Origin of the sequence: Streptomyces sp. NPDC059850 (genome assembly GCF_042731515.1) — a bacterium.
GTDB lineage: Bacteria > Actinomycetota > Actinomycetes > Streptomycetales > Streptomycetaceae > Streptomyces.
In genome coordinates this window covers 1-42,699 of record NZ_JBHWJI010000074.1, presented here as the reverse complement: position 1 = coordinate 42,699, position 42,699 = coordinate 1, and the positions used below count along the sequence as shown (strand labels likewise).

Genomic DNA, 42,699 nt, shown 5'->3' with positions numbered 1-42,699 from the left:
GTGCGCTCGGCGCAGTCGGAGAACCCGGACCGGTTCGTGCTGGTCGATATCGACGGCGAGGCTGACTCGCGTACGGCGGTGTCGAGCGCGCTGGCATCCGGCGAGCCCCAGGTGGCCGTACGCGCCGGGACGGTGCGGGCGCCTCGCCTGGCCCGGGCCGTGGTGGACGCCGCTCCGCCGGAGTTCGGCGTCGAGGGCGGCACGGTGCTGGTGACCGGCGCGAGCGGCACGCTCGGCGGCCTGCTCGCCCGCCACCTGGTGGCGGAACGTGGCGTACGTCAGCTCCTACTCCTGAGCCGTCGCGGCGCGGACGCTCCGGGCGCTGCGGAACTCGGCGCGGAACTGCATGCGTTGGGCGCCGAAGTGCGCTGGGCCGCATGCGACGCGGCAGACCGCACCGCGCTGGCCACGACCCTCGCCACCATCCCCGCCGAGCATCCGCTGACAGCCGTCGTCCACACGGCGGGCGTGCTGGACGACGGCGTGATCGGCTCCCTGACGCCAGAACGGCTGGCCAAGGTCCTGCGCCCAAAGGTGGACGCGGCCTGGAACCTCCACGACCTGACCCGCGACCTCGACCTGTCGGCATTCGTGGTGTTCTCGTCCGCCGCCGGAGTCTTCGGCAACGCCGGTCAGGGCAACTACGCCGCCGCCAACGCCTTCCTGGACGCGCTGGCGCAGCACCGCCGGGCGAGCGGCCTGCCCGCTACATCCCTCGCCTACGGCCTGTGGGCCGACGCCAGCACGATGACCGGTGCGCTGGACGACGCCGATGTGTCCCGGATGAGCCGGGGCGGTGTGCAGGCGCTGTCGGCCGCCGAGGGACTGGAGCTGTTCGACGCGGCGCGTGGCGCGAGCGACCCGCTGCTCGTACCGATGTCCCTGGACATGGCCGCGCTCCGCGCCCAGGCGGGCAGCGGTGCGCTGTCGCCGCTGTTCCGTGGGCTGGTGCGTACGCCTGCGCGGCGTACGGCGGAGGGCACGGCCGCCACTTCGGGCGCGCTGGCCCAGCGCCTCACCGGGCTCGGCGAGGCCGAACAGCTCGCCCTGCTGCTCGACCTGGTCCGCTCGAACGTCGCGGCGGTGCTCGGATACGCCGGTCCGGAGACGGTCGAACCCGGCCGCTCCTTCCGTGAGCTGGGCTTCGATTCACTGACGGCGGTCGAACTGCGCAACGCGCTCGGCGCGGCCACTGAGCTGCGGCTTCCCGCAACGCTGGTCTTCGACTACCCGACCCCGCTGGTGCTCGCGGAGTTCCTGCGTACGGAACTGGGCGGGACGGCGGCCACGGTGGCCGGTCCCGTGGTGGTGTCGGCTGTGGACGATGAGCCGATCGCGATCGTGGGTCTGGGCTGCCGTTATCCGGGTGGGGTGGAGACTCCGGAGGATCTGTGGCGGCTGGTCATGGAGGGCCGGGACGCGATTTCCGAGTTCCCGACCGACCGTGGCTGGGACTTGGACGGCCTCTACCACCCGGACCCGGATCACCCCGGTACCTCGTACGCCCGCCAGGGCGGTTTCGTCGCGGAAGCGGGCCACTTCGACCCGGCCTTCTTCGGGATCTCGCCGCGCGAGGCGCTGGCCATGGATCCGCAGCAGCGGTTGCTGCTGGAGACGTCGTGGGAGGCCTTCGAGCGTGCGGGCATCGACCCGACCGGGCTGCGCGGCAGCCGCACCGGGGTGTTCGCGGGCGTCATGTACCACGACTACGCGTCCTCGCTCCCGGCGCTGCCGGAAGGCGTCGAAGGCTTCCTCGGTACAGGCAATGCGGCGAGTGTGATCTCGGGCCGGTTGGCGTACACGTTCGGGCTTGAGGGCCCGACGATCACGGTGGATACGGCGTGTTCGTCGTCGCTGGTGGCGTTGCACCTGGCCGTGCAGGCGCTGCGGAATGGCGAATGCTCGCTGGCGTTGGCCGGTGGTGTGACGGTGATGGCGACTCCGGCGCCGTTCGTGGAGTTCAGCCGTCAGCGCGGGCTTGCGGCGGATGGCCGGTGCAAGGCGTTCTCGGCGGACGCGGACGGCACGGGGTGGTCCGAGGGCGCGGGCATGCTGCTGGTGGAGCGGCTGTCGGACGCGCGGAAGAACGGTCACCCGGTGCTCGCGGTCGTACGTGGCTCCGCCATCAACCAGGACGGTGCGTCGAACGGTCTGACGGCGCCCAACGGCCCGTCCCAGCAGCGCGTCATCCGGCAGGCCCTCGCGAACGCCGGACTGTCGGCCGCCGAGGTGGACGCGGTCGAGGCGCACGGCACCGGTACGTCGCTGGGCGACCCGATCGAGGCGCAGGCGCTGCTGGCCACCTACGGCCAGGAACGGGACGCGGAGCGGCCGTTGCTGCTCGGGTCGATCAAGTCGAACATGGGCCACACGCAGGCCGCCGCCGGTGTCGCGGGCATCATCAAGATCGTGATGGCGATGCGGCACGGCGTCCTGCCGCAGACCCTGCATGCGGAGGAGCCGTCGCCGCACATCGACTGGTCGGCGGGTGCGGTGTCGCTGCTGGGCGAGGCCCGGGAGTGGCCGGAGTCGGGGCGTCCCCGGCGTGCGGCGGTGTCGTCGTTCGGCTTCAGCGGGACCAACGCCCACACGATCATTGAGCAGGCGCCGGTTGTTGTGGAGGACGAGGTGGCGGCGACCCCTGGCGTGACGCCGTGGGTCCTGTCGGCGAAGACCGCCGACGCGCTGCGCGCGCAGGCTGTACGGCTTCATTCGCACCTGGACGAACACCCGGAGATCACTCCGGGCGACCTCGGCTACTCCCTCGCCACCACGCGCGCCGCGCTGGACCACCGTGCGGTGGTGGTCGGCGAGGACCGTGCCGCACTCGACGCCCTGGCGCGTGGCGAGTCGGCCGCAGGACTGGTCGAGGGCTCGGTGAACGACGGCAAGGTGGCGTTCCTGTTCACGGGGCAGGGCAGCCAGCGGCTCGGGATGGGCCGCGAGCTGTACGAGGCGTACCCGGTGTTCGCCGAGGCGCTGGACGCGGTGTGCGATGCGCTGGACACGCACCTCGAAGCACCGCTGAAGACGGTGCTGTTCGGGGATGACGCGGCAGCACTGGACCAGACGGGGTACACCCAGCCCGCGCTGTTCGCGGTTGAGGTGGCGCTGTTCCGGCTGGTCGAGGCGTGGGGTGTGCGGGCGGACTTCCTGTCCGGGCACTCGATCGGTGAGTTGGCCGCCGCGCATGTGGCGGGGGTGTTGTCGCTCGCGGACGCCGCGAAGCTGGTGGCGGCGCGTGGCCGTCTGATGCAGGAGCTTCCGGCCGGTGGCGCGATGATCGCCATCCAGGCCTCGGAGGACGAGGCACTGCCGCTGCTCACCGACCGGGTGAGCATCGCCGCCCTCAACGGGCCCACGTCCGTGGTCATCGCGGGTGACGAGGACGCTGCCCTGGAGATTGCGGCGGGCTTCGAAGCGCAGGGGCGAAAGACCAAGCGGCTCACCGTCAGCCATGCCTTCCACTCGCCGCGCATGGACGGGATGCTGGAGGCGTTCCGCGAGGTGGCCGAGGGGCTGTCGTACGAGGCCCCGCGTATCCCGATCGTGTCCAACCTGACCGGTGCCGTGGTCTCCGCCGAGGAGATCGCCACCGCCGACTTCTGGGTGCGGCACGTCCGCGAGGCGGTCCGCTTCCTCGACGGTGTCCGCGCCCTCGAAGCGCAGGGCGTGACGACGTACGTCGAGCTGGGCCCCGACGGTGTGCTCACCGCCATGGCGCAGGAGTGCGTCACCGGCGAGGATGCGGCGTTCGCGTCCGCCCTCCGCAAGGGCCGCCCCGAGGCCGAGGCGCTGACGGCCGCCGTCGCCCACGCGCACGTCCGTGGCGTGGCCGTCGACTGGAAGGCGTACTTCGCCGGGACCGGCGCGCGGCGCGCCGAGCTGCCCACGTACGCCTTCCAGCGCGAGCGGTACTGGCTGGAGGCCCCCGCCGGGACCGTGGGGGACGTGGCGTCTGCCGGGCTCGGTACCGCCGATCACCCGCTGCTCGGTGCCGCCGTGGACCTGCCCGACTCCGAGGGCTTCCTCTTCACCGGCCGACTGTCGCTCCGTACACACCCGTGGCTGGCCGATCACGCCGTCATGGACACCGTGCTGCTGCCGGGCACGGCCCTGGTCGAGCTGGCGGTCCGGGCCGGTGACCAGGTCGGATGCGACCAGGTCGACGAACTGACCCTTGAGGCGCCGCTGATCCTCCCCGAGCGCGGCGCGGTGCAGCTCCGTGTCTCCGTGGACGAGCCGGACGGTGCCGAGGGGCGGCGCGCGGTGCACATCTACTCGCGCCCGGAGGACGCCGCCGACGAGCCGTGGACCCGGCACGCCGCCGGTGTGCTCACGGCCTCCGGTACCGCCGTGGCCACCGCGCTGACGGAGTGGCCCCCGGCCGAGGCCGAGCCGATCGACGTCGACGGCCTGTACGACGGCTTCGCCGCGCTCGGTCTCGCGTACGGCCCGGTGTTCCAGGGGCTGAAGTCCGCGTGGCGGCGTGGCGACGACGTGTTCGCCGAGGTGGCGTTGGGCGAGGAGCAGCAGAGCGAGGCCCGTGCGTACGGGCTGCACCCGGCGTTGCTGGACGCCGCGCTGCACGCCGTGGGTCTCGGCGAGTTCTGGGCGGCGGAGGAGGCCGGGCAGGCCCGCCTGCCGTTCGCGTGGGACTCCGTACGGCTGCACGCGGTCGGCGCGACCGCCCTGCGGGTGCGGGTGTCCCCGGCCGGGCAGAGTGCCGGGCAGGGCGCGGTGGCGCTGGAGGTCACGGATGAGGCCGGTGCCCCGGTGGTGTCGGTCGGCTCGCTCGCGCTTCGGCCACTCGACCCCGGGCAGTTCAACGCCGGGCAGGGCGGACGCCACCATGAGTCGCTGTTCCGTCTCGACTGGGCCGCGCTGCCTTCAGCCGACGAAGCACAGCAGGGTCTGTGGGCCGTCCTGGACAACACCGGCGGCGGCGACCTGAAGATCACGACGGCGCTGGCCGACACCGGCATCGAGGCCGAGACCTACGCGGGCCTGTCCGCGCTCGGCGAGGCGGTGGAGGCCGAGGGGATCGCGCCGGACGTGGTCCTCGTACCGTGCCTGCCCGACCTCACCACCCCCGGGGACACGGCGGCCGCGACGCACACCGTGACCCTGCGGGCGCTGGCCCTCGTACGGGAGTGGCTGGCCGACGAGCGGTTCGCCGACGCCCGGCTGGTCCTGCTCACCCGGGGCGCCGTGGCCGTGACGGACGGGGAGAGCGGCGAGGGCGTGGACGACCTCACCCACGCCGCGCTCTGGGGGCTGGTGCGGTCGGCGCAGGCCGAACACCCGGGCCGGTTCGTACTGGCCGATGTGGACAACACCACGGCCCTCCCCGCGCTGCTGGGCGCGCTGTGCTCGGACGAGCCGCAGTTCGCCGTACGGGCCGGGGCCGCGTACGCACCCCGGCTGGCGCGTGTCGCCGCCCTCGACGCGGCGGCCGCGCCCGGCCTCGACCCGGCGGGCACGGTGCTGGTCACCGGCGCGTCCGGCACCCTGGGCGGGCTGCTGGCCCGCCACCTGGTGACCGAGCGCGGGGCCCGGCGGCTGCTGCTGACGAGCCGCCGTGGTGGCGAGGCGACGGGCGCCGCCGAACTGGCCGCTGAACTGGGCGCGTTGGGCGCCGACGTCACCTGGGCGGCGTGCGACGCGGCCGACCGGGACGCGCTCGCCGCCGTCCTGGCCGACATCCCCGCCGCGCACCCCCTGACCGCCGTGATCCACGCGGCGGGCGTGCTCGACGACGGGACGGTCGAATCCCTCACCCCCGAGCGCGTCGCACACGTCCTGCGGCCGAAGGTCGACGCGGCGTGGAACCTGCACGAGCTGACCCGTGGCCTGGACCTCGCGGAGTTCGTGCTGTTCTCCTCGGCGGCCGGTGTCTTCGGCAACCCGGGGCAGGGCAACTACGCGGCGGCCAACACCTTCCTCGACGCCCTCGCCCAGCACCGGCGTGGCCAGGGCCTGCCCGCCGTCTCGCTGGCCTGGGGCCTGTGGGACGACGAGGACGGCATGGCGTCCACCCTCGCCACCACCGACCGGCAGCGGATGAACCGCGGCAGCATGAACGCGCTCGGCGGCGCCGAGGGCCTGGCCCTGTTCGACGTGGCCGGGCTCGCCGGACACGGGATGCTGATCCCCGCCGCCCTGGACCTCGCCGCACTGCGCGCCCAGGCCAGCACCGGGGTGACGCCCTTGCTGCGCGGGCTGATCCGTACCCCGGTACGGCGCGCCGCCGCGGCCGGTGGCGGCGGGGCGGACGACGCGACGAGCCTGGCCACCCGGCTCGCGGGCATGTCCCCGGCCGAACGGGACCGCCACCTGACCAACCTGGTGTGCGCGCAGGTGGCCACCGTGCTCGGATACGGCAGCGCGGCGGCCATCGAACCGGCCGCGGCCTTCCAGGACCTCGGCTTCGACTCGCTCACCGCCGTCGAACTCCGCAACCGGCTCGGCGCGGCCACCGGGCTCCGGCTCCCGGCCACGCTGATCTTCGACTACCCGACGCCCGACGCCCTCGCCGACCATCTGCGCGCGGAACTCCCGCACGGGGACGGCGGCGGCCCGTCGGTGTTCGGCGAACTCGACCGGCTGGAAGCCGCCCTGGCGGGGGCCGCCGACGACAGCGTCACCCGCTCCAGGATCACCATGCGCCTCCAGGCCCTGCTGGCGAAGTGGAACCAGGCGCAGGACACGGCCGCCGATGGCGAAACCGACGACAACGACCTCGAATCCGCCACCGACGATGAGCTTTTCGACCTGCTCGACGACGAACTCGGCTCCTCCTGAAAGGGAGCGTCTGGAACTCATGAGCACCACCTCCCCCTTCGCAAGGAGCCGACGCAATGGTGAATAACGAGGACAAGCTCCGCGACTACCTCAAGCGGGCCACCGCCGACCTGCGTCAGGCCCGCCGCCAGCTGCGCGAGGTCGAGGAGCGCCACCAGGAGCCCATCGCCATCGTCGCGATGAGCTGCCGCTACCCGGGCGGCGTGCGCACCCCCGAGGAGCTGTGGCGGCTCGTCGCGGGTGGCGAGGACGCCATCTCCGGCTTCCCCACGGACCGTGGCTGGGACGTCGAGTCGCTGTACGACGCCGACCCCGACCAGGCGGGCGCCAGCTATGTGAACGAGGGCGGCTTCCTCTACGACGCGGGCGGCTTCGACCCCACGCTCTTCGGCATCTCGCCGCGCGAGGCGATGGCGATGGACCCGCAGCAGCGGCTGCTGCTGGAGTCGTCGTGGGAGGCGTTCGAGCGCGCGGGCCTCGACCCGACCGGGCTGCGTGGCAGCCGGACCGGTGTGTTCGCGGGCGTCATGTACCACGACTACACCTCGCGGCTCGACGCCATCCCCGAGGGCGTCGAAGGCTTCCTCGGCACCGGCAGCAGCGGCAGCATCGCGTCCGGCCGCGTGTCGTACACCTTCGGACTGGAGGGCCCGGCGGTCACGGTCGACACGGCGTGTTCGTCGTCGCTGGTCACCCTGCACATGGCGGTGCAGGCGCTGCGCAACGGCGAATGCTCGCTGGCGTTGGCCGGTGGTGTGACGGTGATGGCCACGCCTGCCACGTTCACCGAGTTCAGTCGTCAGCGCGGGCTCGCCGCCGATGGCCGCTGCAAGCCGTTCGCCGCCGCCGCCGATGGCACCGGCTGGGGCGAGGGCGTCGGCATGCTGCTCGTGGAGCGGCTGTCGGACGCCCGTAAGAATGGCCACCCCGTGCTCGCCATCGTGCGCGGTTCGGCCGTCAACCAGGACGGCGCGTCCAACGGTCTGACGGCGCCCAACGGCCCGTCCCAGCAGCGCGTCATCCACCAGGCGCTCACCAACGGCCGCCTCGGCGCGGCCGACGTCGACGTGGTCGAGGCGCACGGTACGGGGACGACGCTGGGCGACCCGATCGAGGCGCAGGCGCTGCTGGCCACGTATGGCCAGGACCGGCCCGAGGGGCAGCCGCTGCTGCTCGGCTCCATCAAGTCCAACATCGGCCACACCCAGGCCGCGGCCGGTGTCGCCGGAATCATCAAGATGGTCAAGGCCATCGAGCACGGTGTGCTGCCCAGGACACTCCACCTCGACGAGCCCACCCCGCACGTCGACTGGTCGGCGGGCGCGGTGTCGCTGCTCGCCGAGAACACCCCGTGGCCCGAGACCGACCGGCCGCGCCGCGCCGCCGTGTCCTCGTTCGGCTTCAGCGGCACCAACGCGCACACCATCCTGGAGCAGGCCCCCGCCGAGGAGGACGCGGAGCAGCCCGCCGAGGAACTCCCGTCGCAGCGGCTGGACGTGGTGCCGTGGACGGTGTCCGGCAAGAGCGCGGCCGCACTGCGCGCGCAGGCCGAGCGGCTGCGGGCCCATCTGGAGGCCGACCCCGCGCTACGCCCGCTGGACGTGGGCCTGTCGCTGGCCACGACGCGCGCACAGCTCGACCACCGCGCGGTGGTGCGCGGCCGCGACCGCGACGAACTGCTCGCCGGGCTGGCCGCGCTGGCCGGTGGCGGCATGGCGTCGGGCGTGGCGCAGGGGGCCGTCGTCGGCGGCCGGACGGCGTTCGTGTTCCCGGGGCAGGGCTCGCAGTGGGCGGGCATGGCGGTGGGGCTGATGGACGCCTCGCCGGTGTTCGCGGCGCGGATCGAGGAGTGCGCGGCGGCGCTCGCGGAGTTCACCGACTGGTCGTTGGTGGATGTGCTGCGGGGCGTGGAGGGTGCGCCGTCGCTGGAGCGCGTCGATGTGGTTCAGCCGGTGCTGTTCTCGGTGATGGTGTCGCTCGCTGAGCTGTGGCGTTCGTTCGGCGTCGAGCCGTCCGCGGTCGTCGGCCACTCGCAGGGTGAGATCGCGGCCGCGTGTGTGGCGGGGATTCTGTCCTTGCAGGATGCGGCGCGTGTGGTGGCGCTGCGCAGCCAGGCGATTGGCCGGGTGCTGGCGGGCCGGGGCGGCATGGTGTCGGTGGCGCTGCCGGTGGCGGACGTACGGGAGCGGATCGCGCAGTGGGGCGAGGAGCGCATCTCGGTGGCGGCCGTGAACGGGCCGTCGGCGGTGGTGGTTTCGGGTGAACCGGCGGCGCTGGATGAGTTGCTGGCGTCGTGCGAGGCGGATGAGGTCCGTGCCCGCCGGGTGCCGGTGGATTACGCGTCGCACTCCGCGCAGGTGGAGCTGTTGCGGGATGAGCTGCTGGAGCTGCTGGCTCCCGTACAGCCGCAGGCGGCCACGGTGCCGTTCCTGTCGACGGTGACGGGGGAGTGGGTCGAGGGTCCGGAGCTGGACGCCGAGTACTGGTTCACCAACCTGCGTCGCACGGTTGAGCTGGAGAGCGCGGTCCGGCGCCTGCTGGACGAGGGCTTCGGGGCCTTCATCGAATCCAGCGCCCACCCGGTGCTGGCCATGGGTGTGCAGGACACCGCCGAGGACGCCGGACTGGACGCGGCGGCGATCGGTTCGCTGCGTCGCGACGAAGGTGGTCTGGAGCGCTTCTGGGTGTCGGTCGGCGAGGCGTGGACCCGTGGTGTGCAGGTCAACTGGCGGGCGGTGTTCGACGGTACGGGCGCGGAGCGCGTCGAGCTGCCCACGTACGCCTTCCAGCACCAGAACTACTGGCTTGAGTCCGGTACGGCACCCGCCGCCACCGCTGCCGACCCCGTCGAGGCCCGCTTCTGGGACGCCGTCGACCGCGAGGACTGGCAGGCGCTGGCCGCCGAACTGGCCGTCGATGGCGACGAGCAGGTCAGCGCCCTGCTGCCCGCCCTCGCGACATGGCGTAAGCAGGCCCGCGAGCAGTCCACCGTGGACGGCTGGCGCTACCGCGTGACGTGGAAGCCGCTCGCCGAGGGGCAGTCCGCGCGGCTGTCCGGCGCGTGGCTGCTGGTCGTGCCGGAATCCGCCGCCGAGGGCGCGTGGGCGACCGGTGTGGTCCGTACGCTCGCCGAACGCGGCGCAGACGTACGGCAGATCGTGGTGGACCCCGCCACCGAGGGCCGTGAGCAGCTGACGGAGCAGTTGCGCAACGCGGATGGCGTCCCGTTCGCCGGTGTGCTGTCGCTGCTGGCGCTCGACGGCCGTCTGCACCCGCTGCACACTTCCGTCCCGGCCGGGGTGGCCGCGCAGTTCGCGCTGGTGCAGGCCCTGGGCGACGCGGAGATCGGCGGGCCGCTGTGGTCCGCCACCCGTGGCGCGGTGTCCGTGGGACGCGCCGATGTGCTGGACGCGCCCGAGCAGGCGCTGATCTGGGGCCTGGGCCGGGTGGCCGCGCTGGAGCACGGCGAGCGCTGGGGCGGTCTGGTCGACCTGCCCGAGGCGGCCGACGAGCGGGCGCTGTCCCGGCTGGTGACCGCGCTCGCGGGAGCAGAGGACGAGGATCAGGTGGCGATCCGCGCCACCGGGCTCCTCGTACGCCGCCTGGTGCGGGCCCCGCTGAGCGGCACCCCCGCCGTACGGACCTGGAAGCCCGCCGGAACCACGCTGGTCACCGGCGGTACGGGCGCGCTCGGCGCCCATGTGGCGCGCTGGCTGGCCCGTAACGGCGCCGAACACCTGGTGCTCACCAGCCGCCGTGGCCCGGAGGCACCCGGCGCGGCCGAACTGCGCGACGAACTCACCGCGCTCGGCGCCCAGGTCACCATCGCCGCGTGCGATGTGGCCGACCGGGAGGCGCTGGCCGAGATGCTGGCCACCGTCCCGGCCGAACACCCGCTGACCGCCGTCGTGCACACGGCCGCCGTGCTGGACGACGGGGTGATCGAGGGGCTGACCCCGGAGCAGATCGACCGCGTGCTGAAGGTCAAGGTCGACGCCACCCGACAGCTGCACGAGCTGACCCGCGACCTCGACCTGTCCGCGTTCGTGCTGTTCTCGTCCTTCGCGGCCACCTTCGGCGCGCCCGGCCAGGGCAACTACGCGCCCGGCAACGCGTTCCTCGACGCCTTCGCCGAGTGGCGGCGCGCCCAGGGCCTGCCCGCCACCGCGCTGGCCTGGGGCCCGTGGGGCGAGGGCGGCATGGCCGAGGGCGGTGTGGGCGACCGGATGCGCCGCCACGGCGTCATCGAAATGGCGCCCGGCGCGGCCGTCACCGCGCTGCAGCACGCCCTGGACCGCGACGAGTCGGTGCTGACCGTCGCCGACATGGAGTGGAAGCGTTTCGTCCTCGCCTTCACCTCCGGCCGTTCCCGTCCGCTGCTGCACGACCTGCCCGAGGCGCGGGACGTCATCGCGGACATGAACACCGACGCCGAGGCGGGGGCCGCCGACAGCGGCGCGCTGACGCGGCAGCTCGCCGGGGCGTCGGAGGCCGAGCAGGAGCGGCTGGTGCTGGAGCTGGTACGGACCGCCGTCGCGGCCGTACTGGGCTACGCGGGCGCCGACGACGTCGAGCCGGGCCGGGCCTTCAAGGACCTGGGCTTCGACTCGCTGACCGCCGTCGAACTCCGCAACCGCCTCGCCGCCGCCAGCGGGCTCAAGCTGCCCCCGACCCTGATCTTCGACTACCCGACCCCCACGGTGCTCGCGCGCCAGCTGCGCACCGAGCTGTCCGGCGGGCAGTCGGCGGCCGTGGCCACGCGGCCGGTCGCGGCGGCGTCCGCCGATGACGAGCCCGTCGCCATCGTCGCCATGAGCTGCCGCTTCCCAGGCGGTGTCCGCACCCCGGAGGAGCTGTGGCAGCTGCTCGACTCCGGTGGCGACGCGCTGTCGGAGTTCCCCGGCGACCGTGGCTGGGACATCGACGCCCTCTACAACCCGGACCCGGACGCACAGGGCACCAGCTACACCCGCGAGGGCGGATTCCTCACCGGGGCCGCCGAGTTCGACCCCGCGTTCTTCGGCATCTCGCCACGTGAGGCCATGGCGATGGACCCGCAGCAGCGGCTGCTGCTGGAGACCTCGTGGGAGGCGTTCGAGCGCGCGGGCATCGACCCGGCCACGCTGCACGGCAGCCCGTCCGGCGTCTTCGTCGGCACCAACGGCTCCGACTACTCGATCCTCATGCGCAACACCACCGAGGGCTACGAGGGCCACCTCGCCACCGGCAGCGCCGCGAGCGTCGTCTCCGGCCGCCTCTCGTACACCTTCGGCCTGGAGGGCCCGGCGGTCACCGTCGACACCGCGTGCTCGGCGTCGCTGGTGGCACTGCACCTCGCCGTTCAGGCGCTGCGCAACGGCGAATGCACGCTGGCGCTCGCGGGCGGTGTCACCGTGATGGCCACCCCCGGTACGTTCATCGAGTTCAGCCGCCAGCGCGGGCTGTCCTCCGACGGCCGCTCCAAGGTGTTCTCGTCGGACGCCGACGGCTTCAGCCCGGCCGAGGGCGTCGGTATGCTGCTGGTGGAGCGGCTGTCGGACGCGCGGAAGAACGGCCACCCGGTGCTCGCGGTCGTACGCGGTTCGGCCGTCAACCAGGACGGCGCGTCCAACGGTCTGACGGCGCCCAACGGCCCGTCCCAGCAGCGCGTCATCCGCCAGGCGCTCGCCAACGCCCGTCTGGACACCGGTGAGGTCGACGTGGTCGAGGCGCACGGTACGGGGACGTCGCTGGGCGATCCGATCGAGGCGCAGGCGCTGCTCGCCACCTACGGCCAGGACCGGCCCGAGGGGCAGCCGCTGCTGCTCGGCTCCATCAAGTCCAACATCGGCCACGCCCAGGCGGCGGCCGGTGTCGCGGGCGTGATGAAGACGGTGCTCGCCATGCGGCACGGTGTTCTGCCCGAGTCACTGCACATCGCCGAGCCGACCCCGCACGTGGACTGGTCGGCGGGTGACATCGAGCTGCTGACCGAGGCTCGGCCCTGGCCGGAGACCGGCCGCCCGCGCCGCGCCGCCGTATCCTCGTTCGGCTTCAGCGGCACCAACGCCCACGCCATCCTGGAGCAGGCGCCCGAAGAGGAGCCGGTGCGGGACACCCCGGAGAGCGGTGGTGTGCTGCCGTGGGTGCTCTCGGGCAAGAACGAGGCGGCGCTGCGTGCGCAGGCCGCCAAGCTGCTGGCTCACCTCGACGCCGCCCCGGGTCTGCGGACCGCCGACATCGGCCACTCGCTGGCCACCACCCGTACCGCCTTCGACCAGCGCGCGGTGCTGGTGGGCTCGGACCGGGATGATCTTGCTCGCGGTTTGGATGCCCTCGCTAGGGGGCAGGTCCTCCCCAATCTGGTTCAGGGGGCCTCAATCGGGGGCAAGGCCGCATTCGTGTTCCCGGGACAGGGGTCACAATGGGTAGGCATGGCCGTGGGGCTGTTGGATGCTTCACCGGTGTTCGCTGCCCGTATTGATGAGTGTGCCGCCGCGCTCGCTGAATTCACCGACTGGTCGTTGGTGGATGTGCTGCGAGGAGCGGAGGACGCGCCGTCACTGGAGCGGGTAGACGTCGTTCAGCCGGTGCTGTTCTCGGTGATGGTGTCCCTGGCGGAGCTGTGGCGTTCGCTGGGTGTGCGGCCGTCCACCGTCGTCGGCCACTCACAGGGTGAGATCGCGGCCGCGTGCGTGGCCGGAATTCTGTCGCTGCGGGATGCCGCGCGTGTGGTGGCGTTGCGCAGCCAGGCGATTGGCCGGGTGCTGGCGGGTCAGGGCGGCATGGTGTCCGTCGCGCTGCCGGTGTTGGACGTACGGGAGCGGATCGCGCCGTGGGGCGAGGAGCGCATCTCGGTGGCGGCCGTCAACGGGCCGTCGGCCGTGGTGGTTTCCGGTGAGCCGACCGCGCTGGATGAGCTGATCGCCTCGTGCGAGGCGGATGAGGTCCGGGCGCGTCGGGTGCCGGTGGACTACGCGTCGCACTCCGCGCAGGTCGAGCTGCTGCGCGATGAACTCCTCACACTGCTCGCCCCCGTCCAGCCGCAGACCGCCCACATTCCCTTCCTGTCCACCGTGACCGGCGAGTGGGTCGACGGCTCCGAGCTGGACGCCGAGTACTGGTTCACCAACCTCCGCCGCACCGTCGAGCTGGAGAGCGCCATCCGCCGCCTGCTCGACGAGGGCATGAGCGTGTTCATCGAGTCCAGCGCCCACCCGGTGCTGGCCATGGGCGTGCAGGACACCGCCGAGGATGCGGGCAGGGAAGCGGCCGCGATCGGTTCGCTGCGCCGCGACGAGGGCGGTCTCGACCGCTTCTGGGCCTCCCTCGGCGAGGCGTGGACACGCGGTGTCGACGTCGACTGGGACGCGGTGTTCGGTACGCATACGACGCGCGTCGAACTGCCCACGTACGCCTTCCAGCACCAGCACCTCTGGCCGCAGCCCGCCGACACCCTGGCGGACGGCGTCCCGGCGTCGCCGTCCGACGCCCGCTTCTGGGAGGCCGTCGAGCGCGAGGACCTGGAGTCGCTGGCCGACACCCTCGCCTTTGGTGACGACACCGAGCCGCTCGGCGCCGTCCTGCCCGCCCTCGCGTCGTGGCGCAAGCAGGCCCGCGAGCAGTCCACCGTGGACGGCTGGCGCTACCGCGTGACGTGGAAGTCCCAGTCCGAGCGCCAAGCCCCGAGGCTGTCCGGGACGTGGCTGCTGGCCGTGCCCGAGTCCGCCGTCACCGACGACTGGACGCTCGGCGCGGTCCGTACGCTCGCCGAACGCGGCGCCGACGTACGGCAGATCACACCGTCCGCCGTGGCAGCCGACCGCGAGTCGCTGACCCGTCTGGTGCGCGAGGAACTGGCCGACGCCGGAACCGTCTCCGGTGTGCTCTCGCTGCTCGCCTTCGACGAGCGGACCGCGCCCGGCACGGACGGTGTGGGCGCCGGGCTGGCCGGAACCGCCGCGCTGATCCAGGCGCTGGGCGATGCCGGGGTGGAGGCGCCGCTGTGGTGCGCCACGCGCGGCGCGGTGTCCGTCAGCGGCACGGACCGCACGGAATCCCCCGATCAGGCGCTCGTCTGGGGTCTCGGCCGGACCGCCGCGCTCGAGTACCCGGAGCGCTGGGGCGGTCTGGTCGACCTGCCCGAGGTGGCCGACGAGCGGGCGCTGTCCCGGCTGGTGGGCGTGCTCGCCGGGGCCGAGGGCGAAGACCAGCTCGCGGTGCGCGCGGCGGGCGTGTTCGCCCGCAGGCTCGCCCGCTCCCCGCTGGCCGGGACACCCGCCGTACGGACGTGGAAGCCCGCCGGAACCACGCTGGTCACGGGCGGTACGGGGGCGGTGGGCGCCCATGTGGCGCGCTGGCTGGCCCGTAACGGCGCCGAGCACCTGGTGCTCACCAGCCGCCGTGGCCTCGCGGCGCCCGGCGCGGCCGAGCTGCGCGACGAACTGACCGCGCTCGGCGCCCGGGTGACCGTCGCCGCGTGCGATGTGGCCGACGGCAAGGCGGTCGAAGCGCTGCTCGCGGAGATCCCGGCCGACCAGCCGCTGACCGCCGTGATGCACGCCGCTGGCGTGCTCGACGATGGCGTACTGGACGCGCTCACCCCGCAGCGGTTCGCGACCGTCCTCGGCCCGAAGGCCGACGCGGCGCGCCAGCTGCACGAGCTGACCCGGGGCCTGGAGCTGTCCGCGTTCGTGCTGTTCTCCGGTATCGCGGGCACCCTCGGCGACGCCGGTCAGGGCAACTACGCGGCGGCCAACGCCTACCTCGACGCGCTGGCCGAGCAGCGCCGCGCGGACGGTCTGCCCGCCACCTCCGTGGCCTGGGGCCGCTGGGGTGAGACGGGTCTTGCCGCGGGTGGCGCCATCGGCGAGCGGCTGGACCGTGGCGGTGTCCCGGCGATGGACCCGCACGCGGCCATCGCGGCGCTGCAGCAGGCGCTGGACCACGACGACACGGCCGTGGCCGTCGCCGACATTCAGTGGGAACGCTTCGCCCAGGGCTACACGGCGGTCCGCCCCAGCCCGCTCATCGGCGAACTGCCCGAGGTGCGGCGGCTGCGCGAGACCGGCGATCCGGCGGTGGCGGCTGCCTCCGACGGGTCCCCGGCGGACGCGCTGCGGCAGCGGCTGGCCGGGATCTCCCGGGCCGAACAGTCCCTGGTGGTCCTGGAGGTCGTACGGACCAACGCCGCTGCGGCGCTCGGCCACCCGACGACCGACGAGGTCGGCGCGGGGCGGGCGTTCAAGGAGCTGGGCTTCGACTCGCTGATCGCGCTGGAGCTGCGCAACCGGCTGGGCGCCGCCACCGGGCAGAAGCTGCCCGCCACGCTGGTCTTCGACTATCCGACCCCGGCGGCGCTGGCCGAGTTCCTGTGCGGCCAGCTCGTCGGCGACGGCGGGGCGGCGGCCACGCCGGGGCTCGCTGAGCTGGACGCGCTGGAGTCGGCCCTGTCCGTCCTCGACCCGGAGAGCGAGGCGCGGGACGACATCGCGTCCCGGCTGCGGGACCTCGCGGCGAAGTGGGCGGAGCCCCGTACGGCCGGTGCCGAGACGGCCGACGGCGGCGGCGACACCGTGACGGAGAAGCTGCAGCAGGCGACGCAGGATGAGGTCTTCGACTTCATCGAGAAAGAACTCGGAATTTAAGGGTCTGAAGGTCCGCGGGCGCAAGGTTTGTGACGATAAGCATGGGTGAGACTCCAATGGCGGATCAGGACAAGATCCTCGACTACCTCAAGCGGGTAACTGCCGATCTGCACCAGACGCGGCAGCGTCTTCGCGAGGTCGAGTCGCAGGAGCCTGAGCCGATCGCGATCGTCGGCATGAGCTGCCGGTTCCCCGGAGGCGTCACGTCTCCGGAGGAGCTGTGGCAGCTCGTGTCCGGTGGCGGCGACGCCATCACGGACTTCCCCACGGACCGGGGCTGGGACGTCTCGTCGCTCTTCGACGCCGACCCCGACCAGCAGGGCACCAGCTACACCGACAAGGGCGGATTCCTGGCGGGCGCGGGCGAGTTCGACGCCGGGTTCTTCGGGATCAGCCCCCGCGAAACCCTCGGCATGGACCCCCAGCAGCGGCTGCTGCTGGAAACGTCCTGGGAGGCGTTCGAGCGGGCCGGGATCGACCCGGCCACGCTGCGCGGCAGCAAGGCCGGTGTCTTCATCGGTACGAACGGCCAGGACTACCCGGAGCTGATGCACACGGCGCCGCCGGGCGTCGAGCAGTATCTGCTGACCGGCAACGCGGCGAGCGTCATCTCCGGCCGCATCTCCTACACCTTCGGCCTGGAGGGCCCGGCGCTCTCCGTCGACACGGCCTGCTCGGCGTCGCTGGTGGCGCTGCACCTGGCCGTGCAGGCGCTGCGCAACGGCGAGTGCTCGATGGCGCTGACCGGTGGCGTCACCGTCATGAACAGCCCGCGCGCGTTCATCAACTTCAGCCGCCAGCGGGGCCTGGCCCCCGACGGCCGCTGCAAGGCGTTCGCGGACGGCGCGGACGGCACCGGCTGGGGCGAGGGCGTCGGCATGCTGCTCGTCGAGCGGCTGTCGGACGCCCGTAAGAACGGCCACCAGGTGCTCGCCCTCGTACGCGGCTCCGCCATCAACCAGGACGGTGCGAGCAACGGGCTGACGGCGCCGAACGGCCCGTCCCAGCAGCGCGTCATCCGCCAGGCGCTCACCGACGGCCGCCTCACCCCGGCCCAGGTCGACGCCGTCGAGGCACACGGCACCGGTACGTCGCTGGGCGACCCCATCGAGGCGCAGGCGCTGCTCGCCACGTACGGGCAGAACCGGGCCGAGGGCCGCCCGCTGTGGCTCGGCTCCGTCAAGTCCAACTTCGGGCACACCCAGGCCGCGGCCGGCGTCGCCGGAATCATCAAGATGGTCAAGGCCATCGAGCACGGTGTGCTGCCCAGGACGCTGCATGTCGACGCGCCCTCCGGGGACGTCGACTGGACGGCGGGCGCGGTGTCCCTGCTCACCGAGAACACCCCGTGGCCGGAGACCGGGCAGCCGCGCCGCGCGGGCATCTCCTCGTTCGGCGTGAGCGGTACGAACGCCCACACCGTCATCGAGGAGGCGCCCGCCGAGGACCGCGAGCCGCAGTCTCCGGCCGAGGGGGACTGGTCCGGGCTCGGCGGGCGGCTGCCGCTGCTGGTGTCCGGGCAGAGCGCGGAGGCGCTGCGCGCCCAGGCCGCGCGGCTCGCCGCCCATGTGCGGGACGACCCGGGCCTCGGCCTGGTCGACCTCGCCCACTCCCTGGCCACCACCCGCGCCGCGCTGGACCACCGGGCCGTGGTCCTCGCGGGCGACGGCGGCCGGGACGACCTGCTGCGCGGGCTGGCCGCGCTCGCCGAGGAAAACCCCGCGAGCGGGGTTGTTCAGGGCGAGGTCAGCGAGGGCAAGGTCGCGTTCCTGTTCACCGGACAGGGCAGCCAGCGCACCGGCATGGGCCGTGAGCTGTACGCGGCCGTCCCGGCCTTCGCGCGGGCCCTGGACGAGGTGTGCGCCGAACTCGACGGCCATCTCGAACTACCCCTGCGGGAAGTGACGTTTGGAAATGTAGCTGCCGGTGACGACAGCGCGCTGCTGGACCGCACCGGCTACACCCAGCCCGCCCTGTTCGCCCTCGAAGTGGCGCTGTTCCGGCTGCTGGAAACGTGGGGCGTGAAGCCCGACTTCCTCGTCGGCCACTCCATCGGCGAGCTGGCCGCCGCCCATGTGGCGGGCGTGCTGTCGCTCCCCGACGCCTGCCGGTTGGTGGCCGCGCGCGGCCGACTGATGCAGGAGCTGCCGGGCGGCGGCGCGATGATCGCCGTCCAGGCGTCCGAGGACGAGGTGGCGCCGCTGCTCACCGACCGGGTCTCGATCGCCGCTTTGAATGGCCCGACCTCCGTGGTCATCGCGGGCGACGAGGACGCGGCTCAGCGGATCGCCGACGTCTTCGCGGAGAAGGGCCGTAAGACCAAGCGGCTCACCGTCAGCCACGCGTTCCACTCGCCGCACATGGACGGCATGCTGGAGGCGTTCCGCGAGGTCGCGCAGGGCGTCACGTACGCGCCGCCGGTCATTCCCGTCATCTCCAACCTGACCGGCGCGTCCGTGTCCGCCGACGAGATCTGCTCGCCCGACTACTGGGTCCGGCACGTCCGGCAGGCGGTCCGCTTCACCGATGGCATCCGTGGGCTCGAAGAGTTCGGCGTCGCCACCTTCGTGGAGCTGGGCCCCGATGGGGTGCTCACCGCCATGGCGCAGGACTGCGTCACCGCCGAGGGCGCCACGTTCGTACCCGTCCTGCGCGGCGACCGCTCCGAGACCACCGCCCTGACCGACGCGCTCGCCCGCGTCCATGCGCACGGTGTAGCCGTCGACTGGGCCGCCGTGTTCGCGGGCTCCGGCGCCCGCCGCGTCGAGCTGCCCACGTACGCCTTCCAGCGCGAGCTGTACTGGCCCGAGCCCGCCGGGCCCTGGACCGGCGACGTCACCGCCGCCGGGCTCGGCTCCGCCGACCACCCGTTGCTCGGCGCGGCCGTCTCGCTCGCCGACGCCGCCGGGTTCCTGTTCACCGGCAGGCTCTCCCTCCAGACCCACCCGTGGCTCGCCGACCACGCCGTCATGGACACCGTGCTGCTGCCCGGCACGGCCTTCGTGGAGCTGGCCATCCGCGCCGGTGACCACGTCGGCGCCGATGTCCTGGACGAGCTGACCCTGGAAGCGCCGCTCGTGCTGCCCCCACAGGGCGGTGTGCAGCTCCAGGTGTCCGTGGGCGCGCCGGACACGTCAGGGCGGCGCTCGCTGACCCTGCACTCGCGGCTCGAAGAGGCCGCCGACGGCAGCTGGGGCGAGGGCGAGTGGACTCGCCACGCCACCGGTGTACTCGCCACCGGGGCAGCCACCCCCGACGAAACCCTCAGCGCCTGGCCACCGGCCGGTGCCACCGAAGTCCCCGTCGACGGGCTCTACGACTGGCTCACGACAAGCGGATTCGCCTACGGCCCGGTGTTCCAGGGCCTCAAGGCCGCCTGGCAGGACGGCGACCACGTGTACGCCGACGTCCGCCTCCCCGATGGCGCCCGCGCCGAGGCCGACCTGTTCGGGCTGCACCCGGCGCTGCTGGACGCCGCCCTGCACGCCGTCGGCATCGGCTCCCTGCTGGAGGACACCGAACACGGCCGCCTCCCGTTCTCCTGGAGCGGCGTCCGGCTGCACGCCGTCGGCGCCTCCGCGCTGCGCGTCCGGCTCTCGCCCGCTGGCCAGGACACCGTGGCCGTCCTCGTGACGGACGAGAGCGGCGCGCCCGTCGCCTCGGTCGACGCGCTGCTGCTGCGCCCGGTCTCGCCCGAGCAGGTGCACTCCGCGCGCGGCGCCTTCTACGACGCGCTGTTCCGCGTCGAGTGGACCCCCGCCCCGGTGCCGTCCGCCACCACCGTGGTGGCCGGGCAGTGGGCGCTGCTGGGCGACCAGACCCCCGAACTGGCCGCCGCGCTGCCCACCGCCGTGGGGTACGCCGACCTGGCCGCGCTCGGCGAGGCCGTGACGGGTGGCGCCCCGGTGCCGCAGGCCGTCGTGGCGCCGTTCTTCGCCACTGACACGGACCTTCCGATCGAGGCCTCCGTACGCGACTCCCTGCACCGCGCGCTGGAGCTGGCCCAACGCTGGCTCGCCGACGACCGCTTCGAGGGCTCCCGGCTGGTCATCGCCACCCGTGGCGCCGTCGCCACCGCCGCCGACGCCGACACCGAGGACCTGGCGGGCGCCCCGCTGTGGGGCCTGCTGCGCTCCGCGCAGTCCGAGAACCCGGACCGCTTCACCCTCGTCGACATCGACGGCGACGATGCCTCGTACCGCGCCCTCGCTCCCGCCCTCGCTACGGGCGAGCCGCAGCTCGCGGTGCGCGCCGGGGCCGTCGTCGTACCGCGCCTGGCGAAGGTGGCCTCCGACGCCGCCCACACCGCCCGCGCTCTCGACCCCGAGGGCACCGCGCTGGTCACGGGCGCCACCGGCACCCTGGGCGGCCTGGTCGCCCGCCACCTCGTCACCGAGCACGGCGTACGCAACCTGCTGCTGCTCAGCCGTCGCGGCGCCGACGCGGACGGCGCCACCGAACTGGTCGCCGAACTGCGCGCGTCCGGCGCCGACGTCACCCTCGCCGCCTGCGACGTGGCCGACCGCCACGCGCTGGCCGAGGTGCTGGCCGCCGTACCGGCCGACCGTCCGCTGACCGCCGTCGTGCACACGGCGGGCGTCCTCGACGACGGTGTCATCGGCTCGCTCACCGCCGAGCGCGTCGACCGCGTCCTGCCGCCCAAGGTGGACGCGGCGCTGAACCTGCACGAGCTGACGCGCGAGCTGGACCTGTCCGCGTTCGTCCTGTTCTCCGCCGCCGCCGGAACCCTCGGCGGCCCCGGACAGGCCAACTACGCGGCCGCCAACGCCTTCGTGGACGCCCTCGCCCGGCGCCGCCGCGCCCAGGGCCTGCCCGCGACCGCCCTCGCCTGGGGCCTGTGGGCCGAGCGCAGCGGCATGACCGGCGACCTGGACGACGCCGACCTGCAGCGCATCACCCGCGCCGGAGTCGCCGCCCTCTCCTCCGACGAGGGCCTGGCCCTGCTGGACACCGCGCTCGCCGTCGGAGACCCCGCGCTCGTCCCCATTCACCTGGACCTGGCGTCGCTGCGCCACGCCGACGCCTCCATGGTCCCGGCGCTGCTGCGCGGCCTGGTGCGCGGCGGTACGGCCCGCCGCACCGCCGAGTCGGGCGCCACGGCCCCCGGCGGGCTCGCGGAACGGCTCCTCGCGCTGTCCGTCCCCGAGCGCGACCGGCTGCTGCTGGAGGTCGTCTCCGGCCAGGTCGCCGCCGTCCTCGGCTACGCGGGCCCGGAGGCGGTCGGCGCGGGCCGCGCGTTCAAGGAGCTGGGCTTCGACTCGCTCACCGCCGTCGAGCTGCGCAACCGCCTCGGCGCCGTGACGGGCGTACGGCTCCCCGCCACCCTCGTCTTCGACTACCCGACGCCCACCTCGCTCGCCGGTTTCCTGCGCACCGAAATCCTCGGCGACCAGGCCGACGAAACCGCAGTCGCTTCGGCGCCGGCCACCGCCGTCGCCGACGACGAGCCGATCGCCATCGTCGGTATGAGCTGCCGCTACCCGGGCGGTGTCAGCAGCCCCGAGGAGCTGTGGCAGCTCGTCATGGGCGCCACCGACGCCATCTCCGGCTTCCCCACCGACCGTGGCTGGCAGCTGGACGGGCTGCTCGGCGACGACCAGGGGCAGACCGGCACCAGCGCCACCATCGAGGGCGGATTCCTCTACGAGGCGGGCGAGTTCGACCCGGACTTCTTCGGCATCAACCCGCGCGAGGCGCTGGCCATGGACCCGCAGCAGCGGCTGCTGCTGGAGTCCTCGTGGGAGGCGTTCGAGCGCGCGGGCATCGACCCGGCGGCCGTGCGCGGCAGCAAGACCGGTGTCTTCACCGGCGTCATGTACCACGACTACCTGTCCCGGCTGACCGCCCTCCCCGAGGGGCTGGAGGGCTACCTCGGCACCGGCACGGCGGGCAGTGTCGCCTCGGGCCGGGTCGCGTACACCTTCGGGCTTGAGGGCCCGGCCGTCACCATCGACACGGCGTGCTCGTCGTCGCTGGTGGCGCTGCACTTCGCGGCGCAGGCGCTGCGCAGCGGCGAGTGCACGATGGCGCTCGCGGGCGGTGTCACCGTCATGTCCACCCCGGACACCTTCATCGACTTCAGCCGCCAGGGCGGGCTGTCCGCGAGTGGCCGCTGCAAGTCCTTCGCCGCCGACGCGGACGGCACGGGCTGGGCCGAGGGCGTCGGCATGCTGCTCGTGGAGCGGCTGTCGGACGCGCGTCGCAATGGCCACCAGGTGCTGGCCGTGGTGCGCGGCACGGCGGTCAACCAGGACGGTGCGTCCAATGGTCTGACGGCGCCGAATGGTCCGTCGCAGCAGCGGGTGATCCGTGCGGCTTTGGCTGGCGCGGGGCTGTCGACCGGCGATGTGGACGTGGTCGAGGCGCACGGTACGGGCACCACGCTGGGCGACCCCGTCGAGGCGCAGGCGCTGCTGGCCACGTACGGGCGTGATCGGGATGCGGACCAGCCGCTGTACCTCGGCTCCATCAAGTCGAACATCGGCCACACGCAGGCGGCGGCCGGTGTCGCGGGCATCATCAAGATGGTGCAGGCGATGCGCCACGGTGTGCTTCCGCAGTCGCTGCACATCAATGAGCCGTCGCCGCACGTCGACTGGGAGTCGGGCGCGGTCTCGCTGCTCGCCGAAGCGCGGGAGTGGCCGGAGACCGGACACCCGCGCCGCGCGGGCATCTCCTCCTTCGGCGTCAGCGGCACCAACGCCCACGCCATCATCGAGCAGGCCCCGGAGGCGGAGCCCCGCCCGGTGGCGGACGCCACGCCGCGCGCGGCCGGGGTGCTGCCCTGGACGCTGTCCGGCAAGTCCGCCGACGCGCTGCGCGGCCAGGCCGTACGGCTGCTCGCCCACCTGGAGGAGCGGCCCGAACTGCCGCTCACCGACCTCGGCTACTCCCTCGCCACCACCCGCGCCGCGCTGGACCACCGCGCGGTGGTGGTCGGCTACGACCGCGCCGCGCTGGTCGCGGGCCTGGAGGCGCTGGCGCGCGGCGAGTCGGCCGCAGGGCTGATCGAGGGCTCGGTGACCGGGGGCGGGCAGGTCGCGTTCCTGTTCACGGGCCAGGGGAGCCAGCGGCTCGGGATGGGCCGCGAGCTGTACGAGGCGTACCCGGTGTTCGCGGAGGCGCTGGACGCGGTGTGCGATGAGCTGGACGCGCACCTCGAAACGCCGCTGAAGACGGTCCTGTTCGGCGAGGACGCCGCCGCGCTGGATCAGACCGGCTTCACGCAGCCCGCGCTGTTCGCCATCGAGGTGGCGCTGTTCCGGCTGGTCGAGGCGTGGGGTGTGCGGCCCGACTACCTCTCCGGCCACTCCATTGGTGAGCTGGCTGCCGCGCATGTGGCGGGTGTGCTGTCGCTTGCGGACGCTTCGAAGTTGGTGGCGGCGCGTGGTCGTCTGATGCAGGAGCTTCCGGCCGGTGGCGCGATGGTCGCCGTTCAGGCGTCGGAGGATGAGGTTCTGCCGCTGCTCGGTGGTGGTGTGAGCATTGCCGCCCTCAACGGGCCGTCGTCCGTGGTCATCGCGGGTGACGACGATGCCGTGGCTGAGGTTGCCGCGTCGTTCGAGGAGCGGGGTCGTAAGACCAAGCGGCTCACGGTGAGCCACGCGTTCCACTCGCCGCGCATGGACGGGATGCTGGACGCGTTCCGCGAGGTGGCCGAGGGCCTGACGTACGAGGCCCCGAAGATCCCCATCGTGTCGAACCTGACCGGGAACGTCGTCTCCGCCGACGAGATCACCACGCCTGACTTCTGGGTGCGCCACGTCCGCGAGGCCGTGCGCTTCCTCGACGGCATCCGCACCCTGGAGGCCCAGGGCGTCACCACCTACCTCGAACTCGGCCCCGACGGTGTGCTGTCCGCCATGGCGCAGGACTGCCTCACCGACAGCGACGCCACCTTCGCCGCCATGTGCCGCAAGGACCGCCCCGAGGCCGACACCGTCACCGCCGCCCTCGCCCGGCTGCACGTCCGTGGCGTGGCGCCGGACTGGGCCGCGTACTACGCGGGTACGGGCGCGGCGCGCGTCGACCTGCCCACGTACGCCTTCCAGCACCGCCGCTTCTGGCTGACGAACCCGGCGGGCTTCGTGGGCGACGTGGAGTCGGCGGGCCTGGGCCGGGCCGATCACCCGCTGCTGGGTGCGGCCGTGCCGCTGGCCGACTCCGATGGCTTCCTGCTCACGGGCAGGCTCTCCCTCGAAAGCCACCCGTGGCTGGCCGACCACGCCGTGATGGGCACGGTCCTGCTGCCCGGCACCGCCTTCGTCGAGCTGGCGATCCGCGCCGGTGACCAGGTGGGCTGCGACCGGCTGGACGAGCTGACCATCGAGGCGCCGCTGATCCTCCCCGAGCGCGGCGCGGTGCAGGTCCAGATCATGGTCGGGGCCCCGCAGGCCGCCGGACACCGCACGCTGGAGCTGTACTCGCGGGCCCAGGACGCGCCCGCCGAGGTGCCGTGGATCCGGCACGCCAGCGGTGTGCTGGTGGCGGGTGCCCCGCAGCCGTCGTTCGACCTGACGGCGTGGCCGCCGCCGGGCGCCGAGCCCGCCGAGGTCGACGGGCTCTACGAGCACCTGGCGCAGGGCGGTTTCGCGTACGGCCCGGTGTTCCAGGGGCTTGAGGCGGCGTGGCTGCGCGGCGACGAGGTGTTCGCCGAGGTCCGGCTGCCCGAGGACGCGGAGGGCGACGCCAAGGCGTTCGGGCTGCACCCGGCGCTGCTGGACGCCGCGCTGCACAGCACGTTCGCGCGTCCCGATGGCGATGAGCAGGGCAGGTTGCCGTTCTCCTGGGGCGGGGTGTCGCTGCACGCGGTGGGCGCCGGTGCGCTCCGGGTGCGGCTGACCCCGGCCGGGACGGACGCGGTGTCGCTGGAGCTGGCCGATGGCACCGGCGCCCCGGTGGCGTCCGTGGAGCAGCTGGCGCTGCGCCCGGTCGCGGCCGGTCAGCTCGCGGGCGCCAGGTCCGCCACGTACCACGAGTCGCTGTACCGGCTGGACTGGGCCACCGTGCCCATGGCCACGGAAGCCACCGCGGAGTGGGCGGTGCTGGGCGGTGGCGCACCCGACGCGCTGACGTCCGGCGCGGCGGTCCACGCCGATCTGGCCGCGCTGGGCGAGGCCGGGGACCTGCCGGACTTCGTCCTCGCCTACCTCGACCCGCGCGCCGACGGCGACGATGTGACCGGTGCGGTGCACACCGCCACCCAGGACGCGCTGGCCCTCGTACGGGAGTGGCTGGCCGACGACCGGTTCGCCGCGTCCCGGCTGGTGCTGGTGACCCGGGGCGCGGTGGCCACGGCCGGTGACGCGGGGACGTACGACCTGGCGCACGCCCCGGTGTGGGGTCTGGCGCGCTCCGCGCAGTCGGAGAACCCGGACCGGCTGGTGCTGGTGGACCTCGACGGCACGGACGCCTCGTACGAGGCGCTGGGCACCGCCCTGACGTCGGGCGAGCCGCAGTTCGTGCTGCGCCGTGGTGCCGTCCACGCGCCCCGGCTGGCGCGCATCGCCACCGACGGGCCCATGGTGCCGCCTGCCGGTGAGCAGGCGTGGCGGCTGGACATCCAGGACAAGGGCACGCTGGAGAACCTGACGCTGCTGCCGACCCCGGAGGCCGCCGCGCCGCTGGAGGCCGGACAGGTGCGGGTCGCGGTGCGGGCAGCCGGTGTGAACTTCCGCGATGTGCTGAACGCACTGGGCATGTACCCGGGCGACGCGGGCCTGATGGGCAGCGAGGGCGCCGGTGTCGTCCTCGAAACCGGCCCCGGTGTCACCGATCTGGCGCCCGGCGACCCGGTGATGGGCATGCTGCCCGGCGGGTTCGGGCCGCTCGTGGTCGTGGACCGCCGCATGGTGGCGCCGATGCCCCGGGGCTGGTCGTACGCCCAGGCCGCGTCCGTGCCGATCGTCTTCATGACGGCGTACTACGCGCTGCGCGACCTGGCGGACCTGCGCGGCGGCGAAGCGCTGCTCGTCCACGCCGCCGCCGGTGGTGTCGGCATGGCCGCCGTGCAACTGGCCCGCCACTGGGGTGTGGATGTCTACGCGACGGCCAGCCCCGGCAAGTGGGACACGCTGCGTTCGCTGGGGCTGGCCGACGACCGGATCGCCTCCTCCCGCGACCTGGCCTTCGAGGAGACGTTCCGCGAGGCCAGCGGTGGCCGTGGCGTGGATGTCGTACTGGACTCGCTGGCCCGGGAGTTCGTGGACGCGTCGCTGCGGCTGCTGCCGCGCGGCGGCCGGTTCGTGGAGATGGGCAAGACGGATGTCCGGGCCCCCGAGGATGTGGCGGCCGCCTATCCGGGCGTGTCCTACCAGGCGTTCGACCTGACCGAGGCGGGCCTGGACCGCATCCAGGCGATGCTGTGCGAACTGCTGGAGCTGTTCGAGCAGGGCGCGCTGCGGCCGCTGCCGATCACCGCATGGGATCTGCGGCAGGCCCCGGACGCGTTCCGCTACCTCAGCCAGGCCCGGCACATCGGCAAGGTCGTCCTCACCGTGCCCGCCGCGTGGAACCCGGACGGCACGGTGCTGATCACCGGTGGCACCGGCACCCTGGGCGGCCTGGTCGCCCGGCACGCGGTGACCGAGCGCGGCGCCCGGCATCTGCTGTTGACCAGCCGACGCGGTGAGCAGGCGGCGGGGGCCTCTGAACTCGCCGCTGAACTACGCGAGTTGGGTGCCGAGGTCACCATCGCCGCCTGCGACGCGGCCGACCGTGACCAGCTCGCCACCGTCCTCGCCGCCATCCCCGCCGACCGTCCGCTGACCGCCGTCGTGCACACGGCCGGTGTGCTGGACGACGGGGTGATCGGCTCCCTGACGGCCGAGCGGCTGGAGAAGGTGCTGCGGCCCAAGGTGGACGCGGCGCTGAACCTGCACGAACTGACGCTTGAGATGGACCTGGCCGCGTTCGTCCTGTTCTCCTCGGCGGCCGGTACGTTCGGCGGCCCTGGCCAGGCCAACTACGCGGCGGCCAACTCCTTCCTCGACGCGCTGGCCCGCCACCGCCACGCCCAGGGCCTGCCCGCCACTTCGCTGGCGTGGGGCCTGTGGGCCGAGGCCAGCGGCATGACCGGCGAGCTGGAAGCCACCGACAAGTCCCGGATGAGCCGGTCGGGTGTGCTGGGCCTGTCCTCGGACGAGGGCCTGGCACTGTTCGACACCGCCCAGGAGACGGGCGACGCGTTCCTGGTGCCCATGCAGCTCGACCTGGCGTCGCTCATGGGCGCGCCCGTCGCGAGCGTGCCACCGCTGCTGCGCGGCCTGGTGCGCGGCGGTACGACCCGCCGCACCGCCGAGTCGGGCGCGGCCGGGGACGGCGCGTCGCTGGTGGAGCGGCTGGTCCGGCTGGACGCGGCCGAGCGCGATCAGCTGCTGCTCGACCTGGTGCGCGGCCAGGTGGCCGTGGTGCTCGGCCATGACTCGCCCGACGCGGTCGAGGCCAGCCGGGCCTTCAAGGACCTCGGCTTCGACTCGCTGACCGCCGTGGAATTCCGCAACCGCCTCGGCGGCGCCGCCGGGCTGCGCATGCCCGCCACGCTCGTCTTCGACTACCCGACGCCGACCGCGCTCGCCGCGTACCTGCGCGACGAACTCCTCGGCTCCGAGGCGGCGGCCGCCGTCCCGGCGCAGGCCCAGGCGCGGGCCACGGCCAAGGACACCGACGAGGACGACCCGATCGCCATCGTCGCCATGAGCTGCCGCTTCCCCGGCGACGTCCGCACTCCCGAGGACCTGTGGGAGCTGCTGGCCGAGGGCCGCGACGGCATCTCCCGGCTGCCCGACGACCGGGGCTGGGACATCGAGGCGTTCTACGACCCGGACCCGGACCGGCCCGGCACCTCGTACGCCCGCGAAGGCGGATTCACCTACGACGCCGCCGACTTCGACCCCGAGTTCTTCGGCATCAACCCGCGCGAGGCCATGGCGATGGACCCGCAGCAGCGGCTGCTGCTGGAGACCTCGTGGGAGTCGTTCGAGCGGGCGGGTATTGATCCGCAGACGCTGCGCGGCAAGGAGGTCGGCGTCTTCGTCGGCCAGATGCACAACGATTATGTGTCGCGGCTGAGCACCGTCCCCGAGGGCGTCGAGGGCTACCTCGGCACCGGCGGTTCCAGCAGCATCGCCTCCGGCCGGGTGTCGTACACCTTCGGCTTCGAGGGCCCGGCCGTCACCGTCGACACGGCGTGCTCGTCGTCGCTGGTGGCGCTGCACCTGGCGGCGCAGGCGCTGCGCAACGGCGAATGCACCCTGGCGCTCGCGGGCGGTGTCACCATCATCACCACGCCCGCCGTCTTCACCGAGTTCAGCCGCCAGCGCGGCCTGGCCAGCGACGGCCGCTGCAAGCCGTTCGCGGCGGCGGCCGACGGTACGGCCTGGGGCGAGGGCGTCGGCATGGTGCTCGTGGAGCGGCTGTCGGACGCGCGTCGCAATGGCCACCAGGTGCTGGCCGTGGTGCGCGGTACGGCGGTCAACCAGGACGGTGCGTCGAACGGCCTGACGGCGCCCAACGGCCCGTCGCAGCAGCGCGTCATCCGCCAGGCGCTGGCGAACGCCGGTCTGTCGGCGGCGGATGTGGACGCGGTCGAGGCGCACGGTACGGGCACCACGCTGGGCGACCCGATCGAGGCGCAGGCGCTGCTGGCCACGTATGGCCGTGAGCGGGACGCGGACCAGCCGCTGTGGCTCGGCTCCATCAAGTCCAACTTCGGCCACACGCAGGCGGCTGCCGGTGTCGCGGGCATCATCAAGATGGTGCTGGCGATGCGGCACGGTGTGCTTCCGCGGTCGCTGCACATCGATGAGCCGTCGCCGCACGTGGATTGGGAGGCGGGCGCGGTGTCGCTGCTCGCCGAGGCGAGGGAGTGGCCGGAGACGGGCCATCCGCGCCGCGCGGGTATCTCCTCCTTCGGCATGAGCGGCACCAACGCCCACGCCATCATCGAACAGGCCCCCGAGCCGATTCCTGTCCCCGGTTTCGAGGGTGACACGGCGGCGCTGCCGTGGGTGCTCTCCGCCAAGTCCCCGGAGGCGCTGCGCGCCCAGGGCGCCCGGCTCCGTAGCCATGTGGCGGACCACCCCGAGGCCGCTCTCACCGACCTCGGCCACTCCCTGGCCACCGGCCGCGCCACCTTCGACCACCGGGCGGCGCTGGTCGCCCGGGACCGGGACGGCTTCCTGGCCGCGCTGGACGCCCTGGCCGAGGGGCGCGGCGCGCCCGGGCTCGTGGCGGACACGGTGTCGGACGGCAAGGTGGCGTTCCTGTTCACCGGCCAGGGCAGCCAGCGGCTCGGCATGGGCCGTGAGCTGTACGAGGCGTACCCGGTGTTCGCGGAGGCGCTGGACGCCGTATGCGATGAGCTGGACCAGCACCTGGACCAGCCGCTGCGTGGCGTCCTCTTCGGCGAGGACGCTGCGGTGCTGGACCAGACGGCCTACACCCAGCCCGCGCTGTTCGCGGTAGAGGTGGCCCTGTTCCGCCTGGTCGAGGCGTGGGGTGTGAAGCCCGATGTCATGTCCGGCCACTCGATCGGCGAACTGTCCGCCGCCCATGTGGCAGGTGTGCTCTCCCTCGCGGACGCCTGCCGGTTGGTGGCCGCGCGTGGCCGTCTGATGCAGCAACTGCCGACCGGTGGCGCGATGATCGCCGTCCAGGCGTCCGAGGACGAGGTGACGCCGCTGCTGAGCAAGCGGGTGAGCCTCGCGGCCGTCAACGGCCCGACCTCGGTCGTGGTCGCGGGCGACGAGGACGCGGCGCTGGAGGTTGCGGCGAACTTCGAGGAGCGGGGCCGCAAGACCAAGCGCCTGACCGTCAGCCACGCGTTCCACTCGCCGCACATGGACGGGATGCTGGACGCGTTCCGCCAGGTAGCGGAGGCGTTGTCGTACAAGACCCCCCGCATCCCGATCGTCTCCAACCTGACGGGTGATGTCGTCTCCACCGACGACATCACCACCCCCGACTTCTGGGTACGCCACGTCCGCGAGGCAGTCCGCTTCCTCGATGGCATCCGCACCCTTGAGTCCCAGGGCGTCACCACGTACGTAGAGCTGGGCCCCGAGGGCGTGCTCACCGCCATGGCGCAGGACTGCGTCGCGGACGACGTGCGCCATGCCTTCGCCGCCACGCTGCGCGGCGGCCGCCCGGAGCCCGAAACGCTGCTCACCGCGCTCGGCCAGGCCCATGTCCGGGGCGCCGCCGTGGACTTCGAGGCGCTGTACGCCCCGTACGGCGCGCACCGGGTGGACCTGCCGACGTACGCCTTCCAGCGCCGCCGGTTCTGGCTCGACATCGGCCCCGTCGGCGGCGACGCCACCGCGATCGGCCTGCACGCGGCGGGCCACCCGCTGCTCGGCGCCGCCGTGGAACTGCCCGACGCGGACGGTTTCGCCTTCACCGGACGCCTCTCCCTGGACACCCACCCATGGCTGGCCGACCACGCCGTGATGGGCACGGTCCTGCTGCCCGGCACCGCGTTCGTGGAACTGGCGCTGCGCGCCGGGGAACACGCGGGCTGCGACCGGCTGGACGAACTCACCCTGGAAGCACCGCTGATCGTCCCCGAGCGTGGCGCCGTCCAGCTCCGCCTGTCACTCGCGGCCCCTGACACCACAGGCCGCCGCACGCTGACGATGCACTCCCGCGCCGAGGACGCCCCGTCCGACGAACCGTGGCTGCGCCACGCGACGGGCGCCCTGACGGCCGACGCGGAGGCGGCGGAGTTCGCCCTGACCACCTGGCCCCCGGCCGACGCCGAGCGGATCGAGACCGACGGCTTGTACGACGGCCTGGCCGACTCCGGCTTCACCTACGGCCCGGTCTTCCAGGGCCTTGAAGCGGCCTGGCGGCGCGACGACGAGGTGTTCGCAGAGGTCCGCCTCCCGGAGGGCACCGAGGCCGACGCCAAAACCTTCGGCCTCCACCCGGCCCTGCTGGACGCGGCCCTGCACGCCCTAGGCCTGGCCGCCACCGAAGAAAACGGCGGCGAGGGCCGCCTGCCGTTCGCCTGGACCGGCGTCTCCCTCCACGCCATCGGTGCGTCCGCCCTACGGGTCCGCCTGTCGGGCACCACGACGGGCACGGTGACGCTCCAGCTGGCGGACACGACGGGAGCCCCGGTGGCGACCGTAGACGGCCTGGCCCTGCGGACGGTGACCCCGTCCCAACTGGGCGCCACCCGCCCGAGCGCCACATCCGACGCCCTGTTCAGCCTGGACTGGACCCCGCTCCCGGCATCCGCCCCGGCCCCCACCGAGGGCTGGGCGGCCCTGGGCACGGACACCCTGGGCCTGACCACGTACACGGACTTGGCCGCACTGGCCGAGGCCGTCGATTCGGGAACGCCCCTGCCGGAGCACGTAGTGGTGTCCCTGGTCGATCAGGCCGGTCCGGGACTGCACTCGGACGGCGCGGTACTCGAAAGCCTGGGTGCGGCAACTCCAGCCCGTCCGGCGATTGAGGACACGCCCGAAGGGCGTTCGCCGCACGCAGACGGCGCGGCACCTGACTGCCCGGGTGCGGCAACTTCAGCCCGTCCGGCGCTTGAGGACCGGGGTCGAGGGGCGGAGCCCATCGTTTCGGGAAGGGGCGGGCTAGGGGAAAACCCCACCCAAGCCGCACACGACGCCACCACCCAAGCCCTCGACCTGCTCCAAACCTGGCTGGCCGACAACCGCTTCGCGGACTCCCGCCTGGTAATCCTCACCACCGCCACCGACCTGGCACACGCCGCCGTCCGAGGCCTGGTCCGCTCCGCCCAGGCGGAGAACCCGGACCGTCTGGTGCTGATCGAGGCCGACGCCGAGGACACCTCGCTGAAGACGCTCGCGACGGCCGTCGCCACAGGCGAACCCCAGGTGGCCGTGCGCAACGGCGAGGTCCTGGCCCCCCGCCTGGCCCGCGCCACAACACCGGCGGAAGCCCCCGGGTGGGACCCGAACGGCACGGTCCTGCTCACCGGAGCAACCGGCACCCTGGGCACCCTCTTCGCCCGCCACCTGGTGGCAGAGCGAGGCGTACGGAACCTCCTCCTGGTAAGCCGCCGAGGCAACGAGGCCCCCGGTGCCGCCGAACTCACCACGGAACTCACCGAACTGGGCGCCGAGGTGCACTGGTCGGCCTGCGACGTAGCAGACCGGGATGCGCTAGCCGCGACTCTCGCCACCATCCCCGCCGCCCACCCCCTCACCGCCGTGATCCACACGGCAGGCGTACTGGACGACGGCGTCATCGCCTCCCTCACCCCAGACCGAGTCGCCAAGGTCCTGCGCCCGAAGGCGGACGCGGCCTGGAACCTGCACCACCTCACCCAGCACCTGGACCTGAAGGCATTCGTCCTCTTCTCCTCCGCCGCCGGAGTCTTCGGCGGCGCCGGACAAGGCAACTACGCGGCGGCGAACGCCTTCCTAGATGCCCTGGCCCAGCACCGCGCAGCGAACAACCTCCCCGCCACCTCCCTGGCCTGGGGCCTGTGGTCAGTCGCGGGCGGCATGGGCGGTGAGCTGGACGAGACCGAGATCGCCCGCATCCGCCGAGGCGGCATCGGCGTACTCACGGCGGACACCGGCCTGGAGCTGTTCGACGCCGCGAACACCACAAGCGGCGACCCGCTCCTCGTCCCGATGCCCCTCGACATGGCGGCACTCCGTGCCCAGGCGGGCGTAGGCATGCTGCCACCCCTCTTCCGAGGCCTGGTACGAACGACGACCACCCGCCGCGCAGCGGAAACGGCAGCCACCGGAACCACCGGCGCCGAAGAGCTGCGGGCCCGCCTCACCCCGCTCTCCGAGCCCGAGCGGGACGAAGCGGTGCTGGACCTGGTCTGCACCCAGGTGGCGGCCGTCCTCGGCTACCCGGGCCCGGAAACGGTCGACCCGGCACGCTCGTTCAGCGAGGTCGGCTTCGACTCGCTCACCGCCGTGGAGCTGCGCAACCGACTGAACGCGACCACCGGAGTCCGGCTCCCCGCGACGCTGGTCTTCGACTACCCCACACCGAACGCACTGGTCCAGTACCTGCGGGGCGAGATCCTGCCGGACGAAGCGACCGGGGTCACCTCGCTGCTCGCCGAACTCGACGGGCTCGAAAAGTCCCTGGCCGGGGCCGCCGAGGCCGCCCCGGACGACGAGGACCGGAGCAGGATCACCGCACGCCTGCAGGCGCTGCTCGCGCAATGGAATGACGACCGAGGACCGGAAGACGGCGCCGACATCGCCGATGAGATCGAGTCCGCGACGGACGACGACCTCATCGACTTCCTCGGCAAAGAATTCGGGATCTCCTGAAGTGCCCGTGGCCGACGAGAAGTGACCCGACTTCCGGATTCCTCGAGAGGGAACGCACGTATGAATGAGGAAAAGCTCCGTTACTTTCTCAAGCGGGTCACCGCCGACCTGCACGAGACCCGACGCCGCCTCCAGGAGGTGGAGTCGGAGGACCAGGAGCCCATCGCGATCGTCGGCATGAGCTGCCGCTACCCGGGTGGCGTGGAGTCGCCCGAGGACCTGTGGCGGCTCGTGTCCGGGGGCGGGGACGGCATTTCCGAGTTCCCCACCGACCGTGGCTGGGACATGGGGCGGCTCTTCGACGACGACCCGGACGGCTCGGGCACGAGCTACGTCAGGGAGGGCGGTTTCCTCCACGACGCCAACTACTTCGACCCGGCCTTCTTCGGGATCTCGCCGCGCGAAGCCCTCGCGATGGACCCGCAGCAGCGGTTGCTGCTGGAGACCACCTGGGAGGCGTTCGAGCGCGCGGGCATCGACGCCACTTCCGTACGCGGCACCCGAACCGGCGTCTTCGCGGGCGTCATGTACCACGACTACGCCTCGCGGCTGCGCGCCGTACCGCCCGGTGTCGAGGGTTACCTCGGCACCGGCGGCTCCAGCAGCATCGCGTCCGGCCGGGTGGCGTACACCTTCGGCCTGGAGGGCCCGGCGCTCACCGTCGACACGGCGTGCTCGTCGTCCTTGGTCACCCTGCACCTGGCCATGCAGGCGCTGCGCAACGGCGAATGCTCACTCGCGCTCGCCGGTGGCGTCACCGTGATGTCGACGCCCGGCACCTTCACCGAGTTCAGCCGCCAGCGCGGGCTGTCCTTCGACGGCCGCTGCAAGTCGTTCGCGGCGGCCGCCGACGGCACCGGCTGGTCCGAGGGCGCGGGCATGCTGCTCGTGGAGCGGCTGTCGGACGCGCGGAAGAACGGCCACCGGGTGCTGGCCGTCGTACGCGGCTCCGCCACCAACCAGGACGGCGCCTCCAACGGCCTCACCGCCCCCAACGGCCCGTCCCAGCAGCGCGTCATCCGCCAGGCGCTGGCCAGCGCACGGCTGACGGCCGACCAGATCGACGTCGTCGAAGCACACGGCACCGGTACGACGCTGGGCGACCCCATCGAGGCGCAGGCGCTGCTGGCCACGTACGGCAAGGAGAAGCCCGCCGAACGGCCGCTGCTGCTCGGCTCCATCAAGTCCAACGTCGGCCACACCCAGGCCGCCGCCGGTGTCGCCGGGATCATCAAGATGGTCAAGGCCATCGAGCACGGCTATGTGCCCAAGTCCCTGCACGTGGACGAGCCGTCGCCGCACATCGACTGGTCGGCCGGGGCCGTCTCGCTGCTCACCGAGGGCCGCCCGTGGCCGGAGACCGGCCGCCCGCGCCGCGCCGCCGTGTCGTCGTTCGGCATCAGCGGCACCAACGCCCACCTGATCATCGAACAGCCCCCGTCGCCGGAGGCCGAAGACACCGAAGACGCTCCCGAGGCCACCGCGCCCCCACGCGACCTCCCCGTCCTCCCGTGGCTGCTGTCCGGCAAGGGCGAGGACGCGCTGCGCGCCCAGGCCGCCCGGCTGCACACGTACGTCTCCGAACGCCCCGACCTGGACCCGCTGTCCACCGGCTACGCCCTCGCCACCACCCGCGCCGCCCTCCAGGACCGCGCGGCCGTCATCGCGGGGGACCGCGAGACGCTCCTCGACCGGCTCGCCTCCCTCGCGGCGGGCGAGCCCGCCGCCGGGCTGGTCGAGGGCGCGGAGACCCGGGGCAAGCTGGCGTTCCTCTTCACCGGCCAGGGCAGCCAGCGGCTCGGCATGGGCCGCGAGCTGTACGCCACGTACCCGGCCTTCGCCGAGGCGTTCGACACCGTGTGCGCCGCGCTCGACCCGCGCCTCGAACGGCCGCTGAAGGACGTCCTCTTCGGAGACGACGCCGAAGCCCTGGACCGCACCGGCTTCACCCAGCCCGCGCTGTTCGCCATCGAGGTGGCGCTGTTCCGCCTCGTCGAAGCGTGGGGCCTGAAGCCCGACTTCGTCTCCGGCCACTCCATCGGCGAGATCGCCGCCGCGCATGTGGCGGGCGTGCTGTCGCTCGCCGACGCCGCCCTGTTGGTGGCGGCGCGCGGCCGCCTGATGCAGCGGCTTCCGGGCGGCGGCGCGATGATCGCAGTCCAGGCGTCCGAGGACGAGGTGGCGCCGCTGCTCACCGACCGCGTGAGCATCGCCGCCCTCAACGGCCCGACGTCGGTCGTCATCGCGGGCGACGAGGACGCCGCTCAGCAGATCGCCGCGTCTTTCGAGTCCCAGGGCCGCAAGACCAAGCGCCTGACCGTCAGCCACGCGTTCCACTCGCCGCTGATGGACCCGATGCTGGAGGCGTTCCGCAAGGTCGCCGAGAGCCTGACGTACGACACCCCGAAGATCCCGGTCGTCTCCAACCTGACCGGGGACATCGCCACCGCCGACTTCTGGGTACGCCACGTCCGCGAGGCCGTCCGCTTCCTCGACGGCATCCGCACCCTGGACGCCCAGGGCGTCACCACGTACCTCGAACTGGGCCCGGACGGCGTGCTGTCCGCCATGGCGCAGGAGTGCGTCACCGGTGACGATGCGGCGTTCATCCCCGTACTGCGCTCCGGCCGCCCCGAGGCCGAGACCCTGACCACCGCCCTGGCCACCCTGCACACCCGGGGCACCGCCCCCGACTGGGAGGCGTTCTACGCGGGTACGGGCGCGGAGCGCGTCGAGCTGCCCACGTACGCCTTCCAGCGCGAGCACTACTGGCTGGACGCGGGCACCGCGTACGGCGACGTCTCCTCGGTCGGCCTCGGCACCGCCGACCATCCGCTGCTCGGCGCGGCCGTCTCGCTGGCCGCCGCGGAGGGCTTCCTGTTCACCGGGCGGCTCGCCCTGGACACCCACCCGTGGCTGGCCGACCACACCGTGATGGGCACGGTCCTGCTGCCCGGCACGGCGTTCGTGGAACTCGCCGTACGCGCCGGTGAGCAGGCCGGATGCGATCTGGTCGAGGAACTCACCCTGGAGGCCCCGCTGATCCTGCCCGAACAGGGCGGGGTCCGGCTCCAGATCGCCGTGGGCGCCGAAGACGACACCGGCCGCCGCACCCTGGCACTCCACTCCCGCCCCGACGCGGCCACCGACGACGAGCCGTGGATACGCCACGCCACGGGCCTGCTCGGGCAGAGCGCCCCGACCGCCCCCTTCACCCTGACCACCTGGCCCCCGGCGGGCGCCGAGCAGATCTCCGTCGACACCCTTTACGAGGACCTGTCCGAGGCGGGCTTCGCCTACGGCCCGGCCTTCCAGGGCCTGCGCGCCGCGTGGCGCGGCGACGGCGAGGTCTACGCCGAGGTCGCCCTCCCCGAGGCCACCGAACCCGGCGCCGCCCTCTTCGGCCTCCACCCGGCCCTGCTGGACGCCGTGCTCCACACGATCGGCCTCAGCGACCTGACCGAAACCCCGGGCCAGGGCGGCCTCCCCTTCGCGTGGACCGGCGTCCGCGTCCACTCGGTGGGCGCGGACACGGTACGGGTCCGCCTGACCTCAGCCGCGAACGGCAAGGTGTCGCTCCAGCTGGCGGACGTAACGGGCGCCCCGGTGGCCTCTGTAGACTCCCTGGCCCTCCGCACGGTGTCCCCGGACCAGCTGGCCCCGACGAGCCCGGGCGCCGCGCCCGATGCCCTGTTCCGCGTCGACTGGACCCAGGTCCCGGCTCCCGCCGAGCCGGTGTCCAAGGACGCCTTGGCATCGGTGGGCCCCGCCCTCCTGGACCTCCCCACCTACCCGGACCTGGCGGCGCTGGCCGAAGCGGTAGCCTCCGGAACGCCACTCCCGGACCACGTAGTGGTTGACCTGGCAATTCAAGCCCGTCCGGCGATTGAGGACACGCCCGAAGGGCGTTCGCCGCACGCGGACGGCGCGGCACCTGACTGCCCGGGTGCGGCAACTCCAGCCCGTCCGGCGCTTGAGGACCGGGGTCGAGGGGCGGAGCCCATCGTTTCGGGAAGGGGCGGGCCAGGGGAAGACCCCACCCAAGCCGCACACGACGCCGCCACTCAAGCCCTCCACCTCCTCCAAACCTGGCTGGCCGACGACCGCTTCGCGGACTCCCGCCTGGTCGTCCTCACCTCCGGCGCCGACCTGGCGCACGCCGCCGTCCGCGGCCTGATCCGCTCCGCCCAGTCGGAGAACCCGGACCGCATCCTGCTCGTGGACATCGACGCCCACGCGGACTCACTGGCCGCACTGCCAACCGCACTGGCATCCGGCGAGCAGGAAGTTGCCGTACGCGAAGGCACGATCAAGGCCCCCCGCCTGGCCCGCGCCACAACACCGGCGGAAGCCCCCGACTGGGACCCGAACGGCACGGTCCTGCTCACCGGAGCAACCGGCACCCTGGGCACCCTCTTCGCCCGCCACCTGGTGGCAGAGCGAGGCGTACGAAACCTCCTCCTGGTGAGCCGCCGAGGCAACCAGGCCCCGGGCGCGCCCGAACTGACCGCCGAACTGGAAGCGCTGGGCGCCACCGTCCACTGGTCGGCCTGCGACGTAGCAGACCAAGACGCCCTGGCCCAGACCCTCACCACCATCCCCCCGGCCCACCCCCTCACCGCCGTGATCCACACGGCAGGCGTACTGGACGACGGCGTCATCGCCTCCCTCACCCCAGACCGAATCGCCAAGGTCCTGCGCCCCAAGGCGGACGCGGCCTGGAACCTCCACCACCTCACCCAGCACCTGGACCTGAAGGCATTCATCGTCTTCTCCTCCGCCGCCGGAGTCTTCGGCGGCGCCGGACAAGGCAACTACGCGGCGGCGAACGCCTTCCTGGACGCTCTGGCCCAGCACCGCGCAGCAAACGGCCTCCCCGCCACCTCCCTAGCCTGGGGCCTATGGGCCGAGCCCGGCGGCATGGCCGGAGACCTGGACGACACCGAGATCGCCCGTCTCCAGCGCGGCGGCGTAGCCGCCATCACCGCAGCCCAGGGCCGCGAACTCTTCGACGCCACGCACGGACAGAGCGAGCCGCTCCTCGTCCCGATGCCCCTGGACATGGGGGCACTCCGCACGCAGGCAAGCGTCGGCATGCTGCCACCTCTCTTCCGCGGCCTGGTCCGCGTCCCGCCACGCCGCGCCGCCCAGGCCGCCGCGGCCGCGCAGTCCGGCGCCCTCGCCCAGCAGCTCGCCGGAGTACCCACCACCGAGGCCGAGGCGATCGTCCTCACCCTGGTCCGCACGCAAGTGGCGGCCGTACTCGGATTCGCCGGGCCCGAAACGGTCGAACCCCAACGGGCCTTCAGCGAGGTCGGCTTCGACTCGCTCACCGCCGTGGAACTGCGCAACCGCCTCACCGCGGTCACCGGCGTCCGGCTCCCCGCCACGCTGACCTTCGACTACCCGACCCCCGCCGCCCTCGCCACGTACCTGCGGGCCGAGACCCAGGGCAGCCAGGCCGACGCGGCAGCACCCACCCCCACCGCCACCGCGATCGCACACGACGACGACCCCATCGCCATCGTCGCGATGAGCTGCCGTTTCCCCGGCGGGGTGGCCTCGCCCGACGACCTGTGGAAGCTGGTCACCGAGGGCACGGACGCCATCACCGACATGCCCACCGACCGTGGCTGGGACATCGAGTCGCTCTACAACGACGACCCCGACCAGCAGGGCACCAGCTACGCCCGTAACGGCGGCTTCCTGCATGACGCCCCCGACTTCGATCCGGTGTTCTTCGGGATCTCGCCGCGTGAGGCCCTCGCCATGGACCCGCAGCAGCGGCTGCTGCTGGAGACCACTTGGGAGGCGTTCGAGCGTGCGGGCATCGACCCGGGGACCGTGCGCGGCAGCCGGACCGGCGTCTACACGGGCGTGATGTACAACGACTACGGCACGCTGCTGCACCGCGCTCCCGATGGCCTCGAAGGCTATATGGGCACCGCCAGCTCCGGCAGCGTCGCCTCGGGCCGCGTCTCGTACACGTTCGGCCTGGAGGGCCCGGCCGTCACCGTCGACACGGCGTGCTCATCCTCCCTGGTCACCCTCCACATGGCGGTGCAGGCGCTGCGCAACGGCGAATGCTCGCTCGCCCTCGCGGGCGGCGTGACCGTCATGGCGACCCCCGGCACCTTCGTGGCGTTCAGCAAGCAGCGCGGCCTCGCCACCGACGGCCGCTGCAAGCCCTTCGCCGACGCCGCCGACGGTACGGCGTGGGGCGAGGGCGTGGGCATGCTCCTCGTGGAGCGGCTGTCGGACGCGCGCAAGAACGGCCACCCGGTGCTCGCGGTCGTACGTGGCTCCGCCATCAACCAGGACGGTGCGTCCAACGGCCTCACCGCGCCCAACGGCCCGTCCCAGCAGCGCGTCATCCGCCAGGCCCTGGCCGGGGCCCAGCTGTCCGCCGCCGAGATCGACGCCGTCGAGGCACACGGCACCGGTACGACCCTGGGCGACCCGATCGAGGCGCAGGCGCTGCTCGCCACCTACGGCCAGGAGCACACCCAGGACGCGCCGCTGTGGCTCGGCTCGGTGAAGTCCAACTTCGGGCACACGCAGGCGGCGGCCGGTGTCGCCGGAATCATCAAGATGGTCAAGGCCATCGAGCACGGCGTCCTCCCCAGGACCCTGCACGTGGACGAGCCGTCCGCACATGTGGACTGGTCGGCGGGCGCGGTGTCGCTGCTCACCGAACAGCAGACGTGGCCGGACACCGGCCGCCCGCGCCGCGCCGCCGTGTCGTCGTTCGGCATCAGTGGCACCAACGCGCACACCATCATCGAGCAGGCCCCGGAGCTGCGGCAGACCGATGCGAGGGTGGAGCCCCGGGCCCTTCCGCTGGTCCCCTGGGTGGTGTCCGGCAAGGACGAGGACGCCCTGCGGGCTCAGGCCGCCCGGCTCCACAGCCATGTGGCCGAGCACCCCGACCTGGACCCGGTGTCGGTCGGCCACTCCCTGGCCACCACCCGCGCGGCGATGGAGCACCGGGCCGCCGTCATCGCCGGTGACCGCGCTACCTTCCTGGACCGGCTCGCCGCGCTCGCCGCTGGTGAGCCCGCGACGGGAGTGGTCCAGGGCGCGGAGGCCCGAGGGAAGCTGGCGGTTCTCTTCACCGGTCAGGGCAGCCAGCGCCTGGGGATGGGGCGTGAGCTGTACGACGCGTACCCGGTGTTCGCGGAGGCGCTGGACACGGTCTGCGATGCGCTGGACCGGCACCTCGAAACGCCGCTGAAGACGGTGGTGTTCGGGGACGACGCCGAGGCGCTGGACCAGACCGGTTACACCCAGCCCGCGCTGTTCGCCATCGAGGTGGCGCTGTTCCGGCTGGTCGAGGCGTGGGGCCTCAAGCCCGACTTCCTCTCCGGCCACTCCATCGGTGAGATCGCCGCCGCCCATGTGGCGGGTGTGCTCTCGCTCGCCGACGCCGCGAAGCTGGTGGCCGCGCGTGGCCGTCTGATGCAGGAGCTTCCGGCCGGTGGCGCGATGGTCGCCGTCCAGGCGTCGGAGGACGAGGTGGCGCCGCTGCTCACCGACCGGGTGAGCATTGCCGCCCTCAACGGGCCGTCGTCCGTGGTCCTCGCGGGCGACGACGACGCTGTTGCTGAGGTTGCCGCGTCGTTCGAGGCGCAGGGTCGGAAGACGAAGCGGCTGACGGTGAGCCACGCGTTCCACTCGCCCCGCATGGACGGGATGCTCGACGCGTTCCGCGAGGTGGCGCAGGGTCTGACGTACGAGGCTCCGCGTCTCCCGATCGTCTCCAACCTGACCGGCGAAGTGGTCTCCGCCGACGAGATCGCCACCGCCGACTTCTGGGTACGCCACGTCCGCGAGGCGGTCCGCTTCCTCGACGGTGTCCGCGCGCTCGAAGCGCAGGGCGTGACGACGTACGTCGAGCTGGGCCCGGACGGTGTGCTCACCGCCATGGCACAGGAGTGCGTCACCGGCGAGGACGCGGCGTTCACGGCCGCGCTGCGCTCCGGCCGCCCCGAGGCCGAGAGCCTGACCACCGCCCTTGCTGCTCTGCACACCCGGGGCGCGGCCCTGGACTGGGAGGCGTACTACGCGGGTACCGGCGCGGAGCGCGTCGAGCTGCCCACGTATGCCTTCCAGCACGAGCGGTACTGGATCGAGGTCCCGGCCTCGGTGGGCGACGTGACGTTCGCCGGTCTGGGCTCCGCCGATCACCCGCTGCTCGGCACGGCCGTGTCCCTGGCCGCTGCGGAGGGCTTCCTGTTCACCGGGCGGCTGTCGCTGGAGACGCACCCGTGGCTGGCCGATCACGCGGTGATGGGTTCGGTACTGCTGCCCGGTACCGCGTTCGTGGAGCTGGCCGTACGCGCTGGTGAGCAGGTCGGTTGCGATCTGGTGGAGGAGCTGACGCTTGAGGCGCCGCTGATCCTGCCCGAGCGCGGCGGGGTTCAGCTGCAGATCGCCGTGGGCGCCGAGGACGACTCCGGTCTCCGCGCCTTCGAACTCCACTCGCGTCCCGATGTGGGCGATGACGAGGTGCCGTGGGTGCGGCATGCCACGGGTGTGCTCGTGGCGGGCGCGCCGCTGTCGGCCCCGTCGTTCGAGCTGAGTGTCTGGCCGCCCGCCGGTGCCGAGCGCATTGAGATCGATGGGCTGTACGAGGGGCTGGCCGAGGCGGGCTTCGGCTACGGTCCGGTCTTCCAGGGGCTGCGTGCCGCCTGGCGGGGCGACGGCGAGGTCTACGCCGAGGTCGCGCTGCCCGAGGGCGTCGAGCCCGGTGCGGACCTGTTCGGCTTGCACCCCGCGCTGCTGGACGCCGTGCTGCACGCCATCACGCTGGGTGGCCTGACCGAGAACCTGGGCGGCGCGCTGCCCTTCTCCTGGACCGGTGTCCGGGTGCATTCGGTGGGTGCGGACAGCGTGCGGGTGCGGCTGTCGTCGGCCGCGAACGGCACGGTGGCGCTGCAACTGGCCGATGTGACCGGTGCCCC

4 protein-coding genes are annotated in these 42,699 nt (G+C 73.1%); all 4 read left to right on the top strand.

Annotated elements, in window-relative coordinates; translation table 11 throughout:
• Window positions 1-6,804: type I polyketide synthase (locus ACFV9T_RS37965; RefSeq protein ID WP_385447209.1), on the top strand; the 6,804-nt coding region annotated here is incomplete at its 5' end.
• A 56-nt stretch (window positions 6,805-6,860) separates the two neighbouring features.
• Window positions 6,861-16,430 (top strand): type I polyketide synthase, encoded by a 9,570-nt coding sequence (locus ACFV9T_RS37960; protein WP_385447207.1) that lies wholly within the window; start codon window positions 6,861-6,863, stop codon window positions 16,428-16,430.
• A 41-nt stretch (window positions 16,431-16,471) separates the two neighbouring features.
• Entirely contained in the window at window positions 16,472-33,736 is a 17,265-nt protein-coding gene (locus tag ACFV9T_RS37955; RefSeq protein WP_385447205.1) for an SDR family NAD(P)-dependent oxidoreductase, read from the top strand.
• Window positions 33,737-33,796: 60 nt separating this feature from the next.
• Window positions 33,797-42,699, top strand: an 8,903-nt coding sequence (locus ACFV9T_RS37950; protein ID WP_385447203.1) for a type I polyketide synthase, incomplete at its 3' end; no start/stop codon positions are given.

Bases quoted from the DNA above. Each gene is read 5' to 3' on its own strand.
- ACFV9T_RS37960 (WP_385447207.1), top strand. From the start codon at position 6,861: ATGGTGAATAACGAGGACAAGCTCCGCGACTACCTCAAGCGGGCCACC.
- ACFV9T_RS37955 (WP_385447205.1), top strand. From the start codon at position 16,472: ATGGGTGAGACTCCAATGGCGGATCAGGACAAGATCCTCGACTACCTC.